Raw genomic sequence first — 57,671 nt, 5'->3', positions numbered from 1 at the left:
ACTCGTCTCTCATCTGGATAAAGCCCAGTTTCGAGAACTTGCCGCCGAAGCGATTGATGCCGTATGTGCGAAATATTGACAATCACCTTGAGGGATCGGGCCCCTCCGACTTCACGCCACTGACCTGCCGATTCGAAGGCTTGCTGCCAGCCGCTCACGCGGTAGTCGCGCTGGAGCAGAACAGAACTGTTCAGCCACTTGCGACATTCACGTACAGCCCGCCACGTCAATACCCCGTCGTAATCCAGCAGGACGGTAGGCCACGCATTCTGCTGATTACAACGGACGAGTTACCGCTCGGTCTCGAAAAGATTGGGCCAGACAACGTGCAGCAGGTCATGCGCGATGGCGAGCTCGTCTACGACATTGTGGACCGGGCTGGCAACCGCGTTCAGGCGGCCGGCGCTCGGATTGTTACCGAGGAGTGTGCACGGGGCGGTGACCGACTAGTTATCGGGGAAAGTAGCGGCCCGTTGACCCGGGAGGTGCTCTTCTCGACGTTTGAAATGCTTTATGGCGATGCCGGCGTGCGTTTATTCGGGTACTACCATGCCGCTGGGCACGAAGTGCAAGTCACAAATTTGTGGTGGCCCCACAATAACCGATACGACGTCGACATTCTCACCGGCGGGCCGGGTGAGGTTGCCCAGATCGATCGAGATCTCGATCCAGTACAGGCGGCACAGTACTTGTCCGAGGTTCTCGAGGCAGCACTCGCATACACCTCCGTGCGCAATCAGATCGATCCGAATCTTGATCCGGATGCGATCGAAACGTTCGAAAGGAGTTATCGACAGGCTGTGACAAGAGCGGCTGAACTTGTCTCATCCGTTGCCGAGTTGTACTTTAGCGCGGTCAGCATCGCAGGCGCCGGTGCAGAGTTCGTCTTTGACGTCACGGACTTAGTCGCGGCCGCCGGCGACTTGGCTGATGGCGACGGTGTGCAGATCGCCTCGGCCGCAACCATTGGCAACGTCGTGTTGCCGAGGATTTTGGCGGTCGCGCTCAAGAACGTTGACAGCGCCGTGAGGCCGATGCGGCAACTTCGCATAGTGGCCAGACGAGATGGACGCGTCACGGAGTTGGTGGAACTCAATGAGAATACGCTTCGGGTGCTTCGAGATGCGAGCCGGGCAGGGAACAATGAGATCGCGTTCACCACACTTCGGCAGTTGCCCCTCGCAAAACGAGAAACCCTGGCAGCACGCGGGGTGGTGATCAAGCCCGCCGCCTGGCACGACGGTCTCAGGAAATCGATGTTGGACCCGGATCGCCTGATCAAACCGATACCATCGGATCTGAAGAATCATGCCGCGCACCACATGCTGCCCTACAAATTCAGAGCGAAGTTCGCAGCTCGAGGATTGGACGTGAATGATCCGCGCTTTGGTGCTTGGGTCAAGACGTCGAGGCATCAGAGCAGATCGCCATTCAGCAACAATGAGTTCAACGCCGCTTGGGCAGCATTTTTCCGTCGAGAAGCCGTCGATGGAGACTTGAGTGACACAGATGGCCTGCCGGAATACAGTACGGACCAGATTCTTGCAGAAATGGAGCGACTGCACAGGGCCTTCAAGTACGATCAATCATGACACCTGACCCGCAATTTTTTATCCTCGAAGGCAGGGCGGACAACAAGTACCCGACCGCGTTTGTCGATCGCACGATCTATACAGCGCTGCGTTGCGTCGCCTGCAGCCGACCCGTGCAAACCAAGATCGAACGTCACCAGTACGAACTCATCTGCGAGTTGGGCTCTGCGTGGCCGGACATCATGGAGTCAACCAACCTTGCCGGTAGGCCTCTCTTCAGCGAGCGCGTCGTCGATGCGCTTCGCGCGTCCGGTGTCGCCGTCGAGGTTCACCCCACCCACATAGACCTGCTCAGGAGCAAAAAACTTCGAAAAAGCGACGCCCCAAAGTACTTCGTCCCGCTACTCAAGAGTGGCATACGGATCGACTTAGAGGCTTCAGGCGAACGAAGGCGGTCGGATCCTCCAAGGGGGCCCGAATTGTGCCCTGTCTGTGGATTCCGTGAGAACCTCCCCGGACCTCGCACAAAGGCGTGGCAAGCGCACAAGCGGCGCGGTCTGCACGTTGTTCCAGGGAGTTGGGCTGGTTTGGACTTATTCATTTCCGAGGACTTGGAGCCTGTTTTGCAGGTATTCTGCACGCGCAAGGTGCTCGAGCTTGCACGCCGCGAGCGCTGGACCGGCGCGCGCTTCGAGCCGATCGATGCTCCCTTCGACCTTACCAATCGTTCGCACGTCTGGAAAGGTATTCCGTACCTCGGCAAACAGTGGCCTCCAAAGGCGTGGTACCCCCCGCCGCCCGACGCGGGGAAGTCGCCAGAGGAATGGGTACAACAGCTTGTGTCCGGAGTTGAGCAACTTCCGCCAGCGCGGTCCGGTTATAAAACGCCTCAGGCAGATGTCGCGGGAGCTTTCCACGCGCTCCTATGGATCGGTGCGCCGGCGATCCCATTGCTCGAGCCTTTGCTTTACCATGTGAACCAGAACTTGCGAAAAGACGCGGCCTGGCTCATTCAACAGGCCGCTGAACGAGACGAGGTCACGCTGGACCAGGACATGACCACGGTGATCAGCAGGATCAATGCCGAGCCGCTTGTGGGCGATTCACTTTCTCCAGAGAGGTACCAAGGGGAGATCGATCGGCGCGAGTCGCCCCCTGAATAAGCGCGGCCGCTATGCCCCGTGTGGTTTCGCGGCCACAACCAACAAACTGAAAGTGTCTGAGAGGGCTGCAATTCCTAGCCCCTCCGAACCTACCCTGACCCATCCTCCGACGCAGCCCACGGGCAGCGGCGGGTTCTACTCCGTTAGCCGCAAGCTGACCGGCGAGAGCGTCTTCACGCTCATCGGCAACAGCGGCAAGAAGTTCTACGTGGACTCCACCATCCCCGCGGGCGTGGCGGGGGCGACCTACATCGTGCAGGGCTGGCGCGGGCAGACCGCGGGCACGCCCAGCAACCAGCTCACGATCCAGTTCGGCGTGGGCGGCGGCGGCTTCGCGAGCGTGAAGCTCGCGGCCTGAGCGCGGCGGGGTTGCTCTTCAAGCTACATCCATCTCTTCCCGGGGCCGGCGCGTCTGCGCCGGCCCCTTTTTTGCACCAGCACACGAAGCCCCCGCCCCCGGTAAGCTGTTGGGATGAAGGGTCAGGCGTCGGTCTGCGTGGTGGGGTCGCTGAACATGGACCTGGTGGTCCGTGCGCCGCGGATCCCGCACCCGGGCGAGACGCTGCTGGGCAACACCTACCGCACCTTCGCGGGCGGCAAGGGGGCTAACCAGGCGGTCGCGGCCGCCCGGATGCTGGGCGGGCAGGGCTGGGTGGCCCTGGTCGGCTGCGTCGGCGACGACCCGCACGGGGCCAAGCTCAAGGCGGCCTTGGAGCCCGAGGGCGTGGATCTCTCCCGTGTGCTCACCCGAGACCCCGAGATGCACCCCACGGGCCTGGCCCTGATCACGGTGGCCGAGGGCGGCGAGAACACGATCGTGGTCTCGCCGGGGGCGAATGCCTCGCTGACCGCCGGTGATGTAGAGGCTGCGAAGGACACGATCGCGGCCGCGGGCGTGCTGCTGTGCCAGCTGGAGGTGCCGACCACCGCCATCGCCGCAGGCGTCAAGATCGCCAAGGAGGCCGGGCGGGCGGTGATCCTCAACGCCGCGCCGGCGCGCCCGCTGCCGCCCGAGCTCATCAAGCAGGTCGACGTGCTGGTGGTGAACAAGTCAGAGGCCGCGGTGATGCTGGCGATGGACCCGAGCGTGGATGCGGCGCGACTGGCCCTGCGCCTGCCTGACCTGGGCGCGCCCACGGTGATCCTGACGCAGGGCGCGCACGGGGCCATCCTCGCCCACAAGGGACGGCCGCGGCGCATGGCCGCGGTGCCGGTGCACGCGGTGGACTCGGTGGGCGCGGGTGACGCGTTCTGCGGCGCCCTGGCCGCGGGCTGGGGCGAGGTGCACGCCGCGATCAAGAGCAAGAGCCACGACGAGTACCGGCTGGTCGAGGAGGCGGTACGCATCGCCACCATCGCGGGTGGCCTGGCCACCACGAAGGCGGGGGCGCTCCCGAGCATGCCGCGCCGCGCCGAGGTGGACGAGCTCGCGAAGAAGGGCTAACCGACGCCGGGACTGAGCGAGTCCGCGAGCGAAGTCCCGGGTACCCCCGCGGCCCGCAGCAGGACCCGCGACTTCGCCGTCGCTGCGGCGACCGGCTCAGTCGCGGCGTCGTTCACAGCACCACCACCTCCGTGCTCCTCTCAGGCGGCCGGTACCCCTCGTGCTCGGGCACCTCCGCCACCCACACCGAGTCCGCCTCGATGGCGTTGAAGCGCGTGACCCGGAACTCGCCGCGCTGGTACGCGAGCGTCTGGCCGTCGTCCTCGTACAGCAGCCCGCTCGCGGCGCCGTCTTCGAGGTTCACGAAGAGCGTCAACTCGCGCAGCGGCTCCCGCGTGTGCTGCACGACTGGCCCGACGGGCAACACCGCGCCCGGGGCGAGGTAGCAGTGGGGGAGAGCGGGGTGATCTTCAGTCACGTGGAGGCGCTTCCACGCCGCGAAGGCGCGGTGCTGCTGTGGGCTGAAAGCCCGCCCCCCCGGGAGGCACACCAGCACATCGATCCCCAGCAGGAAGGCGTTGTCCACGGCCCTCAGCGCGGGGTCCTCTCCATCGACAAAGAACACCGGCCGCACCACCGGCACCCCCGTGCGGCTCGCTTGCCAGAACACCGTGTACAGGTACGGCATCAGCCGGTACCGCCGCTCCAGCGCGAGGCGGCACGCGTGCTCGACATCGCCGCCGAAGGACCAGGGCTCGTGGTCGAGCGTGCCCTTGTCCTTATGCCCGCGGCAGAAGGGCATGAGCGCCCCCACGCCGATCCACCGCGCGAAGAGCCCGGGCTCGGTGTTGCCCACGAAGCCGCCGATATCCGGCCCGCAGAAGGGCTGCCCGCTCAGCCCCAGGTTGAGTGCCATGGGCACCGTCCAGCGGTAGTGCGCCTCGCTGGCGACGTTGTCGCCCGTCCACGTGGCCGCGTAACGCTGCGAGCCCAGGAACCCGGCCCGCGTGAGCAGGAACGGGCGCGTGTCCGGCGCGTGCCGACGCAGGGCCTCCAGCGACGCCCGGGCCATCTGCATGCCGTAGATGTTGTGATACTTCGCGTGCGGCCCCGGGCCGCCAAGGTCCTCATCGGCGTCATGCCGGTTGTCCTCGGGCATCGTCTTGCTCGGCACCCCGAACACCGCCGGCTCGTTCATGTCGTTCCACACGCCGTCGACGCCGACGTTCAGCAGGTGCGGGTAGAGCCCTGTGAACCACTCGCGAGTGCGCGCGTTCGTGAAGTCAGGGAACGCGCAGTCGCCCGGCCATACCTTGCCGTGGTACTCCGCGCCGTTCGCGCTGGTGACAAAGTGCCGCCCGTCGCGCCCCGCCGCGTACAACGGGTAGCCCTCATCCACCTTCAGCCCCGGGTCCACCATGCACACGACTCGGAAGTTCTTCTCGTGCAGCTCCCGCACCATCGCGGCCGCGTTGGGGAACGTGTGCGGGTCGAAAGTAAAACTGCGGTACCCCTCCATCACGTCGATGTCGAGCCACATCGCGTCGCACGGGATCCACCGCTCCCGCATCGTGCCGGCCACCTCCAGCACCCGCGTGTCGGGCGTGTAGGTATACCGGCACTGGTGGTACCCCAGCGCCCACTTAGGCGGCAGCTCCATCTTCCCTGTCAACTCCGCCAGAACGCGCACGACCTCCTCGGGCGTGTCGCGCGGGATCACTGTCACCGCCGGGCTGGGTCCCTCCACCTCGAAGCGCACCCGCCCCGCCCGCCGCAGGTCGATCACGCAGCGGTAGGTCGACTCGACGACGATCCCGAACGCCCGCACCCGGCGCGACCCGCCCACCCCGCGGGAGAGCCCCAGCACGAAGGGGTGCGACTGGTACAGGCTCTCGGTCTTGTCCGAGTACCCGTAGCTGTCGCGGTTCCACAGCACCTTGCGTGTGCCGTTGCGCAGCAGCCGCCCCGCCTGCTCGCCCGTGCCGTAAAAGTGCGCCAGCGGCGCGTTCACGAGCTCGATGACCGTCCGCCCGCGGGCCCGCCCCCGCCCCCTCGTGAACTTCACCCGGATCGGGAACCCCAGCGGCAGCGGCCCACGCCGCACCGGCTGGTCAACCCACCCCGGGAAAGGGGGCAGCGGGCGCATCGAATGCCGCTCATCAAGGAACCGGGCGACGCCATCGCCGGTCAGGTACGCATTCAGGCCGGCGTGCATCACTCAACGTTACCGTGCCACCGAGATGTCTTCATCTCGGTGGTCCCCCTCCGGATCGCAGGAGCGCAAGAAAATCGCCTTCACAACCTGCTTAGACCGATATCGCGATGCCTCCTTTCCCAATCACGAGGCGCTTCCGTTCCGGAGTCTGCTGGTGTCCCGATCCACGCGCGCGACCGCCCTCCCCTTCGCCCCCCAGGCCTTCCGCCCGGTCGAGGTCCACGCCCCGGGCCTCGTTCGCACCGCCCGCATGGTGCTGCGGCCACTCCGCGAGAGCGACAAGGGCGAGTTCCTCCGCGTGCTCTCCCTCAGCCGGCAGCACCTGCACAAGTTCTCCTGCCTGCATCGAGAGGGCGAGTCCGACGCCCAGCTCTTCGCCCGCCAGCTCGAGATGTGCCGCGTGGGCGACGAACGCGGCACCGCCTGGCGGCGCGTGGGCGTGCTCGACGGCGGCCGCATCGCCGGCTGCTTCAACCTCAACGCCATCACCCGCGGCCTCACCTTCGAGGCGGATGCGAACTGGTGGGTGAGCGCCGACGTCTCCGGCCAGGGCCTTGGCACCGAGGGGGTGGCCGCGATGATCGACTACGCCCTGGCAGATCTGCCATCCGGGCTGGGGCTGCACAAGGTGCAGGCCGCGATCATGCCCGGCAACGCCGCGAGCATCCGCCTGGCGCGCCACGTGGGCCTGCGGCGGCAGGCGAGCGAGAAGGTCTCGATCCGGATCGGCGACCGCTGGGAACTTCACGAGGTTTATTCCCGTAGCGTGCTCGACCAGCCGGTGCCCGCGCCGGCGGTGGCCTGCTAGACCCCTTGATCAGGGGATTGTCTGCCCCCGACCTCTTCCCTACAAGGCGTCGCGCCCGCAAAACGGACGTTGAATTTGCAACCGCTTACCCCCGCTGGCACGCCGGAAACCGCGTTCTTATAGGCCCTTGCAACCGAAACAGGCCGCCCGAATTGCGGTTCCCGTGCGTCGTTCCTATCCTTGACCCCTTTGGCACAGGCCATAAACAGGGGTCGGCGAGGGCGTAGCCACGCGGCAACTGTTTTCTAGAGCAAGGTTCTGCCCCGGATGCCCTCTGTCACCCACGACGGGCGCAGCTTCATGATCGACGGCCGGCGGGTCTGGCTCGTGTCGGGGCGCATCCCCTACGCCCGCCTCCCGCGCGACACCTGGGCCGACCGCATCCATCAGGCCAAGCTCGCAGGCCTCAACACCATCGAAACACCCGTCCTGTGGAGCCGCCACGAGCCCCGCCCGGGCAAGTTCGACTTCACCGGCGACAACGACCTCCGCCACTTCGTCGACCTCGTGGGCAAGGCGGGGATGTACTGCATCCTCAGCATCGGCCCCTTCGTCGACTCCGCCTTCGACTTCGGCGGGCTGCCCGCGTGGCTGCGCGAGAAGAACACGCCCGCCCTCCGCACCACCGGCGGCCCCTTCCTCGAGGCCTGCTCCCGCTTCATCACCGCCGTCGCCGATCAGATCCGCGGCTGGCAGGTGACCGCCCCCGGCACCGGCGGCCCCGTGCTGCTGCTCCAGTGCGAGAGCGAGTGGACCTGCGGGCACGAGACCCTCGCCAACTCCTACCTCGGCGAGCTCACCCGCTACATCCGCGAGGCCGGCCTCAACGTCCCGCTGATCAACTCCAACAACCTCTGGCAGGGCGTCGAGGGCCAGATCGACGGCTGGTCGGGCAATACCAACCTGCTGGCCACCATGCGCCAGCTCGCGTCGGTGCGGCCGACGCAGCCGCGCGTGGTCATCGACCTGCCCCTCTCCCGCCCGTGGGCTTGGGGGCGTGAGCACGACGCCCCGCTCGACGGCTGGACGGTGCAGCGGCGCCTCGCCGAGGTCCTCGCCGGCGGCGGCCAGTTCAACATCTCGACCTTCTGCGGCGGTACCAACTTTGGTTTCAGCGCCGGCCGCCTCACCGAAGGCCCTAACGCCTTCAGCACCACCAGCACCGACCACGGCGCCCTGATCGACGCCGCTGGCCGCCACACGCCCGCGTACAACGCCGTGCGGCGCCTGGCCCACGCGGCCTCGCGCTTTGGGCGTGTCTTCTCGAACCTTGACCTCTCGTATCAGCCCATCGCCGTGCAGCCCCTGGATGCGCTGCCCAACGGCAACGGGAAGAAGGGCAAGCACGCCGAGCAGCCCGAGCCCCCGGCCGTGCTGCACGCGTTCGGGCCGCAGGGCGGCGTTGCCTTTGTATTCGGCGATCCCTATGGGATCGACAAGCGCAATGTCCCGCTGCTCCTGCCCGACGGCTCGAATCTTTACGTTCCTTTCGGCAACCAGTCCGTCGTCTGGTGCTTCTTCAACGTCAACATCTCCGCCCGCGGGCGGCTCGACTATTCCAACCTCTGCGCCCTGGGCTCCATCGGCCAGACGCTCGTGTGCTACGGGCCCGCCGGCGCGACCGCGCAGCTCTCGGTGAACGGCTCGCCCATGGAAGCAACCGTGCCCTCCGACGCCGCGCCCGCGGTTGTCGAGCACGAGGGCCTCACCATCGTCCTGGTGAACGAGGCCGCGGCCGACCACGTCTTCTTCGCCGATGACGCGGTGTACGTCGGTCTCGAGACCATCGCCGCCGACGGCCATCCTGTGCCGCTCGCGGGCGCTAAGGCATTGCGCTTCGGCATGGACGGCAAGAGCAAGCCCGTCCCCGCCGGCCACCACGCCAAGGCCAAGCCCGCGCACGAGAAGCTCGGGATCGGCCAATGGTCCACCGCGTCCGTTGATGACTACATCGACGGCACCAGCCCGCGCTACGCCACCATCGCCGGCCCCGCCGACCTTACCAAGCTCGGCAGCCCCACCGGCTACGGGTGGTACCGCATCAACTACAAGGGTGACGGCGCCCGGCGTGCCCACCTCATGTTCCCCAGCGCGGGCGACCGCCTGCACGTCTTCTGCGACGGCAAGCTGACGTCGATCGCGGGTGTCGGCCCCGGCGCCGGCCACGAGGCCGTGGTGGGCATGAAGAAGGGCCCGCAGCAGCTGGTCATCCTCGCCGAGAACCTCGGGCGCTTCGCCGGCGGCGCGAACCTCGGCGAGGGCAAGGGCCTCTTCGGCGACATCGTCGAGGTGACCGCCCTCAAGGCCGGCAAGGCCAAGCTCGCGGGGGGCGCGCCCATCAACGTGCTCGCCTTCCGCGCGCCCTTGTGGGAGCTGAGCGAGGGCGACGCCACCAGCCCCGACCGCCTCACGTGGACGCTGGCGCACCGCAAGAAGTCCGCGGTGCTCGTGCACCTGCCCATGCCGCCGCAGTCGGCGCTGCTGGTGCTCAACGACAAGCCCATCGCGTACATCGACCGCACGGGCCCCACGCACGTCGTCATCCCCGAGGACCAGCTCTCCCGCGGGAACAACACCATCCAGCTCGCCCTCGTGCCCCACGCCGATGTCGAGACCGAGATGGAGGACCTCGCGGGCGAGGTGCACTTCTACGACATCGAGGGCTCCCTCACCGCTGATGCCGAGATGTCCTTCGCCAAGTGGGAGCAGCCCGGCCCCACGATGTACACGCCCGCGAAGACGCCCAAAAACACCCACGCCCCCACGTGGTGGAAGGCGCCCTTCACGATCGACCGCCCCGAGCAGCCCCTCTTCATCGAGCCCCATGGCATGACCAAGGGTCAGCTCTACATCAACGGCCGGCACCTGGGCCGCTACTTCGTCGCCACCGCCGACGGCAGGCCCATCCCCGGCCAGGACCGCTACTACATCCCCAGCGCGTGGCTCAAGCCCGAGGGCAACGAGCTCGTCCTCTTCGACGAGCACGGCGGCAACCCCAGCAAGATCAAGCTCACGCACTGATAGGAACCCCGACCGTCAGGGAGGGATATGGCCGCGCTTCGCGGCCATGTTTCGCCATAGACCGCATACCACGCACCGCCTAGCCTGCCACATGGCCAAGCGAAGCTCACCGAAGCAGCAACCCCGCCCCCTCTGGCAGGAGGCCGCCGCATTCGCCGCCCGCGCCCACCGCCACCAGATTCGCAAGGACGACAAGACGCCCTACGTCTCGCATGTCTTCCGCGTTGCCATGACCGTCTCTCAGGTCTTCGGCTGCAGCGACGAGACGGTGCTCGCGGCCGCGCTCCTCCACGACACCATCGAGGACACGACCACCGACTACGACGATCTCGAGGAGCGTTTCGGGCGCGAGGTTGCTGATACCGTGGCCGCGCTCACCAAGAACATGGCCCTGCCCGAGGACGAGCGCGAGGATGAGTACGACGCCCGCCTCGCCCGCGCCGACTGGCGGGCCCGCCTCATCAAGCTGGCCGACACGTACGACAACTACTGCGACGTCGTGAACCAGCCCAAGGACGTGCAGAAGAAGAAACTCGCCGACAGCAAGGACAAGTGCCGGCGCGCCCTCACGCTCGCGCAGGCCGACCGCGGCAACGAGTTCAGCGACTGCGCCACGGCCGCGGTCAAGTCGCTGATCGCCTGATCTCGTTCACTTCCTCGCTCTCTCCGCCCGCCACCACCCCGCCCCCTCCCGGTCTCCCAGCCCCTCGCAGCACTTCACCATGTCCTCCAGGAACTGCACCCGCCACGAGAACTCCGGGTGGTTGCTGCGGTAGTCCGGCTCCCACACCCCCTCGAGCAGCGCCCGCGCCTCCGCCCACCGGCCCAGCTTCGTCAGCACGTGCCCGCGCAGGAACGCCATGTGCGACCGCGCGTCCCGCGGCGTCGCCGGCAGCCCCTTCAGCTCCTCCATCGCCTCGCGCGTGATCCGCTCAGCCTCCTCCAGCTGCCCCAGCTCCGCGCGGCAGTACCCCATCATGCCGCGGCTCAGCGCGATCGTGTGGTGCTTCTCGCCCACCGCCGCGCTCAGCTCCGCGATCACACGCTGAAACTCGCTGATCGCTTCTTCGTGCCGCCCCGCGACCGCCAGGAACCACGCCAGGTATCGACGCTCGTTCGCCACCAGCAGCCCGTCCCGCGCGTGCTCGGGCACCTTGGCCCAGATCGCCAGCGCCCGCTTCTCCAGGTCCACCGCCTCCGCCGCCCGCCCCGTGAACCCCATCACCGAAGCCGCCTCCTCGATGCAGATCAAAACCGAGAAGTCGTCGGGCCCGAACCGCTTCTCCAGGATCCCCGCCGCCCGCAGGGCCGCGTCCGCCTTGATCCGCGGCTCCAGGTCCCCCTCCGCCGCCCGCACGATCGCGATGAGCGTCCCCACGATCGCCACATCGTCCTGCCCCAGCAGCTCCTCCTGCAGCCGCAGCAGGCTGTTGAGCGCCGCCGTCTTTGGCACGATCGACGTCTCGTACGGCCGCACCGCCCCCTGCGCCCGCAGGCGCGGCAGGTCGCGCCGGATCGCCGACGCCGTATCGCCCTCGCCCCATGCCGCCCGCAGCACCGCCGCCAGCGGGCACTCCGGGCACCGCTCGATGAACTCCGCTGCGTCCGACAGTGACGCGTTCAGCTCCGCGTCTTCCGGCGGCAGGTGTTTCAGGCGGCGCGTCAGCGCCTCGCGCAGCAGCGGCTCGCACGCCGGCAGGTCCCCCGCCTCCAGCCGCATCCGTGCCTTGAGCGCCTGCATCAAAGCGATCGGCAGGTCACCCTCGTGCTCGGGCTGTCCCGAGTACACCGTGACCGCCGCGTCCGCCTCCCGCTCCGCTTCCGCCGGCTTCCCGCTCGCGTGCAGCACCCGCGCCAGCAGCGCCCGCGAGTCGGCGCTGAACGTGGTCGCGACGCCCACCGTCTTCTCGCGCACCGCCAGGGCCTCGCGGCACAGCGCCTCCGCCTCCGGGTAGCGCCGGCGGGCCAGCAGCACCCCCGCCAGCTCGTGCATCGTCGCCGCCACCTGCGGGTGCTCCGGCCCGTGCTCCTGCTTCAGCCGCACCAGGCCGTTGCGCAGCGACACCTCCGCGTACTCGATCATCGCCGCGGCCTTGCCCTGCCCGAACCCCGTGTACACCCCGCCCCACAGCCGTCGCAGCGTCTGGTCCAGCGCCGGGTCGTCCTTGAACGCCCCCGTTTCCAGCCGCAGGTACAGGCGGCTGAACCCCGAGCCGATGGCCGTGTCCAGGTCCGGGCGGTTGGGGTCAGAGTTCGGCAGCGCCGCCCGCAGCAGCTCCGTCACCGCCCGGGCCCGCGTCGCCTCGCCCCGCGCCGCCGCCTGCTGCGCCGCCGCCTCCTCGGCGCTTTTGGCCGCGGTGGCCAGGCTCACCGCCACCGTCGCGCCCGCCCCCAGCAGCAGCACGACCACCGCCCCCGCCCACACCAGCTTCCGCCGGTTCACCAGCAGCGCCTTGCGCAGCAGGTACCACCCCGACGAGCCCCGCGCCTCCACCGGCTCGCCCGCCAGGTACCGCTCGATGTCCTGCGCCAGCGCCGCGGCGGACTGGTACCGCAGTGCCTTGTCCTTCCGCAGGGCCCGCCGCACGATCGCCTCAAGGTCGCCGGGCAGCCCCGGCACGTGCGTCCGCGCCGGCGCGGGCTCCACCTCCGTGATCGTCCGCGCGATGTCGAAGATCGACCCGCCCACCTCGTAGGGCATCGCCCCGCACAGCAGCCGGTACAGGATGACCCCCAGCGAGTAGACGTCCGTCAGGGCGTCCACGTCCTCGGGCTTGCCCGCGACCTGCTCGGGCGAGGCGTACGCCGGTGTGCCCGCGAACTCGCCGGTGATCGTCGCCTGGATGCCCCCCGCCTTGGCGATCCCGAAGTCCAGCACCACCGGACGGGCCACGCCCGCCAGGCCGCTGCGGCGCTCATCGCCCTGGGTCACCAGGATGTTGTCGGGCTTGAGGTCGCGGTGGATCACGCCGTTGAGGTGGGCGTGGTGGATGGCGCTGCACACCTCGATGAACACCCGCAGCACCGACCGCCGCTGCTGCTCCTCCGTTGCCCCGGGCGCTTCCCACTCATCGATCGCGACGCCATCCACAAACTCCATCACCACGGCCTTGCGCCCGTCGCTCAGGGTCCGCGACTCGTACACCGTGACGATCGACGGGTGCCGCAGCCGGGCCGCGATCTCCGCCTCCCGCTCCGCCCGCGCCTGCTGCCGGCCGGACCCGCCGGCGCGGGCCAGCACCTTGATCGCCACCTCCCGCGACGTGCTCTCCTGCACCGCCCGGTACACCACCCCCTGCGCCCCCTGGCTCAGCACCCGCAGGTGCCCATACCCCGGCACCCGCGGCGTTCCCTCGGGCGCCAGCGACGGCCCCGCCAGCGACCGCGCCCGCGTCAAAAACGCCGCGTCCTCCCGCGCCTCCTCCAGCCGCGCCCGGCACACACCACACCCCGCGATGTGTGCCAGCACGCCCTCGGGCAAGGCCTCCCCCGCCGCGTGCCGCTCGATCAGCTCATAGCTCGCGCACGCGCCGGGGATTGGGGGGGAAGGCGTGATGTCCGGCTGCACCGACACGTCCGTGTGCTCCTCCATCACGACTTGCACGTTCCCCACACCGTCTTGCAACGAACAGAAGAATTAACCGCAGAGCACGCAGAGAACGCAGAGAGAAACAGGAACAGACTTTTTTCCAGACCAATCTCCGTGCTCTCCGTGCCTCCGTGTTTGGTATTCCTGTCTTCTCTGCTTCTTTGCCTTCCTCTGCGTTCTCTGCGTGCTCTGCGGTTCAATGCCCTACGCATCCGCCTCAAACGCCTCCGTCAGCTCCGCCACCAGCCCCCGCAGCCGTTTGGTCACCCGGTTTTTGGCCACGTACACCTGGTCCACGCTCATCCCGCACTGCTCGGCCACCTGCGCCGCCGGCACGCCGCGCAGCCCCACCAGCTCAAACGCGAGCAGCGTGCGGTCATCCACAGCCGACTCATCGCGCAGCACCCCCAGCGCCCGCTCCAGGATGCACCGGTCGCGCTCGTCGGTCCAGATCGACCGCAACTGCTCGTGGGGGGGGTGCGTCTCCTCACCGCTGGGCACCTCGTCCAGCCACGTCGACCCCCCGACCCCCGCGCCCCCCGCGCGCCGCGATCCCCGCATCACCTTCAGCGTCGTGTGGTGCGCAATGCCGAGGATCCACGACGACAGCCGCCCCTTGGTCCGGTCGTACCGGCCTTCCCTATAGGCCTTCACGAACTCGCTGAGCGTCTGCTGCCCGACCTCGTCCGCCTCGCTCTCGCGCAGGCCTAATCGCCGCGCCAGCCCCACGATCACCGGCCGGAACCGCTGGTCGATATGCGCCCACGCCAACTCGTTGGACTGATCCCCCACGCCCCGCAGCGCATCCAGCAGCCGCGTCGTCGTCCGCGTCGCGATGAGCGGATCGTCCGTCACGCCTCCGAGTATACCGGAAACGGCTGCGGTGACGTATGGTTCGCGCCCGGTGCTGCGACCTCGGCGTCAGTAAAACCGCGTCTTGCGACCGCAAGATTTTCATACGACCGCCGCTCCCATCTGCCATAATCCCCGACCCCCTCGGAGGTGCGTACGCAATGAAGGCTCCAACCCTCCTGCAGATGATCACCCTCCGGGGCCACACGTTCCTGCCCGCCCCGATCGGCCCGGGCTCGCTCGTCGTTGACCTGGGGGCCAACACCGGCGACTTTTCCCGCCAGGTCCGCGCCCGCTACGGCTGCCGCGTCTGCGCGGTGGAGGCCAACCCCGACCTGGTGCCCAAGGTGCGGGCCATCGAGGGCGTCGAGGTCATCCACGCCGCGGCCGTGGGCCGGCGCGGCCCCATCGAGTTCAGGCTCTCGGACGACATCCTCGCCTCCAGCGTGTGCGACCTGCGGCCCGGGGTCGCCAATGGGCGGGTGGTCACCGTCGAGGGGCTGACCCTGCCCGATATCCTCGCGCGGTTCGGGCTCGCGCTCTCGCCCACCGGGCAGCGGCTGGACCTGCTCAAGGTTGACATCGAGGGGGCCGAGGTCGGGCTCATCATGAACGCCCCCGACGAGCTGCTGCGCTCGATCGACCAGATCACCCTGGAGTTCCACGACTTCTGCGGCCTCAACACCGCGGACGAGATCGTTCAGGTCTGCCGCCGCCTCAAGAGCCTGGGCTTCGACGGCTTCCGCTTCGGCATCGACAACACCAACTGGCTCTTCGCCCGGCGGGGCCTCAAGGGGGTCGGCGCCCTCCGCCGCTGGTACGCCACGCAGCTCATCCGCAATGTCCGCAACGCCCTGCACTGGGGCCGCGGCAAGCTCGGCCTGCACAACCTGGGCCTGGGCGACGACCACGCCCCGCAAGCTCCCGCGGCGTCCTGAAGCATTGAACCGCAGAGCTCACAGAGATCGCAGAGGAATGCAGAAGGCAGGCCGGGATTTGGCGGACCCAGATCGATGGCATCCATTCCCCGCCTCTCTCAGCGTTCTCTGCGTGCTCTGCGGTTACATGCCTCCCGATCCGCACAGGAGAAACAAGAAGGGCCGCGCCCTTCACGGGCACGGCCCTCACCCCTGACGATGTCTCTCCCGTCATTCGGTCAGCGCCGCCGTCGGCGCGTCAGGCTCAGCAACCCTGCACCAATGACCGCCGCGCCCGCGGGCGCGGGGATCACGACGAGCTGGTCCTGCCAGTCCACCCGCGCCCCGTTCTCGAAGGTGTAGAGGTTCAGCACGCGCACGTCCCCCAGGCCCGTCCACGCCCCGCTGGACACCGCGGCCTGCGCCTCGTTGAAGAACAGCAGCGCCTTGCCTGTCAGCGCGGTGGCGTCCTCCTCCTCGATGAACCAGATCGCCTTCTGCAGCTCGTCGGCGTCCAGGTGGCGGTTAGCCTCCACCGCGTAGTCGTAGGGCGTGAGCAGGGTCTGGTGGATGAAGTGCGAGTAGAGGTACGCCGTGCGCGGGTCAAGCGCGTCGGCCGCGCCGCCCAGGGCCCCGCCCCCCACGCCCGCGTACGCCGCGCTGCCGGCGGTGGTGCTGGTGCTCAGGTCGGCGCTCAGCAGCGTGTGGTACACCTGGTCCTCGAACTTCTCGAGGCAGAAACTCTCGAACAGCCCAGGGGCGGGCGCGAGGCCCCACTTGAACATGGTCCCCGTGGCCGCGGGCGTGAAGTGGAAGTTGACCGTCTCAACGCGGAACTCGCCGCCCATGGTGGTGGGCCCGCGGTAGTTGTCGTTCATGTACACGTGCCCGACGAACGCGCCCCGGGCAGGGGCGGCGGCCACGAACACGGAAGCAGCAATGGACGCACAAACGCAACGTGACAACGACGGGGACATACGAATCTCCCTCGTCTTGTCGTCTCTCTCCCGGACGCCCAGAACGGGCCCGGCACTCTCAACCTACCAGCAGTAGGCGGTTTCGCAACGCCATCTGACACGCCCGCGCCGTAAACCGCTGGCGGAGCGGCGTGTTAGGCGTGCGCTCGTGGCTCGGGTGCAGTGATGTGTGAAGATGGGGAAGCTGAGGCCCTACCGCGGAGTTTGCGGAGTAAGCAGAGTTCCGCGGAGGAAGAGGGAGTGAGGCAAGCGAGTCCGGTAGCTGTCACCGATCTGCGCCGATCCTGGCCCGCACCCACTCCTGTTCCTACTCCGCGCAACTCCGCTCACTCCGCCAACTCCGCGGTAGCGCCTTCAAACCTCCACGTAGGTCCGCAGCCCGTGCACGCCGCCCTCGCGTCCGAAGCCGGATTCCTTGTACCCGCCGAAGGGCGAGGCCGGGTCGAACTTGTTGTACGTGTTGCACCACACCACGCCCGCCTTGAGCTTGCGGGCGATGTCGAAGATCTTGGAGCCCTTGTCGGTCCACACCCCGGCCGCGAGGCCGTAGGGCGTGTTGTTGGCGCGGGTGAGGGCCTCCTCCGGCGTGCGGAAGCTCATCACCGCGAGCACCGGCCCGAAGACCTCCTCGCGCGAGATGGTGTGGCTGGGCTGCACATTGCTGAAGAAGCAGGGGCGGCACCAGTAGCCCTTGCCCGCGATCGGCGCTTTCGGCTCGTCGCCGCAGCCGTGCCGCTTCGCGCCTTCTTCTTCTGCGAGTGACAGGTACCGCTCGATCCGCGTCAGCTGCTCCTTGCTGTTCACCGCGCCCACATCCGTGTTCTTGTCCATCGGGTCGCCCACCCGCAGCGACGCCAGCCGGTGCTCCAGCTTCTCGATCACCGTCGGCAGGATCGACTCCTGCACCAGCAGCCGTGAGCCCGCGCAGCACACCTCGCCCTGGTTGAAGTAGATCCCCGAGATGATGCCCTCGACCGCCTGGTCCAGGCTGGCATCCTCAAAGATGATGTGCGGCGATTTGCCGCCCAGTTCCAGCGTGAGCTTCTTCCCGCTCGCCGCCGCCGCCGCGGCGATTCGTTTGCCCACCTCGGTGCTGCCGGTGAACGCGATCTTCTTAACACGCGGGTGCGACACGATCGCCGCGCCGGTCTTGCCGTCGCCGGTGACGATGTTGACCACCCCCGGCGGCAGGTCGCACTCCTCGATGATCTCCGCGAGCCGCAGGGCCGTGAGCGGCGTCGTCTCCGCGGGCTTCAGCACGCACGTGTTGCCGCACGCCAGCGCGGGGGCGAGCTTCCACGCTGCCATCAGCAGCGGGAAGTTCCACGGGATCACCTGCCCGCACACGCCGATCGGCCGCGGGTCGCGACCCGGGAACGCATACTCCAGCTTGTCCGCCCACCCCGCGTAGTAGAAGAAGTGCGCCGCCACCAGCGGCACATCCACATCCCGCGACTCCTTGATCGGCTTGCCGCTGTCGAGCGTCTCCAGCACCGCCAGCTCGCGTGCCCGCTCCTGGATCCGGCGGGCGATGCGGAAGATGTACTTCGCCCGCTCACTCCCAGGCAGCGCCGCCCACTTCTCCTGGGCCTTCTCCGCCGCCGCGACCGCGGCCTCCACATCCGCCTCACTGCCCTGCGCCACCTCGCTCAGCACCGCTTCAGTCGCGGGGTTGATCGTCTCGAAGTACCCGCCCTTCGCCTTCGGTGCGACCCACTTCCCCCCGATGAAGTGCTCGTACCGCGCCTTGATCGGCGCCTTCACCGTCTCGGGCGCGGGCGCGTACTCCAGGTTCCAGCCGCTGCCGGCCGTCGTCCCCCGCTCGGCCACGCGCGCGATCCGCTCGACGCCCGGCGTGCTCACGCCCACGCCGTTGCCCCCGTGATGCTGCCCGTTCGCGTGCCCGTTCTCGCCCGTGCTGGGAGTGGTCATGCCCGGAGTTTAGGTGACAGTGGGGGAGTTGTGGCCCGGAGAACCCGCACTGGCACCGGTGGCCGCCGTGGGCTGGAGCCCGCCATCCGTCCCGGGCAATGCCTCGGCCCCGCATTCAGGGCATCGCGCGAGCCCCTCGAGGCGGTACCCGCACGCCGTGCACTGCCCCAGCCGACCCCGCCGGCGTGCCCTCGCACCGATGAACGGGGCCGTGACCGCCATGATCACCGCCCCGTAGAAGAACACGTTGAACAGGAACCCCGGCCACCACGGGCGCACCGGTACGTTGGCGACGATGATCGACCCCGGCAGCTGATAGGTCAGCCCCTGCCACATCCCGCGGTAGGTGAACCGCCCCAACTTCACGGTCGCGCCGGGCAGCGGTCCCTGCACATCGTTCCGCGCCTCGAACGCTCGCGCCGGGAACCCCGCGCGGTACCGCGTCTGCGAGTACCCGCGCACCCCGCCCGGCACGTTCGCCGGCAGCAGCGGCGCGAGCGGTGTGTAATGCGTGACAACATCGATGGAGTACCCGAGTTCATCGACGTAGGTGTACGAGGTCGGCCTGCGGAGCTCCTGCGTCTGCGGCGACGCCCACAGCCAGCCCCGCAGCACCGGCTGACCGTTCACCATCTCGCTGGTCCAGCTGAACGTCGCCGGATCGCGCAGCGAGCACAGCACCGACACCGCGAACGTGATGAGCACCGCCAGCGCGACCACGCACGCCATCCGCACCGCGAGGACGAGCCGCCGCGCCCGCCGCGTCATGGTTGAGAGAGCACTGCTCACGGTGCACGGCCCCCGCGCCCGCACTCCGGGCACACCCCGCCAACCACGGGGTAGCAGCACTCGGCGCACACCCCCCGCTTCACCCGCCGCCGACGCACCCACGCCCCGCCCACGCCGAGCACGCCCGCCCACAGGCACGCGTACACCAGCGTGTCCACCGCAAACCCCGGCCACAGGGGCCGCAGCGGCAGCCGCCGATCGCTCCTCCAGAACTTTCCGGTCCCTACGTACTTTGCCGGCAGCGGCACGCCCAGCTCCCACCAGCTCTTCACGCCCGTCCCGACCGCCGCGCGGTTGGTGTCGTCCACATCCGAATACTCCATCGCCAGGAGTGGCCACCCCATGCCCGCCCGGAGCATCGTCCGCTGCGGCCCCATGCCGCTCATCATGCCCAGCGTCGAACCCATCCACACGCACTCGCTGATGAGCTGGTGGTCAACGCCGAAGCCCCAAGACTCCAGCCACGTCCGCACCGTCCAAGCCTCGGGCACGCGCACCCGCGCCGCCGTGACGGCCCTCTCGGGCGGCCGGCGGAACTCGCTCTTCTCGAGCTTCCCCCACGCCGCGAGGCTCCACGAAACCAGCACCGTGGTCGCCGCGCCGAGCAGCAGGCCCGCAACCCCGCGCCGCAACCAGCGTCCGCGTGCGCCCGCCATAACCACCCCCGCTACCGACCGGCCGGGCCCGCCTTCGCGCTCGACGCCGCGTACTTCGCCGCGGCCTGCTTGGCCGCGGGCGCCGACGCCTCAACCACGACCTCCTTGGTCGTGATGTTCACAATGTGCTTGTGCACCGTGCAGAACTGGTGGTTGGCCGGTCCCGGCGCCAGCCCCTTCACGTACTTCCCGTTGATGCACTTGGCCATGCAGCCTCCCCGTGGTTCAACCCAGCGCATCCTACAGTGAACCATGGACATCAACCAGCGCATCGCCCAGTTCGAGAACATGGTCCAGGCCGACCCCGACAACGACATGGCCCACTACTCCCTGGGCAACGCCTACGCCCAGGCCCAGCGCTGGAACGACGCCGCGACCTCCTACCTCCGCTGCATCGACAAGAACCCCGCCATGAGCAAGGCCTACCAGCTCGCCGGCGACGCCCTCATCAACGCCGGCGACCACGCCCGCGCCGTCGAGGTCCTTACCACCGGCTTCAAGTCCGCCGCCTCCCGCGGCGACCGCATGCCGCAGAAGGCCATGGGCGACCTCCTCCGCAAGCTCAACGCCCCCGTCCCCGAAGTGGCCACCAAGGGCCCGGAGGTCGCCGCGGGCACCGGCCAGATGATCGACCCCGTCACCGGCCGCCCCGGAACCAGGATGGCGCGCCCACCCTTCAAAGGTCCCGTGGGCAACTGGATTTTCGAGCACATCACCAAGGAAACCTTCGACGCCTGGATCGCCCAGGGCACCAAGGTCATCAACGAGCTGCGCCTGGACCTCTCCAAGGACGAAGACTCCGCCCTCTACGACAAGCACATGCGCGAATACCTCGGCATTGATGACGAGCTGTACCAGAAGCTCCAGAGCGGCGGCTGAACGCGTCGCCCGCAGCGGCTTCCTGCCTTCGGCCCCATCGGGGCCGCTGAATGTTGCCACGGGTGAAGGTTGCGCAGCAACCGCAACCCGTGGTCGCAGGCGCACAGCGCAACCGCCCCGAAGGGGGCGGAGGAGCCCGCTGTCGGTCAGCCCATCCCCTCGGCCAGCTTGCGTGCACCCAACTCGACCGCGCGGATCAACTCTGCAGCGCGACGGGCCGCCTCGACCTTCATCATCCGCCCATCCGCCCGGAACGCCCCGTCATCATTGAGCACTTCCAGATACTCACGGCACAGCTCCAACAGCTCACGCCCGGCACCCTCATGCCCAAGCGCGCACGCCCTCTCCGCCAGCAGCATGAGATGCTCCACATCCCGCCGCAGCGAAGCCCGGCTCCCATCCTCCCAGTTCAACCGCCACCGCAGCAGGAATGCCGCAACCTCTCGCGGTCCCGCCCCGGCCTCAAGCGCCGCCCGCTCCGCCGCGTACCGCCGCCCCCTGAAGTCCAGCAGCCGGCGCAGCAATCCCCTCACTCCTTCGCCACCAGCTCCACCACCTCTTCCCCATACACCTTCCCGCGCCGGTACCCCACCGTCACCGTCGTCCCCGCGTGGTACGTCGACAGCACACGCACCAGCTCCGCCAGGTCGCGCACCGTCTTGTGGTCGATCGAGGTCACCACATCGCCCACCTTGAGCGCCGGCGCCCCCCGCCGCCGATCAACCGCGACCACCACCGGCCCCTCGGCCTTGCCGCTCTCCAGCTCCATCCCCAGGCTCGCCATCCCCCGCGTGATCTGCTCGGGGACCATCTCCAGCTCGCGCACCCACTTCCGGAAGTCCGCGTTGATCCACTTGAAGTCCTTGCCCATCACGGTCTCGATGGCCTTCGCCCCCGTGGGGTCCTCCTTGTACGTCGAGGTGTACTCCTTGTACCAGGCCTTGAGCTTCTTCCGCTCGTACAGGTACATGAAGAACGTCCGCGCCTCCGCGTAGTGCGCCAGCGGCCGGTCGCCGCTGAACTGCAGCGGCTTCATGGCCGCGAGCTTCTCGATGGGCGTCACCTTCGCGGTCTTCTCCAGCCGCTTGACCGTGTTCGTCCGCCAAGAGGCCGCGGGCTTCAGCTTCCCGCTGGCGTCCAGGTCATAGTCCTCCACCAGCGAGCACAGCCCCTCCATGATCCAGATCGGGTGCATCTGTCCGCGGCGCGTCATGTCGCGCCAGTGCAGCACGTGGAAGAACTCGTGCCGCAGCGTGCTGCCCAGGTCCATCGAGATCAGCCGCTTGCTGTCGTGCTCATAGCTCCCGCCGATCATGCTGTTGCCGGTGGCCGCCTCCGGCCCGTACATCGACACCAGCCACCGCATGTAGTCCGCCCGGTGCGGCAGGATCACCACCACCCAGGGGTCGTTCTCCATCAGCTTCTCGTCGAGGATTCCCTCCAGCAGCTCCTCGTGGCCCCACCGGGCGATCAGCGCCAGCTCCTTCCGCGCCGACTCCCCCGCCCGCTCATCGAACCCGCAGCGGAACGCCAGCCGCAGCGAAGGCTCCATGAACTCCGTGTACCCCTTCTTGAACTGCTCGGCCGCGCCCTTGAGGTTCGCATCGCGACGGGCCTCCAGCACCGCCCCCCAGTTCTCGATGATCCGCTTGTACGCATCCAGCCCGCGCAGCGGGACGAATGACGGGTCGCTCTCCAGCTGCCGCCGGTCACAGAACCCGTTCTCGATCGCCTTCGTGAGGTACGTGAGCCCCCCGTCCGCGTCTCCCAGCAGGCACCGGCAGCACGCCAGGTTGTAGAACACGACGAAGTTCTTCGGCTGCAGCTTCAGCTGCTCCAGCAGCAGCGCCTGCGCCTGCTCGTACTCACCCTTGCGGAACGCCGCGATCGACTCGCGCGACAGCCTGGACGCCTGTTCCGCGGCCTCCTGCTTCTCGCTCTTCTCTTCCGGCTCGACCGCCTTCGGGTCGGTCCTGACCCCCGGCTTCTTCGCTTTGGGCGACGGCGGCGCATCCAGCACCGGCACATCGTTCTGCGCCAGCGCCCCCGCGCTCACGCCGCACACCACCGCCAGAGTGATCAACCACCTTCTGCTCATCGCGCGCCCTCACACCCCAAGCGTTCACCCCGTTCTATCCGCCGGACCGCCCCCTCCGGTGGCATCTATCCCGCCGCCCTCAAGCAGCATCTTCAACGCCGCCGGGTACGCCTCCTGCTCCAGCTCGAACACCCGTGCCGCCAGCGTGTCCGGCGTGTCCCCCGGGTAGACGGTGCACCGCCGCTGCAGGATCACCGCCCCCCGGTCATACTCGCTGTCGGCAAAGTGCACGCTGCACCCCGACTCCTTCTCCCCCGCGGCGATCACCGCCTCGTGCACCCGCCGCCCGTACATCCCCTTCCCCCCAAACTTGGGCAGCAGCGCCGGGTGGATGTTCACCACCCGGCCGCGGTAGCTCTCGGGGATGTCCACCAGCAGCAGGTACCCCGCGAGCACCACACAATCGACGCCGTGGGCCCGCAGCAGTTCCTCCAGTCGCGCCGCGGCGATCACCCCCGGCACCACCTCGACCTTCAGCCCCTGGGCGCGGGCCCGCTCCACCCCCGCCCCCTCGCGGCTCGAAATCACCAGCGGTATCTCCGCCCGCAGCTCCCCCGCCCGGATGTGCGCCAGCAGGTTCAGCAGCGTCCGCCCCCCGCCCGACATCATCACGCACAGCCGCGGCACCCGCCCATCGGCAGCCGTGGGGGACCCAGGTTGACGCTGCTCACCACTCACGCCCACAGCGTATCGCCCCCTCGAAGAGAACGCAGAGCTCGCGGATTGTGCGGAGTGAGCGGCAACACATTCAAGGTCCTCTCCGCAACCTCCGCTCCCACTCCGCCCCCTCCTCTTTCTCTTCATTCCGATCCAAAAGCCTTCCTCTGTGCCCTCTGTGTGCTCTGTGGTTCAAACCCCGCCTTTCCGCTACGCTCAGGGAATGCAGTACTACCAGATGTGGTGCAACCTCCGCGAGTCCCACAAGGACCTCGAGTTCTGCGCCAACGTCACCGCCTACCTCGGCCACCTCAAGGACGCCGGCAAGCTCGAGGGCTTCCGCATCACACGCCGCAAGTTCGGCTTCGGCCCCGACAACCTCGGCGAGTTCAACATCACCGTCTGGACCAGGGACCTGACGCAGCTCGACGCCGCCTTCTCCATGGTCGCCCCGCGCGAGGGCCACACCGAGCACCTCCACCGCGCCGTCTACTCCATGGTCACCGACTTCAAGTCCGGCCTCTACCGCGACTTCCCCGACCCCGAGCGCGTCGGCACGCCCTAGGCGCTCCGACGCATCTCCGCTTTCCGCCTTCCGCTTTCCGCTTTGCTCCGACTTCCGACTTCCCACTTACGACTTTCGACCTCCCATGACCCCCGCCACCCGCTTCGCCCCCTTTGGCTCCTCCATCTTCGCGGAGATGACCCGCCTCGCCCTCGCCCACAACGCCGTCAACCTCTCGCAGGGCTTCCCCGACTTCGACGGGCCCGAGCTCGCGAAGGCCGCGGCCAAGGCCGCGATTGACAACGGCTACAACCAGTACGCCCGCATGCAGGGCGTCCCCGCCCTCAACGAGGCCATCGCCCGCTCCTGGTCCCAGCGCGGCCACGGCGACTACGACCCGCACGCCTGCGTCACCGTCACCAGCGGCTGCTCCGAAGCCATCATCTGCGCCCTCATGGGCCTGCTCAACCCCGGTGACGAGCTCGTCATCTTCGAACCCTTCTTCGACTTCTACACCGCCGGTGCATCCATGGCCGGCGCTAACCCCCGCTTCGTCCCGCTCCGGCCAGATGCAAGCGGCTTCCACTTCGACGAGAAGGAACTCCGCCGCGCCTTCACCACCCGCACCCGCGCCATCATCGTCAACTCGCCCCACAACCCCACCGGCAAGGTGTTCACTCGCGCCGAGCTCGAGCTCATCGCCGAGCTCTGCCGCAAGCACAACGCGGTCGCCATCACCGACGAGGTCTACGAGCACCTCACCTACAACCCCGCCCTCCCGCACATCCCGCTCTCCACTCTCCCCGGCATGCGCGAGCGCACCATCACCCTCAGCAGCATCGGCAAGACCTTCTCCCTCACCGGCTGGAAGGTCGGCTGGGCCATCGCCCAAGAGCCCCTCACCGCCTGCGTCCGCGCCTGCCACCAGTTCAACACCTTCAGCACCGCCACCCCCCTCCAGCACGGCGCCGCGGCCGCAATCTCCAACCCCGGCGACACCATCGAGAAGACCCGCACGCTCTACATCCAGATGCGCGACCAGCTCTCCGCCGCCCTCACCCGCGCCGGACTCACCGTCTACCCCAGCGACGCGACGTACTTCCTCATGGCCGACCATACGCCCGTCTCGCAGCGCCTCGGCCTCGCCGACGACCGCGCCTTCTGCAAGCACCTCATTGAGCACGTCGGCGTCGCCGCCATCCCGCCCAGCGTCTTCTACCACAACACCGACCTCGGCAAGCCCCTCGTCCGCTTCGCTTTCTGTAAGAAACCCGACACCATTGCCGAAGCAATCCGGCGTCTTGACAAACTGAGAGCCTGACCAACCTCTGCGTTCAAACCGTCCCCGCTCCGCGCAACTCCGCTCCCTCCGCGCACCTCCGCGGTGAAGTTCGAATGCTGAACCTCGACCAACATCCCGAGCACGCAAACGCACTCATCACCGCCGCCCTCAAAGCGGCCGACCCTGTCACAGCGCTCCAGCGCCACTGGAACATCACCGACCTCCACGGCGACATCCACCTCCTCGCCATCGGCAAGGCCGCCCGCCCCATGGCCCTCGAGGCCTTCCGGCACCTCGGCCCCCGCATTACCCGCGCCCTCATCACCGCGCCCCCCGATCAGTCCGACCCTCGCGGCCTTCGCCCCAACACCCAGCTCTTTCCTTGCGACCACCCCTACCCCACCCAGCGCAACATCGAAGCCGCGCAGGCGGTCAGAGACTTCATCACCAGCGCCAGCGAGAACGACACCCTCCTCTGCCTCATCTCCGGCGGCGGCTCCGCCCACCTCTGCCTCCCCGCCGGCGACCTCACCCTCCACGACATCATCGAAGTCACCAGAGAGCTCCAGCTCGCCGGCGCCACCATCGACGAGCTCAACTGCGTGCGCAAGCACTGCGAGCTGCTCAAGGGCGGCAACCTCGCTCGCCTTTCCCGCGCCGGCAGGCTCGTTGCCTACATCCTCTCCGATGTGATCGGCGACAAGCTCGACATCATCTCCTCCGGCCCCACCGCCCCCGACCCGACCACCTACCGCGACGCCCAGCACGTTCTCGCATCGCACGCGATCACCCTGCCCAACATCTCCGCCCACCTCACCAGCGGCATCCTCGGCGATCACCCCGAAACCCCCAAGCCCAGGGACCCCGCGTTCGCCCGCGTCACCAACCGCATCATCGCCAGCAACCGCCAGGTCACCGACGCCGTCGCCGCGGCCGCGCAGCACCTCGGCTTCCACATCGACGAGGTCGAGCAGCAGAAGCAGGGCGAAGCCGCCGATGTCGCCGCCGGGCTCGCGAATACCGCCAAGCGGCTCCAGGCCGTTTCCCGCCCAACCGCCTGCATCCTTGGCGGCGAGTGGACCGTCACCGTGAGCAGTGGGGGAGCAGGCGCCGCCGCGGGGACAGGTGGCCCCAGCCAGGAGCTCGCCCTCGCCTTCGCTCTCGCCGCCGAGCAGCTCCGCCTGGACAGCTGCGCCCTCCTCGCCTTCTCCACCGACGGGCACGACGGGCCAACCGACGCCGCGGGCGCCATCGTCACCCCTTTACTCCCGGACCAGGCCCGCCGCAAGGGCCTGAACCCCGAGGCCGCGCTCCAGCGCCACGACTCCCACGAACTCCTCGACGCATTGAGCGCCCTTGTCCGCGTCCCGCCAACCGGCACCAACCTCAACCACATCGCGGCCCTTCTGATCTACCCCTGACGCACCGCGTCAGTCCGAGGGGGCAGTTCCGCCCCGCGCTGCACCGCCCGCGGCGAGCGCATCAGCGATGTCACCACTCCCGCCGCCAGAATCCCCAGCACCACCAGCAGCGACACCGTCGTATCGACCTTGAACGTCGTGTGCACCAGCATCATCTTCACGCCCACGAAGAACAGGATCGCGATCAGCGCCGGCTTGAGGTACTGGAACCTGTCGATCAGGCTCGCCAGGCAGAAGTACAGCGACCGCAGCCCCAGGATTGCGAAGATGTTCGAAGTGAAGACCAGGAACGGGTCCGCCGTGATCGCGAAGATCGCCGGGATCGAGTCCACCGCGAAGATGACATCCGTGAACTCCACCATCACGAGCGCCAGGAGCAGCGGCGTCACCGCCCGCGCCCCGTTCACCCGCGTGAAGAAGTGGTCGCCCTCGTACCTGGGGCTCACCGGGTAGAACCGCTTCACCAGCCGCACCAGCGGGTTCTTCTCCGGGTCGATGCCGTCGCTCTTGACCAGCGCCATCTTGAGCGCCGTCAGGATCAGGAATCCGCCGAACACATAGATAATCCACGAGAACTGCTGGATCAGCGCCGCCCCAACCGCGATCATGGCGCCGCGCATGATCAGAGCGCCCAGGATCCCCCAGAACAGCACCCGGTGCTGATAGATCGCCGGCACCGCGAAGTACGAAAAGATCATCGCGATGACGAACACGTTGTCCATCGCCAGCGACTTTTCCACGATGTACCCCGTCAGGTACAGCTTCGCCGCCTCCAGGCCGCCCACATCCCGCACGCCCCCGTCCAGCTGCGCCACCGCCGTTCCGATGCCCAGCCAGTGCCCCTCGTACGCGAAGTAGACAAACACGTTGAAAAGCAGCGCGGCCGTGAACCACACGCCCGTCCATGTCGCCGCCTCCCGCATCGACACCACGTGCGCCGTACGGTGGAACACCCCCAGGTCAAGCGCCAGGAACACCATCACCAGAGCGATGAACCCCACGTACATCCACGCCATCGGGGTCAACCAGCTCCCAGCCTCAGCAAGCACCAGCGTCATCATCGGTCATCCCTGAAAAAGTGTCACCGGCCCAACCGCTTCGTCGAATCCGACAGTCCGTAGCGACGCGCCGTGCGCTCGCGGTCCAGCAGCGCCCGCACCCGCCGCCCCAGCCGGTCCGCCGCCCGGCTGATCGCCCGGTACAGGTCCGCGTCGGTCACCTCGGCCGAAACCGGGCCCAGCCTCGCCACCGGCGCCACCATCACGCACCGCTGGTCCGCCCCGCCCCGCGGGCCGTTCTGGTCCGCGACCCGGATCCGCACGCACCGCACGTGCCCCGCGAACTGACCCAGCGCGAAAGCGACACGCCGCTCCGCCCACTCGCGGATGCTCGGCGTCACCTGCACGTCCGCACACTGAACCGTGATCACCATCGCTCGACTCCTTCAGGAAAGCTCCCAGAACAAGCAGGGCGACCCGGCCCAGCGCCGCGTGCCCATACTGGTACGGCGCGAAACGCATCGGAATCGAGCGGAAACGGCATGCAGACACATCGAAAAAACCGATCTATGATGCTCCCGCCATGACCCCCTCCAGCCGCCTCAACTACCACCACCTGCTCTACTTCTGGACCGTCGCTAAAGAGGGCTCCATCGCCGCCGCCTGCGACGTGCTCCACCTTTCCCAGCCCACCATCTCCGGCCAGCTCCGGGCCCTCGAGCAGTCGCTCGGCCACCGCCTGCTCGAGAAACAAGGCCGCGGCCTCGCCCTCACCGAAATGGGCCGCACCGTCTTCGCCTACGCCGACGAGATCTTCACCATCGGCGCCGAACTCGGAGAGGTCGTCCGCGGCCGCCCCGCATCCGCGCAGCCCTCCGTCCGCGTCGGCATCTCCGACGTCCTGCCCAAGCTCATGGTCTACCGCATGCTCGCGCCCGCGTTCGCCATGCCTGAGGCCGTCCGCGTCAGCTGCTTCGAGGGCAAGCCCCCCGACCTGCTCGCACGCCTGGCCGTGCACGACCTCGACGTCGTCCTCGGCGACGCCCCCGTCACCCCAGCCTCCGGCTTCCGCGCCTTCAGCCACCGCCTGGGCGAGTCGGCCCTCGGCGCCTTCGCCGCGCCCACCCTCGCCCGCCGCCTCCGCCCCGGGTTCCCCGGCTCCCTCGACCGCGCCCCGATCCTCGTACCGACCGCCAACACTCTTGCCCGCCGCTCGCTCGACCACTGGCTCGCCGCCCGCTCCCTCCGCCCCGACATCATCGGCGAGTTCGAGGACAGCGCCCTGGTCAAAGTTTTCGGCCAGTCCGGCCGCGGCGTCTTCTTCGCCCCGCTCGCTATCGAGCGCGAGATCCGTCAGCAGTACAACGTCCAGCTCGTCGGCCGCATCCCCGACCTCCGGGAGCAGTTCTACGCCGTCACGGTCGAGCGCCGCATCCGCCACCCCGCCGTCGAGCAGATCACCAGCGCCGCCCGCGAGCGCCTCTCCCACAACCGCTGAACCCCGCAACCCTAAACTCACCCCATGCCCAACGAGCAACCCAGGCCCTCGACCGGCGTCGTCATGCTCGGCACGCTCCTGCTCCTCGCCGCTATCACCGCCTCCGGCATGATGGTGCTCCGCCACTTCCTCAAGGTTGAGCTCCCCGGCTGCGGCGCCGGTTCCCCCTGCGACGCCGCGGCCGCGAGCCGCTGGGGCACTGTCCCCGTGCTCAACCTCCCGACCTCGTTCGTCGGCCTCGCCTTCTTCACCGCCCTCCTCATCGCCTGGACCGGCAGCCACGGCGCCCTCAGCACCGCCTCCCGCACCCTCGCGAGGCTCGGCGCCCTCGTGAGCCTCGCCTTCCTCGCCATCATCGCAGTCGAGAAGCTCGCCTGCCCCTACTGCCTCATCGCCCACGCCTGCAATCTCTTCTTCGTCGCCCTCGCCGAGTTCGGGACCCGGCGCGCCCGCACCTCCGCACACACGCCCTTCATCACCGCCGCGGCCGTCGGCATCGCGGCCCTCGCCACCATGGGCGTCGCCGACCACCGCGCCAAGAAAGAAGCCCAGGCCAAGGCCGAGCAGGCCCTTGCCGAGTCCACCCGCCAGATGACCCAGCCGCGCCCGCCGGCCGCGCCCGCGCAGCCCACGGACACGCCGGCCGCACCCACGAATACCGCGAAGGGCTTCTCCGGCCGCTACGCGTGGGGACCCGAGAAGGCGCCGGTCCGCATCGTGATGTACACCGATTACCAGTGCCCCGACTGCAAGCGGATCGAGGGCGAACTCGCCGAGCTCCAGAGCAACCCGAGTATCGCCGTCATCATCAAGCACTTCCCGCTCTGCAGCGCCTGCAACCCCAAGGCCCCGAACCTGCACCCCAACGGCTGCTGGGCCGCGCGTGCCGCCCAGGCCGCCGGCATCCTGCAGGGTGACGAGGGCTTCTGGAAGATGCACTACTGGCTCTTCAGCCAGGGCGGCTCCTTCACCGACGCCTCGCTCCCGCCGGCCCTCCAGCAGCTGGGGTTTGACCCCCGCCAGTTCCAGCAGGTCATGCAATCGCAGGAGACCCTCGACCGCGTCAAGGCCGACGTGCAGGAGGGCTACGACCGCGGCCTCTTCTTCACGCCCCTGATCTACATCAACGGCGTCGAGCTCAAGGGCTGGAACGCGCCCAACGCGCTGACCCGCGCCGTCACCGCCGTGCTCGCCAGCAATCCCGAGCCCCGCAGTTTCGCCGATGACGCGATGCCCTCGGCACTCGACAAGTACATGTCCGACTGGCGCGAGTCGCCCGTGCGGCAACTGCCCACTGCGCTCATGCAGCGAGCCCTCGGCCCCGCCGACGCACCCGTCACCGTGGTCGTCTTCGGCGACTACATGGAGCCCGGCACGCAAGAGGCCGACGGTGTGCTCCGCCTCTTCGCCACCGGGCCCACCTCCAAGATCCGCTACAGCTTCGCCCACTTCCCCGTGAACAGCGACTGCAACCCCGCCGTCCCCAACATGAAGAAGTTCGACTCCTGCCGCGCCGCCCTCGCCGCCGAGGCCGCGCAGATGATGGGCGGCGACGAGGCCTTCTGGAAGGTCCACGACTGGATGATGCTCAGCAAGGGCATCATCAACAACGACTCCCTCGGCGCCGCGGCCTCGCTCCTGGATACCGACCCCGCCACCCTCTCCGCCGCGATGCAGAACCCCACCCCCGCCGCGACCATCCAGGCTCACGCCCGCGCCGGCCAATCCCTCGGCCTCACCAGCATCCCCATGATCTTCATCAACGGGAAGCACGTTCCGAGGTTCAAGCTCGACAACGAGAACCTCCTGCCCCGGATGATCGACGAGGCAGCCTCCAGGCCCTGACTTGACACCACGCAACACCCCCAGTACCTTTCCCACCACATGAAGCCTGGCCGCTCCATCCTGACCGCCCACACCGCCACGGGCGTCGCGCCGGCTTCCAAAGCCCTCAAAGTGACCAAAGCCAAAGGCCTCCAGGCCCGGCTGTCCCCTTCGTACAGGTGATCCCGCAAGGTCACCGCCGTTCGAACGGGCCTGCCGGGTGTGCAGGCCCGCTGTGTTTTTGCAACCCTGTTTGAGTGTCCGAGCAAGCAAGCAACCGAGCAAGACAAGAGAGGAACCCATGAGCACGACTGCCACCAACTCCACCTGCCCCGAATGCGCCGCCGACGTCACCTTCACCCGCGCCCCGCTCCAGGGCGAGGTCGTCCGCTGCAAGGAGTGCAAGGCCGAACTCGAGGTCACCAACACCGCCCCCGTCGAGCTCACCCTCGCCCCGCAGGTCGAGGAGGACTGGGGCGAGTAATCAACGCGCCCACAGCCCTTAACTCACCGACTCCTGCACTGCATTCCTCCGCGCCTCCGCGTCTCCGCGAGAGATTCTCATGAACATCGCCTTCCTCTACTCCCGCATCCGCGTCGAAGAACGTCTCCTCATCGACGAGCTCACCCGCCGCGGCATCCCGCATGAGCTGATCGACGTCCGCACCGCGATCTTCGACATCCACGACACCGCCGCGTGGCAGCGCTTCGACGTTGTCTTTGAGCGCTGCATCAGCCAGACGCAGGCCACCACGGTCATCCGCTGCTTCGAGCGCATGGGTATCCCCTGCGTCAACCCCAGCGCGGTGATCGAGGCCTGCGGTGACAAGCTCGTCACCTCCCTCGCCCTCGCCCGCGCCGGCATCCCGACGCCCCGCGTGAAGGTGGCCGTGGAGCCCGAGTCGGCTCTCGAGGCCATCGAGCAGATGGGCTACCCGTGCGTGCTCAAGCCGACCGTGGGCAGCTGGGGCCGCCTGCTCGCCCGCGTGAACGACCGCGAGGCCGCGGAGGCGATCGTCGAGCACAAGTCGACCTTGGGTTCGGTGCAGCACGGCGTCTTCTACATCCAGGAGTACGTCGACAAGCCGGGGCGCGACCTCCGCGTGTTCATGGTGGGCGACGAGGCGATCGCCGCGATCTGCCGCAACAGCAAGCACTGGATCACCAACACCGCCCGCGGCGGCCAGGCCTCGGCGCACACCGTCACGCCCGAACTCGCCGACATCTGCCGGCGGGCCGCGCGTGCGGTCGGCGGCGGCGTCCTCGCCATCGACCTGCTCGAGTGCCCCCGGCGCGGGCTGCTCGTCTCCGAGATCAACCACACCATGGAGTTCCGCAACTCCATCGAGCCCACCGGCGTGGACATCCCGGGCCGGATGATCGACTTCGTTCTTGAACGAGCCCGAAGCGCTAGCGAGGGTCTTCCTTCTGTGATCGCTGAAGCCAAGCCTGCCGCCGGAGTCCTTTCGTGACGAGTACACAAACAAAGCTCCGCGCCTCCATCGTCGGCGGCTCCGGTTACGGCGGCGGCGAGGTCCTGCGCCTGCTGCTCGACCACCCGCATATCGAGGTCGCGCAGGTCACCAGCCGCCAGCAGGCCGGCAACTTCGTGACCTCCTCGCATCCCAACCTCCGCGGGCGGACCGACCTCGAGTTCGTCACGCCGGACCAGCTCACGCCGTGCGACGTGCTCTTCCTCTGCCTCCCTCATGGCGAGGCCAGCAAGAAGATCGAGCAGTACACCAAGCTCGCGCCGCGGATCGTCGACCTCTCCGCGGACTTCCGTATCAAGGACCCAGTGGCGTACCAGAAGTGGTACGGCGAGCCGCACCCCGCGCCGCAGTGGCTGGACCGCAGCGTGTACGGCCTGCCCGAGATCCACCGCGAGCGGCTGAAGGGCGCGAAGCTGGCGAGCGGCGTGGGCTGCAACGCCACCGCCGTGAACCTCGCGCTGCTGCCGCTGGCCCGCAAGGGCCTGATCCGCAGCGCGATCGTGGACCTCAAGGTCGGGTCGAGCGAGGGCGGCAACGCCGTGAACCCCGGCAGCCACCACCCCGAGCGCAGCGGCGCGGTCCGCTCCTTCGCGCCCACGGGCCACCGCCACCAGGCCGAGGTCCGCCAGGAGCTGGGCGAGTTTGACCTGCACATGTCCATCACCAGCGTCGAGCTCGTCCGCGGCGTGCTCTGCACCGCGCACGTGTTCCTCACGCAGGACCTCCAGGAGAAGGACATCTGGAAGCTCTACCGCGAGGCGTACCGGGCCGAGCCGTTCGTACGGATCGTGAAGGAGAAGCAGGGCATCCACCGCTTCCCCGAGCCCAAGTTCCTCGCGGGCACCAACTACTGCGACGTGGGCTTCGAGCGCGACCCGGACACCGGCCGCCTCGTCGTGATCTCCGCGATCGACAACCTGATGAAGGGCGCGGCCGGCTCCGCCGTGCAGTGCATGAACCTGATGTGCGGCTTCGAGGAGCGGACCGCGCTGACGTTCTCCGGCCTCCACCCGATCTGAACTCATGACCACAACGAACCACATCACCGTTGTCAAGCTCGGCGGCGCCGAGGGCACCAACCTGGGCGCGTTCGCCGCCGACGCCGCGGCCCTCATCAAGGCCGGGCACGCCTTGGTCATCGTCCACGGCGGTTCGCACGATACCAACACGCTTTCCGAGGCACTGGGCCACCCGCCGCAGTTCGTGACCTCCCCGTCCGGCCACACCAGCCGGCGCACGGACCGGCGCACACTGGAGATCTTCCAGATGGCCTGCCGCGGCAAGATGAACCAGCAGCTCGTGGAGCACCTGCAGCGCCACGGCGTCAACGCGGTTGGCCTCTCCGGCCTCGACGGGCGCACGTGGCAGGGCACGCGCAAGGACGCGATCCGCATCGTCGAGGAAGGCCGCACCCGAATCCTCCGCGACGACTTCACCGGCACCGTTGACACCGTCAATACCGACCTGCTCCGCATGCTGCTGGGCGCGGGGTACACGCCGGTGCTGTCCCCCCCGGCGATCTCGACCAACGACGAGCCGATCAACGTCGATGCGGACCGCGCGGCCGCGAAGACCGCGGCGGCGCTGGGCGCCAACACGCTGCTGCTGCTGTCCAACGTTGCGGGGCTGATGAGGTCCTTCCCCGACGAGTCCACCGTCATCCGCGAGGTGAAGCGGAGCGCCATCGAGCAGGCGAGCGAGTACGCCCAGGGCCGCATGAAGAAGAAGGTGCTTGGCGCGGCCGAGGCGCTCGAGGAGGGCGTCGCCCGCGTCATCCTCGGCGATGCTCGCGTGGAGTCGCCGATCACCAAGGCCCTGGCGGGCGCGGGGACCGTCATCCAATGAGCACACTCAACACCATCCCTACCAGCACCACCGCCGGCGCTGCCGGTGCAACCGATCCTCTTTTGCAGGGGGGGGCGGCGGGTGTCATGCCCGCCGTCCCTGCCCGTTTTCTCGAGCCCTCCAACAACTTCGCGACGCAGCTGCTCACTGAAATGGTGAGCATCCCTTCGCTATCGGGTGAAGAGCAGCACATCGCGACATACCTCGCGCAGATGATGCGTTCGCTGGGGTTCCAGGCGCACGTGGATGAGTCGGGCTCGGCCGTGGGGATCGCGCCATTCACCGCAGCTGCGGGCGAGCCGACGAAGGACATCGTCCTGCTGGGCCACATGGACACCGTGCCCGGCGTGGTGCCGATCCGGCGCGAGGGCGATCTGCTGTATGGGCGCGGGTCGGTGGATGCCAAGGGACCGCTGGCGACGTTCGTTGTCGCGGCCGCGCGCGCGAAACTGCCGGCGGGCGTGCGCCTGGTCGTGATCGGCGCAACCGACGAGGAGGGCGTGTCCTCGCGCGGCGCCCGCTTCAACGCCACGCAGTTCCGGCCCGACCTGTGCATCATCGGCGAGCCCAGCCATTGGGACGGCGTCACGCTCGGGTACAAAGGCCGCCTTCTGGTGGAGTACCGCCTCACCCGCGCCTGCTCGCACTCCGCCGGCCCGGGTCCCTCCGCTCCCGAGCTCGTGTCGTCGTGGTGGGAGAACGTGAAGCGCCGCGTGCGCGAGCTCAACGGCGAGCGCACCAGCCCATTCGAGATCGTCCAGGCCACGCTCCGCCGGATCAACACCAGCAGCGACGGCCTGTACGACCAGGTCCATGCTGTGGTCAGCTTCCGCATCCCGCTGCATGTGCAGCCCGATCAGCTCACGCAGATCTGCCGCGACGAGGCCGAGCACACCGACTACCCCAGCGAGTTTCTGGAGCCCAGCCACGCGAGCGCGGAGGTCATCGCCGACGGCCCCGAGGTTGCCTACATGGGGCCGCGCGACACCGCGGTGGTGCGTGCCTTCACCACGACCATCCGCCAGCACGGGGCCAAGCCGCACCTGCGCGTCAAGACCGGCACGAGCGACATGAACATCGTCGGCCCGATCTGGAAGTGCCCGATCGTCGCCTATGGCCCGGGCGACTCGCGCCTCGACCACACGCCCAACGAGCACATCTCCATCAGTGAGTACCACCGGGCCATCGAGGTGCTCACGGCCGTGATCGAGAGGGTGGCGCGGGAGGTGTGAGGAGGGGGCAGGGTCTGGGGGCGTAGGGCCTGAGGTGGATGGTGGGGGGGACGGTGATCGCTCGGTCGGCCCCGTGGCGGGGCCGAGCCCTTCCTGACGGTCGGGCCTCCTGTTGCGCAGGATCATGTTGGCTGCGCGGCGGGCGGTTTCGTCATGCTGGCAAAAGCGGGTGATGGCAACGAGGCGGGAAAGGGCTTGGTGGGTGGCCTCGGCCTGGAGTGTGGCCGTGCGCTGGTTCGCGATTCGCTCGACCTTGTCGAGGCGGGCGCGGATGTGGGGCTGGTCGGCCCAGTCGGCGAGCTTGAGGACGGACGTGTTGAGCTCACCCGCAAGTTCGGGGAGGCGGGTGTCGTGGGCGAACCAAGCCTCCATGATTTCCTGGTCGCGGGGGGGAGGGGGGGCAAGTCTGAAACGGGAAACCGGAAACCGGAGGGCTCGTTGGAGCTCGGGTTGCTGATCGGTGCCGGATGTGCGTCCGGTGGTGCTTCCACCAACCCCTCCCTAGCCCTCTCTCTGCGGGGCAGGGGACCGGAATCTGCGTTGTTGTGGTTCATGGTGGGCCTCTAACCAACCCGGGGGCGGTCATGTTTGTGCGCGCGGGTTTGACTTGCGCGCGGGGGTGGTGGGGCGTTGGGGCTGTGATTCTCGGGGTCAGAAAAATTGGGAAAGTGGCGGATTGTGGTTTTGCGCGGGCGGGGTTGTGCGCACAAACGTGGATTTAGGGGTGTAAGTGGCGGGTGGGGGTGGGGTTGGAGGGAAGGGGGTTTGCGCGGTTTTTGAGACAACGGTTGCGCTTGGTTGCGCTCTCGATGTGCTGGGCACTCCTCCGCCCCTTTTCGGGGCGGCTCGTCACGCGGGCCGTTTTCCACCAGTTGCGCTTGCGGCGAAGCGCCGCGGCGCTCCACTGGTGGCAACACTCTGGCGCCCCTTCGGGGCGGGGAAGCTGAGGCTCAGGATCCACTCGTTGCGCTTGCGGCGAGGCGCCGCGGCGCTCCACTGGTGGCAACACTCTGGCGCCCCTTCGGGGCGGGGAAGCTGAGGCTCGGGATCCACTCGTTGCGCTTGCGGCGAAGTGCCGCCGCGCTCCACTGGTGGCAACACTCTGGCGCCCCTTCGGGGCGGGGAAGCTGAGGCTCGGGATCCACTCGTTGCGCTTGCGGCGAAGCGCCGCTGCGCTTCACTGATGGCAACACTCCGGGGCCCTTTTGGGGCGGGGATGTTTGCGGCGAAAGCGCCGATTGTGAACGGGGACTCACCGAGTCTGGCGAATCCTGCACGCGCCGCCAGCCGATAACACTGCATGCGGCTTGCTCCGTCCCAACACGCGGCCAGGAAGGCTTCACTTCGTTACTGCTGTGACGGTGTGCCCGGGCTCAAGCGGGTCCGTGTGGGCAAGGCGTTCCGCTACGTCGATTGCAAGGGGAAGCCCGCGCGCCCTGGAGATGTTGACCGCATCAGGTCGCTCGCCATCCCGCCCGCCTGGGAGAAGGTCTGGATCAGCCCGCACGAGAACGGGCACCTCCAGGCCACCGGCATCGATGCCAGGGGCCGCAAGCAGTACCGCTACCACCCCGACTGGACGAAGCACCGGAACCTGTCGAAGTTCTCCGGCCTGCTGGACTTTGCGAACGCACTGCCCGCCATGCGACGGCGCATCCAGCGGGACATGGACCAGAAGGGCCTGGGCAAGGACAAGGTGTGCGCCACCGTCGTGCACCTGCTGGATGAGACGCGCATCCGCATCGGCAACGCCGAGTACGCGAAAGAGAACGACTCGTACGGGCTGACGACGATCCGCGACAGCCACGCGAAGATTGTGGGCGGCCAGATGCGGCTGCGGTTCCGCGCGAAGAGCGGCCAGATGTGCGAGATGGTGATCGATTCGCCGCGGGTGGCGAAGATCGCCAAGAACTGCCAGGACCTTCCCGGGCAGGAGCTGTTCGCGTACGTGGACCCGCACGGGCGCCCGCGCGACATCACCTCGACGGACATCAACGACTACCTGCTGGAGATCTCGGGGCTGCCGCTGACCGCGAAGGACTTCCGCACCTGGGGCGGCACGGTGATCGCGGCGGAGACGCTGATGAAGTTCGGCCCGCCCCGTTACAAGGACAACGACGAGCCGATCACGAAGGCGGAGCTGAAGCGGCGCGAGACCGCGGCGGTGAAGGCCGCGTCGCACGAGCTGTACAACACGGTGGCGACATGCCGGAAGTTCTACGTGCACCCGATGCTGATCGAGGCGTACGCGGACGGGCGGTTGGTGAAGGCATTTGACAAGGCACAGGAGCAGAGCAAGCCGCGGGAGCTGCGGATGCCCGAACGGGCGGTGCTGGAGTTCCTGAAGATGCTGGCCCGTTAGGCAAGCTCCATCCGCGTCGCGATGGCCCACCCTGAACAGGTCCTATAGGTCGGCGAAAATCTCTAGGTCCTCTGGGGAGCAACATTGCTCTCGGAGATCGCAGGGCCGGGTGGTATCCTGCGGGCTTCTACGGAGAAGCCACGATGCCGCTGCGCCTTGAATCCGCCTTCCTGTCCTTCATTGCGCTGGCCGCGGCCGGCATCGGCTGTGCGCTGCTGGCAACCGGTGATGAGGCCGCGCCGGCCTACCAGGGGCGTGTGAACCCGACCTTCGTCAACTTCGAGACCCCGCACTGCCACCCGCTGGAGCTGACGCCCGATGGCCAGCGGCTGCTGGCGGTGAACACCGCGGACAACAGCCTCGAGGTGTTCCAGATCGTGTCGGGCAGCCTGGTGTCGCTGGGTTCGGTGCCAGTGGGGCTGGACCCCGTGACGGTCCGCTGCCGCGCGAACGGCGAGGCGTGGGTTGTCAACAACATCTCCGACTCGGTGAGCATCGTGGATGTGGGTGCGATGCGGGTCACGCGCACGCTGAAGACAGGCGACGAACCCTTCGACGTGGTGTTCGCGGGCACGCCGGAGCGGGCGTTCGTGAGCTGCTCGATGATCGACGCGGTGCAGGTGTTCGACCCGGCCAATCCGGGCGTGGCGCCGGTGACGGTGGTGATCGATGCCCAGCGGCCGCGCTCCCTCGCGGTCAGCCCCGACGGCCAGACCGTCTACGCCGCCATCTTCGAGAGCGGCAACGGCACGACAATCCTCGGGGGCGGCGCCGGAACGACCGGCAACGTGCTGCAGTTTCCTCCCAACGTGGTGGGCGACTCGACTGGCCCGTACGGCGGCGTGAACCCGCCGCCCAACAGCGGCAACGCCTTTGTGCCTGCCAGGACACCGGGCAACCCGGCGGCGCCCGCGGTGGGGCTGATTGTCAGGAAGAACGCCGCGGGTCAGTGGATGGACGACAACAACCGCAACTGGACCGGCCTCGTGAGCGGCCCGCAGGCTTCGCGCTCGGGCCGGCCGGTGGGCTGGGACCTGCCCGACCGCGACCTCGCGGCGATCAGCACGAGCACTCTAAGCGTGAGCTACGCGACGACGCTGATGAACATCTGCATGTCGGTGGGCGTGAACCCGGCGACCGGCGTCGTCACGGTAGTGGGCACCGAAGCGACCAACCATGTCCGGTTCGAGCCCAACGTCAACGGCACGTTTGTGCGTGTCAACATGGCCTCGGTAAACGCGGCGAACCTCGGGCAGAAGACAATCGTCGACCTCAACCCGCACCTGACGTACGCGGGCTCGACGCTGCCGACACAGGGCGAGCGTGACCGGGCCATCGGTGACCCGCGGGCGATCGTGTGGAACAGCGCGGGCACCAAGGCCTACGTGAGCGGCATGGGCTCGAACAACGTCGTCGTGGTGAACGCCGCCGGGGCGCGGGCCGGCGGCTCGCCGGCGACGCAGACGATCGAAGTGGGGGAGGGCCCGACCGGCATCGCCCTCGATGAGGCCCGCGGCCGCATGTACGTGCTCAACCGCTTCGACGCGAGCATCTCGGTGGTGGGGCTGGCCGACGAGGTCGAGGGGGCACGCGTGCCGTTCTTTGACCCCACGCCCGCGGCCATCAAGCTCGGCCGCAAGCACCTCTACGACACGCACAAGAACTCGGGGCTGGGGCAGGCGTCGTGCGCTTCGTGCCACATCGATTCCAAAATGGACCGCCTTGCGTGGGACCTGGGCGACCCGTCGGGGACGGTGGCGCCGCTGGTGGACCTCAACCAGGGGTTCGGGGTGCCGGCGCTGGCGCCGGGGACGGGCGCGCCCGCGTACTCGGCGTTCCACCCGATGAAGGGGCCGATGACGACGCAGACGCTCCAGCACATCATCGGACTGGAGCCCCTGCACTGGCGTGCGGACCGCGCGGGGCTGGAGAACTTCAACGGCGCGTTCATGGGGCTGCAGGGCGATGATCAGATGCTGACGCCGCAGGAGATGCAGCAGTTCGAGGAGTTCCTGGCGACGATCTACTTCCCGCCCAACCCCTTCCGCAACTTCGACAACTCGCTGCCGACGAGCCTGCCGCTGCCGGGGCACTTCGCGACGGGGCGGTACGCGGGAAGCGGCGGGCTGGCCGCGGGAACGCCGCTGCCCAACGGCAACGCGCAGAACGGGCTGGCGATGTACCGCAGCACGAACCGGCGGCTGGACGGCAACACGTTCGCGTGCGCCACGTGTCACACGCTTCCAACGGGCGCTGGGCCAGACCACCGCCGCAACAACTCGACCGGCGCATGGGACGCGATCAGCCCCGGCAGCATGGGGCAGCGGCACATCGGCGTGGTGTCGGTGGACGGCTCGACGCAGACAACCATCAAGGTGGCGCAGCTGCGGAACGTCTACAAGAAGACCGGATTCAACGCGACAAAGACCAGCAACAACGCGGGGTTCGGCTACCTGCATGACGGCAGCGTGGACTCCATCGAGCGGTTCGTGAACGAGCCGGTGTTCACGCTGGCCAACGACCAGGAGACTGCGGACATGGTCGCGTTCATGCTGGCATTCGCGGGGAGCGATTTCGCCGCGCCCGGGCCGCTGGAGCCGCCGGGCCCTCTCAGCAACGACGTTCCGGCGTCGGTCGGCGTGCAGACCACGCTGATCAACCCCGGCGCGCCGGAAGCCGGGCAGCTCACCCTTATCAGCAGCATGATCGCGCAGGCGAACACCGGCAAGGTGGGCCTGGTGGCCAAGGCGCAGGTGAACGGCCGCAACCGCGGCTACCGCTACAACGGCGGCGGCGTGTGGCAGTCCGACCACGCGGGCGAGACACTCACCTCGGCTCAGGTGCAGGCGCTCGCCGGCGTCACGTACACCGTAGTGCCCAAGAACTCCGAGACGCGCATCGGCATCGACCGCGACCTCGACGGTGTGCTCAACTTTGACGAGGAGCCGCTGCCGCCGCTGTGCGGCACGGCCGACTTCAACGGCGATGGTGACACCGGCACCGACCAGGACATCGAGGCGTTCTTCGCCTGCCTGGGCGGCACCTGCTGCCCGCTGTGCGGCACGGCCGACTTTAACTTCGACGGCGACACCGGGACCGACCAGGACATCGAGGCGTTCTTCCGCGTGCTGGGCGGGGGCAGCTGCTGAAGAGTCGAGCTCGCTCGAAGCGAGCCGATCGGGACAGCGATCGAGTGCCACCTCATGGCACCGCCACCTGGCTAAGCGGTCACACACGCACCCGAACGCGGGACGACCGTTCCTTGGGGCAACGGACGCGGCTTCACGCCGTCCGGCCACGGCCTGCGCACAACATCCAGCACGTGCGGCAACCCGGAGCGGTACAGCAGCTGCTGCGCCACCTTCCGCATGCCCGTTGAGAGGTGGTTTGTGTGATTGCGGCGCGGCAGCTGGTCGCCGGGCCTCCATGTCAGCAGGCGCGGGTCGCGGTCATCCCACAGCCATTCGCGCCAACCTTTGTGCCAGTGCACGCCGTGGTAGGAGATCGCCGCCATTGCCCGCCGCAGTTCGCAGCGGCTACGCATCTGCTCGAACGACCTCCACCGGTAATGCCGAACGGGGATGCGCTGCACCGCTGGCAGGCCCGGGTTCCATGGGTTGCCGTGCGTCGGCGCCCAGTGCATGTTGCGGCGGAAGCGGAAGAACCGCGGCTCGACGACCGGCTCAATCACGCAGCGGTTCAGCCGCTCTGGCACAGGCAGGGCCCTGTCGATGGCCCGCACGTACTCGCCGCGCTCGTGTGAGGCCAGCTCCGCGTGCGTCAGCACGAACTCGTACATCTGCGCGAACACGCGGGACTCGTGCGGGCGCACGTGCGCCGGCAGCCACTCCCGCGGCGACACGTGGTAGAACTCATCCGCGTCCACGCGGGCCACCCAGTCGCCTGCCCTGAAGGTGTGCCGCACGCGCGAGAAGAGGTACCCGCGGGTGTCGCCCTCGGGCACCACCGGCTCGCTGGCCAACGGGTTCACGCGCCGGTCGCGCCGCGCCGCATCGTTCACGAGGTCCCAGGTGCCGTCGGTCGAGCCGGTGTCGTAGACGTGCAGGGCGTCGCACCAGCTCAGCAGGTGCTCCATGCACTCGCCGATGATGTCGGCCTCATCTCGGACGATCATGATGGCGTGAAGTCGCATCGGTGAACGGCGCCCGGTGTGCGGCCAAGTCTACCGGCACCGCGTGCATCCGGCGGCGGGCGCACCGGCGAACTCCCGGGTATGAGCACGCTCAAGGACCCCCGCGGCGGCCTCACCGCCGCGGGCCGCCGCTGGTACCGCGAGAAGTTCGGCATGCGCCTCAAGCCTGGGGTCAAGAAGGCGGCGCGCGATATGACGCTCGAGGAGATGCGGCGCAAGGGCAGCTGGGCCGTGCGGTTCTATGGGCGCTTCGGCCCGCTTCCGCCGCTGGTGGACGCCAAGGGCCGGCCCACGCGCCTGGCCCTCACCGCCGCGGCGTGGGGCGAGAAGGTGCCCAAAACCGAGGCCCAGGCGCGGGCCATCGCGCGGAAGGGCCGCAAGCTGCTGGCCGAGTACAAGCGGCGAAAAGCGATCGAAGGCCACTAACGGCGGAATGGCCCGCGACTGTTGGTGGTATGCTCCGCGGTACACGGGCTTACGCCCGTGAGGAGAGAGAGCATGCGCCCTGGAGTCGCCGCTGTTGTCGCCGTGGCCGGTCTGTGCCCATTGACTTATGCCGTGCAGAACACGCGCCTTGAGTTTCAGGTGTCAACGGATGCAGTGAACTGGAGCAGTTCGGTGAACGCACTGCCGGGCTCGCGGGTGTACGCGCGAACGCTGGTTACCAATCTTGACTCTGGGCCGGTGCCGGTGATCGGGCTTGCGTCGATGATGTACCAGCCGACGATCTCGCATTGGACTGCCGGCGACACCCTTCTCCCGTTTGTCAACGGCGGGAGGGGTTGGAACAACTCGACCCCGAGCGGAGCGATCAGCGGCACACAGGTGAGCGACACCACCAGCTTCGGGCGGATCAGCCCGTTCGCAGCGACAAACCTTACGGCAACGACCGCCATCCGCGGGCACTACCACGCGAACCCGACTGGCACCGGCGTCGGGTACATGCGCATCGCCCTCTCCAATGCGACCGCCTGGTTCGGAGGGACGGGGAACTCCAACGGCAACTTCGGGGTGCCCATCCGTCAGCTGAACGACATCGGCCGGGTCGCGACCGACCCCCCTTTCAACCCCGCTCTTGAGAACATCGCGGTCTTCAAGTTCGGGTGGACCATCGCGCCCGACTCTGTGAAACGCGCGATGGAGGTTTCAACTCCCGCCGAGTGGATGGGCAACCGCAACTCGCTGACCGGCGCCCGGGAGGTCTATTGGTTCACGAGCATGACGGAGGCGAGCGGGGCCGACCGCGGCACCGCTCTCGTGATTCCCGCGACTGTCAGGATCATCCCCGCGCCGGGCGTGTTCGCGATGCTCGTGCCCTCGCTGGGCCTGGCCCTGCGTCGTCGGCGTTCCTGAACTCACAGGCTCGCCAGGGCAAACCGCGTCGGCCGGCTGCGCACCCGCGGCGTCGAGGGAATGAGCGCGGCGGCGCGCTGGAGCAGCGTGCCCGCGAGCACCAGCAGGATCACGCTCTTGAGCGTGATGAGTTCACCCGCGAACGTCCACCCCGCGAACGCGTAGATGGCGATGAACACATAGAGCACGATCTGCACGACCTTGACCAGCGAGGCGACGAAACTCCCCAGCGTGTTGCGTCTCATAGTGGGGCGGAACATAGCGGGCCTGAACACGCGCGGCCGCGCCGGACTTGAGAGAAACTGGGCAACTTGCGCAACCGACAGGCGCGGCACGTGCCGTGCACGCGCTCCATGTGAACGGGCTGTGGAGATCTCTTGCTGAACGTCGATCGGGGACGCAGTTCCTGCGCGATCGACGCGGTTCTTCAGGACTCGCCGCGGCAGAACCCCCGAGCCCGCGCGGTAGACTGGCGCGACCGCATGGCGAAGGGCACCACCATGTTCGAACGCTTCACGGACCGGGCGCGACGGACGATGGCACTGGCGAACCGGCACGCCCAGCGCCTCAACCACACGCATATCGACGCCCCCCACATGCTGCTCGGGCTGCTCGAGGAGGGCTCGGGCGTCGCGATGAGCGCTCTCCGCAGCCTCAACCTCGACATCAGGCAGGCGATCCGTGCGGCCGAGGCCGCCGCCGGGCCGCCCGGGCCAACGGTGGTCACGCTGGGCAAGCTCCCGCAGACCGTCCCCGCCAAACGCATCATCGAGCAGGCGATCGAGGTCGCGCGATCGCTGGGCCACACCTACGTCGGTACCGAGCACATCTGCCTCGCCATGTTGCGCGACCCCGCGGGCGTCGGGGTGCAGGTGCTCGGCCAACAGGGCGTCACTTTTGAGGGGCTGCGGGACGAAGTAGTTCGGCAGCTGGGACCTTCACCCACGCCCGAATCACTACCGCCGGGAGAGAGTGCACCGGGACGCGCCGCCGGCACTCCAGCCTGGAACGTCGTCGCGCTGGTGCTGCTCGCGCTCGCGGTGGGCTGGCTGGTGTGGCGCGAACTGACACGCCCGTAACCGTCGATGTCGAGCGAACGCCCGGTGCGAGAGACCGCTAGTCGCGCCGGCGCGTCTCGGCCGGCGGCACGTACCCAAGGCCCTTGTCCGCCGCCTCGCCGTAGAACTCCGGATGCTGGTAGGTGCCGCGCTCGGCCCCCTGCTTGTCGGCCTCGACGGGCGCGCCGTGCCGCTGCACCCAGCGGTCGCTGCGCACCGCCTCAACCCGCCACGACACGCGCGCCCCGGGCACGCCCCCCGCGATGCGGAACGTGCACACCGGGACCGCGGAGCCGGGGTCGAGCTTCGTGCCCGACGCGAGCAGCGTCTCGTCAATCTCTTGAGACACGTGCAGCATGGGCATCGCGGCCCCCAGCGGCGTCAGCGTGTACCGCGGGTCGCGGTTCATGGACGCGAAGTACGCCGGCATCGTGATCGTCGCACCGCCATGTCCGTCGAGCTCCACCTTTCCCGAGTAAGTGTTCAGCACCTCGGGCGATTCCACGCTGTAGTGCAGCAGGTACTTGTTGGCCGGATCGCTGGGGTGGTCGATGCGGAAGGACTTCACCCCGCTCGCGCCAGAGGCACCGGACGCGAATACGCCGAACCCAGCGCTGTTCGATACGCCGCGCACGCCGTAGATGGTCCCGCTCGTCGCGGTCGCCATGCCCAGCACACCGGCCCCGTTCGTCCCCGCGGCCTCGAACCGCCCACCGTAGCTGCTGCCAGCGCCGGTGCTGGTGTTGCGTCCGTAGACGCCGGTGCCGTCGGGGCTGACCGCCTCGCCGTACACGCCGAAGCTGAACCCGCTGGTGGCGGTCGCCTCCGCGTACACCCCGCGCCCGGTGCTGCTCGCGTTCACCGCCCACAGCCCGTACGTGAAACCCGTCGCGGCGTCCGCCTGCGCCTTGATGGCGGTGCCCAGCCCGCTTGACGACGTGCGGCCCACGATGCCGTAGTTCGTGCCGCTCGCGTGCGTGGCGTGGGCGTAGACGCCGGTGCCCTGCATGCCCGCCGCCTGCGCCCACACGCCGTAGTTGAACCCGCCTGTGCCCGTCGCGGTTGCGTGCACGCCATAACCGTCGCTGCTGGCGGTCGTGAACTCGCCGCCGGTGGCGAGACCGGTGGTGGCGGTGGCCGCGCCGTACACGCCGTGCCCCGAGGTGCTGGCCGACTCGAACCGCCCGCCGTAGTTCGCGCCCGTGGTGTTGGTTGCAAGGCCCAGGACGCCGCGCCCGCCGACGCTGCTCGCGATCCCCTGCACCGCCGGGGCGGTCCCTGTCGCGGCGGTCTGAACCCCGAGCACGCCGGCACCCGCGCTGTTGAGCGATGCGTTCTCAGCGCGGATGACCGGACCCGCCGTGTTGCCTGTCAGTGAGAGCGGGTTGGGGATCGTCGTCAGGAAGCTCGAGGCGCTCAACCCGTCGAGAAGGTCAGCGTTCAGGTTGGTCACCAGCGAGGTGCTGCTCACCGTGAAGGGAGCCCCCGCCGCGGTGAAAATCGGCGCGATCGAGAAGGTCTTGGCGGCACTGAAGGTCTGTGGGGCGTTGAGCAGAGCGACGTTCGCCGAGAGGCGTGCATCGGCGAGCAGGCCGGTGCTCACCGCCGCGGCATTGAGGGACGTCAGCCCCGCACCGCTGCCCGTGAACGCGTTGGATGGGCTGCTGAAGGTCAGCGGCGATGAGTAGGTCCCGGTCAGCCGTGCGCTGGGCAGCGTGCCCGCGCTCATATTCGACGCGTTCTGATAGAACGAGGGCGGCTGCCCCGCGAGCTGGGACGCGTTGGCCGCCGCATTGGCGTTGGACGCGGTGCCGGCGCTCACCGCGTAGTGCGCGTACGGCGCGGGCGTGAGGGCCTGGCGCGGCAGGACCGTGAAGCCGGTCGCGTCGCCGCACCCCTGCCCCGTGTCCGCTCGGACGGACACCTCCAGGTACAGCGCCGTCCCGCCGTAGACCGCGCCAAAGTCCAGGTGCACGGTGAAGAAGCCGTCGACGACCGCGAGATTGTCGCTGCACAGGAGGGGGCCCACGCTGGAGCCGCCCGTCGGCACGCTGAAGAGCCGGAACTGGAAGTCGTGATCGCCGCTCGCGCCGCCCGCGCCGGCGCTCAAGCGGCCCTGGTAGGTGAAGGTCGTGGGCAGCGTCTGGGCATGGGCCGAGAGCCCGAGCAACATGGCGGCGCAGGCGGGAACGAACGTGGCGGTGCGGTGCATCTGGATCCCCTCGAGTTGAGCCCCGGGGCGAGAACCGGGGAGGCGATCAGGCTACCGCGCAGGGGCCCGCTTCCCAAGCGAATGTGGTGCGAGAGTGCGTTGGGCTGCCACCCCCGCATCGGCCTCGCCTGCCGCTGGGCCGGCACTTCATACCATCCCCACATGCACGCGCCGACGACCTCAAACCGAGTGCACCCCGACCTCGTCCGCCTCCGCCCGGTCGGTCCGGGGGACTTGGACGCCCTCTACGCGATGCAGGCGGACGCTGAGTCGAACGCCATGGCGGGGACCAAGCCCCGCCCGCGCGATGTTTTCTTCGCGGTGTGGGACAAGCACTTCGTCAACCCGCTGATCAACGGGCAGGTGATCGAGGTTCAGCGCGCCCCCGCGCGGGCGGAGCCTCCCGCGTACGAGATCGCCGGCAGCATCGCCTGCTTCCAGCCGCCCGACGGCTCCAACCACGTCGGCTACTGGATCGCGCGCGAGCACTGGGGCCGGGGTTTCGCCTCGCGGGCGCTGCCGCTGTTCCTCAAGCAGGAGCCACGCCGCCCGCTGCACGCGACGACCGCCGCGAGCAACGCGGCGTCGCAGCGCATCCTGGAGCGCTGCGGGTTCCGACGCGTGGGGCAGAAGTGGTGCGAGGAGACGGAGCGGTACCTGGCGCGCGAGGTGGTGGAGTGGGTGCTGGAGTCGTAGGATCAGATGGATCGCTTACGCGTCTCATGTCCGACGTCGAGAGGAGCCACGCATTCCCACTCTCTGAAGACATGTTCTGGATGCGCCTGGAGTACCGGCTTTGCCACGAGTTCGAAGGGCTCCCGGAGCGACGGCACCAGTTCCTCTGGTGCGACGGCCTGGATCCTGAGGCCTACGAGCTGAACCCCGGCCCGGACGATCCCGACCAGCGGGCACGCATCCACGGCCTCGCCTGGATCGGCTGGCGCGGGGCCGATGTGCGGGAGTGGCGGTTCACACTGCTGCTGCCCCACGGCAGCCCACGGTCGCGTGGGGCGATCGACTGGCAGGCCCTGCTGCCGCCGGACGACATGACGTGCTGGATCAGCTTCGATGAGAAGGAGCGGTACCTGGAGATCGAGCCGGGCGTGGCACGGCCTGATCTGCCTTAGCCTAGACCGCGCGTTCCTCAAACCTGCGAGCGCGCCGTCTGAGCGTCGCAGCGTTCCTGCAACTCACCCCGCCTTCGGCGGCTGCCACAGTTCAACCTTGTTCCCCTCCGGGTCCATCACCCAGCCGAACTTGCCGTACTCGGAGTCCTGCGGCTCGCCGACAACGTTGCACCCCTCCGCCCGCAGCGCGGCGATGAGCGCGTCGAGGTCCTCGACGCGGTAGTTGATCATGAAGCTCGCCTGGCTGGGGGCGAAGTAGTCGGTCTCTGCCTTGTGGGGGCACCAGATGGTCGCGCCCTTGCCGCCGCTGTCGTCGGCCCAGTTGAAGGCCGCGCCGCCCCACGGCTGCACGTCGATGCCCAGGTGCTTTTTGTACCACTCGCCCAGGGCCTTGCGGTCCCTGGCCTTGAAGAACACGCCGCCGATGCCGGTCACTCGCTTCATGTGTCACCTCTCAGGCCTGACGGCGCGGCGGAACGCTGCACAGCCCGCCGCAGAGCACGGCCACCGCGCCGATGATCGGGTTAGAGACCGCGACCCACGTCGGCTCCCGTCCCTTCTCCATGAACTGCTCGACTGTCAGCCCCGGCTCGCGCACGCCGGTGGGCTCGGGCTTCTGCAGCGTGAAGTACGCCATCGTGAAGCCGATCACGAGCACCACCCCTGCCAGCGCCATCACCGGCCCGCGCGCACGCCCGATCTTCGCGCACACCCACCCGCCGAACAGGCCGACCACACCCGTGATCCCCGGGGCCGCGATACACAGGATCATGTTGCCCTTCCACGTCCCCTCCTCCAGCAGCCGGTCGGGCCCCATGCCAAACCACAGGCCGCCGAACAGTGCCATCACGAGCACGGCAATGACGATGTATGACACGATGACGGCGAGGATCGATCGGAGCATGGAGACCTCCTGTTACCGCCCGCAGTCTACATGGGCCGCCCTGCTACCGCGGCCAGCGCCACGCGAACACCGCGCCCGTGATCGCGCCCAGCACCAGCCCGTCGATGATGTTCGCACCGATCGTCCGCCGGTACGAGCCCCACCAGATGGCGCCTGGCAGCGAGGCGAAGGTGTACGTCAGCACGCCCGCGGTGGCGACGACCTGGAATACGCGCTCGAACGACGCGCCGCGCTCCAGCGTGATCGAGGCGAGATAACCGATGAGCGCGCTGGTGGCGAGGTACACCGCCAGCGTGCCCGCCATCTTCGCGCCCATCGACATCGGCGTCTTCCACAGGACCAGGTGCCCGACGGGCCCGGCCTCGAGCGCCTGCTTCACCTTCTCCGACTCCATGGCCTCCCGGGCGCGGAAGTCGGGGAACAGGTAGCTGCCGGGCCTGATCCCGCCGGCGCGGAGCGACGCCAGAAGCGCGTCCTCCGTGCCCGCCGGGTGCTGCTCGTCCAGACCGATGAAGTCGCCCTTGTGGTGCAGGAAGGGCATGCTCAGCACGGTCGCCGCGATCCAGGTGCCGACGCCGGAGAGAACAATCGGCAGCCACAGCGAGATCAGGAGTTCCATGGGCACGCTCCCTTCGGGCCGCAGCCTAGCACGCGCGGCCTGTGCACGGACTGTGGAGGGCGCGGCCCTCAACCCAAAGGCTTCCCCTCGCTGTTGCCCTCCGCCATCCCCCGCCAAGGCTGACCGGTAGCGGCGACTTCACTCCATCTGAAACGAACTTCGGGAAATTCTGCGCACCATCGCACGATTCCCGGTAACTTCCGCCCCGTCAGCGATTCCCCCTCTCACCGCGGCCCCCCGGCTCCACCACCCGGGGGGCCGCACCCTTTTTGCTCCCGCAACAATCCGGTGTGCTGGCACACCTACGAACCTGGGCGCGGTCGCTTAGGAACGAGACCGTCGCGCTCGCGATCGCCGTGCGCGACCCGCGCACGCCGTGGTACGCCAGGGCGCTGGGCGTGTGCGTCGTGGCGTACGCCCTGAGCCCCCTCGACCTCCTCCCCGACTTCATCCCGGTGCTGGGCCTTCTCGACGATCTCGTGATCGTGCCCGCGGGGCTGTGGGCCCTGCGGCGGATGATCCCCGCGCCCGTCATGCACGATGCACGCGAGCGCGCCACAACGGCGCTGACCAGCGCCGGCGGGCGCTGGGTCGCCGCGCTCATCGTGGTCCTGTGGCTGGGCGCGGCCGCCGCCGTCGCCTGGTGGCTCCGGCAGCGGTGGCCCCGCACCTAGATCGGCCGCTCAAACCCATCCTGCCCCCTCTCCGCGAAACTCCGCCCCCTCCGCGTCCACTCCGCGGTAATGCCTTTGCTGCTTCTCCTTCGCGCCCTCCGCGTTCCAGCCCGCAGACCACCTGCAATACGCCCCCGCACCGGCGACATCCCATAGCGACGCTCCTGAGTTGACCGGCCCGGTGAGGGCCGGCGCGGGGCTGGCTTCTCTGCCACAAGGGGCTTCACATGTCCACACGCACACTGGCCGGCGCGGGCGTCCTCTTCCTCCTCGCGGGCTCGACCCTCGCTCAGACCTCGCCGCGCTACACCGTCGTCCACCTGGGCACGGGCTGGAACTCCACGCCCACTGGCCTCACCAATAGCGGGCTGGTCGCGGGCAACTACCAGAACAGCAGCGGCCAGTACCGCGCCTTCCGCTGGCAGGAGGGCGGCGTGCAGGACCTGGGCACCCTGGGCGGCACCACGCAGGTGGGCGCGGTGAACGAGCAGGGCGTCATGGTCGGGCTCTCGGTCAACGCCCAGGGCCGCCAGCGGGCGGTGCGCATCGACGCGAGTGGGATCACCGACCTCGGCGGCGCCGCCAACGCGACCGCCTCCATCGCCAACGACATCAACAGCGCGGGCTGGATCGTCGGCAGCTCCATGGTCCCCGGCGGGAGCAGCAGCGTGTACCGCCCGCTGCTGTGGCGCGACGGCGCCGTGCTCAGCCTGAGCACGCTGCCCGCCTCACCCAGCGGCCAGGCCGACGCCCGCGCCCTCAGCGACACCGGCTTCGTTACCGGCTGGGCCATCAACGCCCAGAACCGCCAGCACGCCTTCCGCTGGACTGAGTCCGGCGGCATGATCGACCTCGGCAGCCTGTACGCCGTCGGCTGGTCGGTCGGCATGGACGTCAACAGCGAGGGCACGGTGGTGGGGGCCACGCTGACCCCCGACGGCCAGCGTGGCTTCGTGTGGACCCCGGGCGGCGGCATGCAGGCCCTGGGTGTGCCCGCGGGCTATATCGAGTCCTGGGCGTACGCCATCAACAACGCCGGCGTCATCGTGGGCTACAGCACGCGTTTGGACGACGAGGACTGCATCACGATCTTCGAGCCCACGCTCTGGCAGAACGACGCCGCCCGCACGCCCGTCGCCCTCAGCCAGCACGTCGAGGGCCCGGCGGGGGGCGAGACGCTGCACAGCGTGCTCGACATCAACGACCACGGCCACATCGTGGGCATCACCTCCGGCGCCGGGGCCGTGCTGCTCATCCCCGCGGGCGCGACCGGCTGCACCGCCGACTTCAACGGCGACGGCGACACCGGCACCGACCAGGACATCGAGTCCTTCTTCGCCTGCCTGGGCGGGAACTGCTGCCAGACCTGCCCGCCCACCGCCGACTTCAACCAGGACGGCGACGTGGGCACCGACCAGGACATCGAGAGCTTCTTCAGGGTGCTGGGCGGGGGGGCGTGCTGAGTTCCAAGCGGGCGCGCGCGGCTCACGATCGGCGGGCGGGCCCGGTGATTACCGCGTCCGCCGCCGCCCCGCCGCCAGCAGCCCCGCGAGGCCCAGCACGCCGGTCGTGGGCGCCGCGGGAACGGTGTACGTCCACAGCATCGCCTCGTTGCGGGCGGTGGCGGGGTTGAAGGCGCTGCCGGCGATGTAGGTCGTCGTGCCGTCGGACCAGATGCTGTTCGCGGCGGAGCTGCTATACCCCGCGGGCAGGTACTGGTGCAGGTCTTCCCAGCTCGCGGCGGTGCCGCGCCAGAGGCCCGCCCGCTGGGCATCGGGGAAGCTCGCGGTGCCGACCTGCACGCCGTTGAACACGCCCCGGGCGCTGGAGCCGAAGGCGCCGGCGGGCGTGAGGCTGAGGAACGACGCCGCGGAGCCGCTCCACAGGGCCGCATGGTTTCCGGGGGTGCCCTGCACCAGCCCGACCTGCTGGCCGTTGTGCACCGCGACCGCGATCGAGATCTGGTAGCCGGTGGGGTGGAGATTGACGAAGCTGGCGGCCGTGCCGCTCCAGAAGGCGGCGCGGTTGCCCTGGCCGCCGATATTGACCTGCCCAACCTGCTGCGTGCCGTCGGTGCCGCGTGCGGTAGAGGTGTTCACGCCCGAGGGGTGCAGGCTGACCCACGAGCCCGCGGTGCCGCTCCAGAGTCCCGCGCGGGTGAGGTTCTGGTCGCTGGTGAACGTGGCTTCGCCCACCTGCTGGCCTCCGCCGATGCCGTGGGCGGTGGAGAGGAACGCGCCCGCGGGGTGCAGGCTGGTGGCGGACGCGGCGGTCCCGCCCCACAGCGTGGCCTGGCGGTCAGAGAACCCCGACCAGCGCACCAGCCCCACGTGCTGCCCGCCGTCGGTCCTGAGCAGCTGCCCCGAGTGCGCCCCGGCGGGGAGCATGTTGACGTGCGAGGCCTGCGTCCCCGTCCACAGCGCCGGGTTGTTGCCGTAGTTCCCCACCTGCACGCCCCCGGCGGTGCCGTTGGCAAAGGCGTTGGTGCTGGCATCGGGCGGCGTCAGGGCGGTGACGTTCCACTGCGCCTGCGCGGGGGCGACAGCGATACCCAGCGCGGCGGACACCGCGGTCACAACGGCGGTACGGACAGGCATGCGTGGTATCCCCCCTCTCGGGTCTCTGGGGAACGAGACTACCACAGCGGGGGAGGCATGCAAGCAGATTGCGGACCACCGGCGGGGTGCGATGCTCGCGTGCCGTCGCGCCCCCGCCTCGCTCATGCCGCCCGCCGACCGCCCTCTCCCCCGCGCAGTTCGCGGTGCATCAGCAGCGCCCCCTCATCCGGGAAGTTGAGCCGGGCGTGCTCGCCGAACATCCGCCGCGCCGCCTCGTCGTAGGCGCGGGCGGCGTCCTCCTCCTCATAGAAGAGGCCGAGGTAGTACGACTTGCCATCCTTGCCGATGTGGGCCGTCCACTTCCCTGTGTGCTCGGACCAGGACACACCTTTGAACCTGGACGTGCACGGCCGTCCGTGCCTTGTGCGGGGCTTGCGCATGTTGTACGACTGCTCGGCGTAGCTGCGCACGACCAGGTTCTCGCGCCGGTGGTCGAGGTAATCACCATTGGCGAACGTGATGCGTACCTCCGGCCCGGAGTGCTCCTCGCCCGAGATGATCCGCTTGAGCGGGATGTGCGGCTCGGTCGCCAGCACCACGTCCCCGCGCGGGGCGTCCTCGTCGGTGCGCTGCGACACGTTCCAGCTCCTGCCATCCACCTTGGGAAGGTCCGCGGCATCAATGACGGCGAACCGCTTGCCGCTGTGGGTGTAGATCGGGACCCGGTAGCAGCCCGGCCGCTCCGGATCAGGGAACGGAGCGTACTCGGTCCGGATCTGCTCACGCAGCCGCGTCGCGTCCTCGACTGCATAGCACATGCGCCGCTTACCGTCGGGCATCGCCCGCCGGTAGCGCGGGATCGTCACTCTGCCCTGCTGCTCCCAGCTGCCCCAGGTGTCCGGAGCGATCCCGAAGAACGCCGCGCATTCGCCGCGGTCCATCACCGCCAGCCCTTCGGGCGGCGGCGGCGGCAGCACCCGCCCGTCCAGCTTCGCCACCTCCGCGGCGATGTAGCAGCACTTGTGCTGCGAAGCCCCGGTCCAGCGGTACCGCTGCAACGGCACCTCGCCCTTCTTCTCGCGCTCCTCCCACGCGTCCTCGGTGATCCCAAAGTGCTCCGCGCACTCGTCCCGCGTCCACACCTCCACCCCCGCCGGCGGCAGCGGCAGCGGCGCGGCGAAGGGCAGTGCACGCACCTCCGCCGCGGCGTAGCAGTGCTTGCGCGTGCGGTTCTCGATCATGCTGTAGCGGGGGATGTTCACCAGGCCCTGCCGCTCCCGGTCGCCCCAGGCCTCGATGCACAGGCCCCAGTGTTCAGCGCACTGCTCGCGGGTCATCACCTCCAACCCCGCCGGGGCCAGCGGCGGGGGCGTCTCCAGCCGGAGGGCCTCGACATCCGCCCGCAGGTAGCACACCTTGGCCCGCGGCCCCGTGTAGCGGTAGCGGGCGATGGGCACGAGGCCGCCCGTCTCCCAGTGCATGAACGTGTTCTCCGTCACCCCGAAGTGCGCGGCGCACTCGTCCCGCGTCATCACCGCCGCACCCGCCGGCGGCAGCGGCAGCGGCGCGGCGAAAGGCAGCGTGGCCACGTCGCTCGTGAGGTACACCACCAGCGGCCGGTGCGGGCCCTTCACCTTGTACCGCGGGATGGGCACCTTTCCCGAGTTCTCCCAGCCGCAGAAGGTGTCCTCCGTCACCCCGAAGTGCTCGGCGCACTCGATCCGTGTCATGACGGCCGCGCCCTCGGGCGCAAAGGGCACCGCGCGCGCAAACCCCAGCGTCTCCACGTCCCGCCGCAGGTACACGATCGGCGAGCCCGCCCGCTGGGCAAGCCGGTACCGCGGGATCGTGACCCTCCCCACGCGCTCCCACGCCGACCACTTGCCCTTGCCCACGTTGAAGTAACCCGCGCACTGCTCTTTGGTCCAGAACTCCTGGCCCGCCGGGGGCGGGGGGAGCACGCCGGGGGCGCGGTAGGCCCGCTTCTTCCCCACGGGCGCGACGAGGTTTGAACTGGGCGTGGCGGGGGTGGTGGGGGTGGTGGGGGTGGTGTGGGTGGTGGGGGCGGCGGGGGCTGAGCTCGCGGCTGGGGTCTGGTCCATACCCCGGTTATCGGCGTGCCCGGCGGGTGGGTTTATTCCGGCCCCCCCAACCGCCCCTCCGCGTTACCGTCCCCAGCGCCGAGCGCAAAAACAGCGTGGGCCCTGTCATCTCACAGGGCCCACGCCGGAAAGGAGGCACACATTCAGGACCCAGGACCCAGGATCAGGACCCGGACTTCAGACGTCTCACGCCGCCAGCTTGTTCTCGCCGCTCCCGGAGCTGATGCTGAAGTTGCCGCCGCCCACGCTGCCGAACTGCACGGGGAAGGCGTCGCTGGACTCGCCCACCACCTCGCCGCGGACCGGGGTCACCATGTACTCCACGCGGTCGGTGCCGAAGGGGATGGTCTGGTCGACCCAGCGCTTTGTGGCGCCGGTGCTGCCCACCTGCGTGAAGGGGGCATCGCTGCTGAAGCGGCGGAAGATCTGGTAGACCACGCCGGTCACGCCCTTGGGCTGGCTGGCGCGGAAGCGAAGGGTCAGCGAGCCGTCGGCGTTGAGCGTCGCGAAGAACTTGGAGGGCGGCACGGGCGCGGGAAGGGTGCCCGGGGGCGAGTCGGCGTTGACGCCGCTGAGGGAGTACACGCTCGGGTTGCCGGTGGTCTCGGCGAAGGCCTTGATGAGGTTGACGTAGGCCCCGGCCACGATGCGGGCCGCCGACTCGGAGTTGTTGAGCGTCCGGGTGGCGTCCTTGCTCGCTTCGCGCTTCACCTGCGCGTCGTCCTCGGCCGCCTCCAGGGCCTCGACCAGCGTCTTGAATGCGACGGTCTGGGGCCCCGACAATCCGATTTGCGCCTGGTTCAAAATCCACTGGGCCTGGCGCACCTTCGCCCACGCGATGAACTCGGACTACGTCTCAGGGATGTTCGACATGTGACTGACTCCGCGAGTGCGGCCGCATGGGCTGGTTCAGGTGTGGCAGCCCGCCTGGCCTATCCAAACCTCTCTGACCACACTCGCGGGCCTACGTGGTTGCCGCGTGTGCTGAAAAAGGGATCGGGAAGGCGAGGGCGCGGGTTTATCGAATGTGACGGATTTTTCGGAGATCGCGTGTGGGCAAGGAGTTGCGCATACGCAGGGGGACCTCCGCCTGGCGGTATACTCGCGGGTTCGAGCAGGAGAATCGCAGCAAATGCCAATCACATCGAAGGACAAGCAGGAAATCGAACAGCTCTATAGCGACTTCAAGTCGAAGTGGGGGGGCTGTAAAGAGGATTACTTCGCGTGCCTCTACCTCTCGCGGAAGTTCGAGCGTCCAATCGAGGACATCCGTCCCTTCGTCGCATTCGGTAACAACGACTACGGGATTGACGCCTACTTCATCGAGCGGGCCTCCAAGAACCTGTACCTGTTCCAGTTCAAGTGGTCAGAGAACCATGCCCTCTTCCGTGAGTCTCTCGAGCGGCTTGCCAAGGACGGCATCGAGCGAATCTTCGGGAACGCGAAGGCGGACCCGCACAAGAACGAGCTGCTGGCCGGTCTGCGGGCCGAGCTGGCCGACTCACGCGACCTGATCAAGCGTGTACTGGTTCACATGGTGTTCAAGGGCGATCTGGACGCTGCCGAGAACAGCCAGGGGTTGCAGGCGAGACGCGAGGACGTCGAGAACAAGCACTACATCGTCGAAGACTTCTTCAAGGGGGACGACGGGGTCAAGCGAGACATCGAGTTCCGGGTGGAGTTCATCGCCGACACTCGCCGCCCGCCGCTACCGCCGCCGCCCCAATCCTTCCGGATCAGGTTGTCGGAAGCCGCAAGCATCACGACTCCCGACGGGGAGCACACGATGCATGTTGGGTTCGTGCCCCTCATGGACCTGCACGCGATCTACCTGGCGTTGAACCAGCGCTTCCTGGACCGGAACATCCGATCGGGCCTTTCGGAGGACAATCCGCCCAACAAGAAGATCCGCCAGGCGCTTTCCGAGATCGTGCTGGAACGGAAAGTTGAGCCGGAAGTATTCGCGTTCAACCACAACGGAGTCACCCTTGCGGTGGAGCAGTTCGTGCAAAAGGAGGGTGTCTGCGAGGTCAAGGTACCGCGGCTGCTCAACGGGGCGCAGACTATTACCAGCGTCGCACGGTTCATGAAGGAGCATGAGAAGCACCCCTCGATGTCAGGCCCCGACTCGCCGCTGTCACGGGTCAAAGTGCTGGCGAAAGTCGTCGTGGCCGATCCGGCGAGCGACTTCGTGACCACCGTCACCATCAGCAACAACCGGCAGAACCCGGTCAACTCCTGGAACCTCCGCGCCAATGACCGGGTGCAGTCCGACCTCCACGATCTGTTCAAAGAGAAGCTGGAACTCTTCTACTCGCGCCAGGAAAATTCTTTCGCCGGGTACTCCGACGAGGAGCTCGAAAAGGCCGGGTACGATACGACGCGCGACCTTCGCATCCGCCCGATGGCACAGACGCTGCTTGCTATCCAGGGCGAAATCCCCAAGATGTCGCAGCTGCCGGAGGTCTTCGAAAACCAGAAGTGGTACACGGAGACATTCCGCGAGAGCTACGTTGACTCGGACCCGCGCCGCATCGTCATCGCCTACAAGACCGGGCTGATGCTGCGGGCCGCGATGGATGAGCTCGATGAACGCGCTGCGGGCAAGCACCGGCCTGCTATCGCAAAGGCGCGCAACCTGGTGTGGTCCCTGCTGGTCCAAGCGATCTACAACAGCAACAAGCTGCTGGAATACCTCGACCTCTTCGGCACCAGGATGACCAAGGAGGTCGCGTTCAAGGAGCTATTGGTGGTTCTCGCCCGGCGAGAGGTGCTACCGCTCCTGAAGACGATTCTCGACGACAAGATGTACGCGCCCAAACTCGCGGATGAGAAGTACGAGTTCCTCCGCACGAAAGAGGTCTTCACCAAGTGCATGGCCGACGCGAACAAGAAGTTCGATTGGGTGAAGAAGCCGCTTTAGCTTGGTTCGCGTGGTCGCTCGGTCGGGCAGTACCGCTCTTGCGCAGAGCTCTCAAACAT

At 68.4% G+C, this 57,671-nt stretch carries 52 protein-coding genes (1 of these 52 running past the window's edge); 30 read left to right on the top strand and 22 right to left on the bottom strand.

Annotated elements, in window-relative coordinates:
* The 4 genes from VD997_04235 to VD997_04220 all read left to right on the top strand — a co-directional run.
* Positions 1-1,592 carry the end of a hypothetical protein gene (locus VD997_04235; protein HYE61183.1) on the top strand. The gene continues 4,360 nt to the left of window position 1, outside the view, so the window shows 1,592 of its 5,952 coding nt (coding positions 4,361-5,952); its start codon lies beyond the left edge, outside the window; the stop codon is at positions 1,590-1,592.
* Positions 1,589-2,695 carry a hypothetical protein gene (locus tag VD997_04230; protein HYE61182.1) on the top strand — a complete coding sequence of 369 codons (1,107 nt, stop codon included), beginning with the start codon at positions 1,589-1,591 and terminating at the stop codon, positions 2,693-2,695. Before VD997_04235 ends, VD997_04230 begins: the two co-directional genes overlap by 4 nt.
* 52 nt (positions 2,696-2,747) lie before the next feature.
* Positions 2,748-3,053, top strand: coding sequence for a hypothetical protein (locus tag VD997_04225; protein HYE61181.1), 306 nt, complete (start codon positions 2,748-2,750; stop codon positions 3,051-3,053).
* A 114-nt stretch (positions 3,054-3,167) separates the two neighbouring features.
* Positions 3,168-4,139: a ribokinase gene (locus tag VD997_04220; protein ID HYE61180.1), complete on the top strand. Its 972-nt coding sequence runs from the start codon at positions 3,168-3,170 to the stop codon at positions 4,137-4,139.
* A gap of 112 nt (positions 4,140-4,251) precedes the next feature.
* Here the strand turns inward: VD997_04220 and VD997_04215 are convergent, their stop codons facing one another.
* A complete protein-coding gene (locus VD997_04215) occupies positions 4,252-6,294 on the bottom strand; it encodes a TIM-barrel domain-containing protein (protein ID HYE61179.1) in 2,043 nt (680 codons plus the stop codon).
* Between the two features lie 154 nt (positions 6,295-6,448).
* Here VD997_04215 and VD997_04210 point away from each other — a divergent pair, with 154 nt between their 5' ends.
* The 3 genes from VD997_04210 (at position 6,449) to VD997_04200 (ending at position 10,766) form a co-directional block, all read left to right on the top strand.
* Positions 6,449-7,102 carry a GNAT family protein gene (locus tag VD997_04210; GenBank protein HYE61178.1) on the top strand — a complete coding sequence of 218 codons (654 nt, stop codon included), beginning with the start codon at positions 6,449-6,451 and terminating at the stop codon, positions 7,100-7,102.
* Between the two features lie 267 nt (positions 7,103-7,369).
* Positions 7,370-10,123, top strand: a complete 2,754-nt coding sequence (locus VD997_04205; protein ID HYE61177.1) for a beta-galactosidase — start codon at positions 7,370-7,372, stop codon at positions 10,121-10,123.
* Between the two features lie 91 nt (positions 10,124-10,214).
* The gene (locus tag VD997_04200) at positions 10,215-10,766 is read left to right on the top strand and encodes an HD domain-containing protein (GenBank protein ID HYE61176.1); all 552 of its coding nucleotides are present in this window, start codon (positions 10,215-10,217) and stop codon (positions 10,764-10,766) included.
* A 6-nt stretch (positions 10,767-10,772) separates the two neighbouring features.
* Here the strand turns inward: VD997_04200 and VD997_04195 are convergent, their stop codons facing one another.
* Both VD997_04195 and VD997_04190 read right to left on the bottom strand, forming a co-directional pair.
* Positions 10,773-13,727, bottom strand: coding sequence for a tetratricopeptide repeat protein (locus VD997_04195; protein HYE61175.1), 2,955 nt, complete (start codon positions 13,725-13,727; stop codon positions 10,773-10,775).
* Between the two features lie 189 nt (positions 13,728-13,916).
* The gene (locus VD997_04190; GenBank protein HYE61174.1) at positions 13,917-14,567 is read right to left on the bottom strand and encodes a sigma-70 family RNA polymerase sigma factor; all 651 of its coding nucleotides are present in this window, start codon (positions 14,565-14,567) and stop codon (positions 13,917-13,919) included.
* Between the two features lie 182 nt (positions 14,568-14,749).
* On the opposite strand from VD997_04190, the gene VD997_04185 reads away from it, so the two are divergent.
* On the top strand, positions 14,750-15,502 hold the full coding sequence (locus tag VD997_04185; GenBank protein ID HYE61173.1) for an FkbM family methyltransferase: 753 nt from the start codon (positions 14,750-14,752) through the stop codon (positions 15,500-15,502).
* A 218-nt stretch (positions 15,503-15,720) separates the two neighbouring features.
* On the opposite strand, the gene VD997_04180 is transcribed toward VD997_04185, so the two are convergent.
* From VD997_04180 to VD997_04160, 5 genes are all read right to left on the bottom strand, one after another.
* The gene (locus VD997_04180) at positions 15,721-16,410 is read right to left on the bottom strand and encodes a hypothetical protein (protein HYE61172.1); all 690 of its coding nucleotides are present in this window, start codon (positions 16,408-16,410) and stop codon (positions 15,721-15,723) included.
* 402 nt (positions 16,411-16,812) lie between these two features.
* On the bottom strand, positions 16,813-18,390 hold the full coding sequence (locus VD997_04175; GenBank protein ID HYE61171.1) for an aldehyde dehydrogenase family protein: 1,578 nt from the start codon (positions 18,388-18,390) through the stop codon (positions 16,813-16,815).
* Between the two features lie 9 nt (positions 18,391-18,399).
* Positions 18,400-19,158: a hypothetical protein gene (locus tag VD997_04170; GenBank protein ID HYE61170.1), complete on the bottom strand. Its 759-nt coding sequence runs from the start codon at positions 19,156-19,158 to the stop codon at positions 18,400-18,402.
* Between the two features lie 17 nt (positions 19,159-19,175).
* Positions 19,176-19,835, bottom strand: coding sequence for a hypothetical protein (locus VD997_04165; protein HYE61169.1), 660 nt, complete (start codon positions 19,833-19,835; stop codon positions 19,176-19,178).
* 11 nt (positions 19,836-19,846) lie between these two features.
* Complete coding sequence (locus VD997_04160) at positions 19,847-20,044, bottom strand: hypothetical protein (protein HYE61168.1); 198 nt, start codon at positions 20,042-20,044, stop codon at positions 19,847-19,849.
* 43 nt (positions 20,045-20,087) lie between these two features.
* Here VD997_04160 and VD997_04155 point away from each other — a divergent pair, with 43 nt between their 5' ends.
* Positions 20,088-20,714, top strand: a complete 627-nt coding sequence (locus VD997_04155; GenBank protein ID HYE61167.1) for a Fe(2+)-trafficking protein — start codon at positions 20,088-20,090, stop codon at positions 20,712-20,714.
* 146 nt (positions 20,715-20,860) lie between these two features.
* Here the strand turns inward: VD997_04155 and VD997_04150 are convergent, their stop codons facing one another.
* The 3 genes from VD997_04150 to VD997_04140 are packed head-to-tail and all read right to left on the bottom strand — an operon-like array spanning position 20,861 to position 23,490.
* Positions 20,861-21,238, bottom strand: coding sequence for a hypothetical protein (locus tag VD997_04150; protein HYE61166.1), 378 nt, complete (start codon positions 21,236-21,238; stop codon positions 20,861-20,863).
* A gap of 5 nt (positions 21,239-21,243) precedes the next feature.
* Positions 21,244-22,812 (bottom strand): PDZ domain-containing protein, encoded by a 1,569-nt coding sequence (locus VD997_04145; protein HYE61165.1) that lies wholly within the window; start codon positions 22,810-22,812, stop codon positions 21,244-21,246.
* A 24-nt stretch (positions 22,813-22,836) separates the two neighbouring features.
* Complete coding sequence (locus VD997_04140; GenBank protein HYE61164.1) at positions 22,837-23,490, bottom strand: phosphoribosylglycinamide formyltransferase; 654 nt, start codon at positions 23,488-23,490, stop codon at positions 22,837-22,839.
* A 202-nt stretch (positions 23,491-23,692) separates the two neighbouring features.
* Here VD997_04140 and VD997_04135 point away from each other — a divergent pair, with 202 nt between their 5' ends.
* The 3 genes from VD997_04135 (at position 23,693) to VD997_04125 (ending at position 26,677) form a co-directional block, all read left to right on the top strand.
* Positions 23,693-24,034, top strand: coding sequence for a DUF6614 family protein (locus VD997_04135; GenBank protein ID HYE61163.1), 342 nt, complete (start codon positions 23,693-23,695; stop codon positions 24,032-24,034).
* An 85-nt stretch (positions 24,035-24,119) separates the two neighbouring features.
* Positions 24,120-25,295 carry an aminotransferase class I/II-fold pyridoxal phosphate-dependent enzyme gene (locus VD997_04130; protein ID HYE61162.1) on the top strand — a complete coding sequence of 392 codons (1,176 nt, stop codon included), beginning with the start codon at positions 24,120-24,122 and terminating at the stop codon, positions 25,293-25,295.
* Positions 25,296-25,369: 74 nt separating this feature from the next.
* Complete coding sequence (locus VD997_04125) at positions 25,370-26,677, top strand: DUF4147 domain-containing protein (GenBank protein ID HYE61161.1); 1,308 nt, start codon at positions 25,370-25,372, stop codon at positions 26,675-26,677.
* Here the strand turns inward: VD997_04125 and VD997_04120 are convergent.
* On the bottom strand, positions 26,668-27,738 hold the full coding sequence (locus VD997_04120) for a TerC family protein (protein ID HYE61160.1): 1,071 nt from the start codon (positions 27,736-27,738) through the stop codon (positions 26,668-26,670). The two genes, VD997_04125 and VD997_04120, sit on opposite strands and share 10 nt — an antisense overlap.
* Positions 27,739-27,758: 20 nt before the next feature.
* Positions 27,759-28,109, bottom strand: coding sequence for an HPF/RaiA family ribosome-associated protein (locus VD997_04115; GenBank protein ID HYE61159.1), 351 nt, complete (start codon positions 28,107-28,109; stop codon positions 27,759-27,761).
* A gap of 149 nt (positions 28,110-28,258) precedes the next feature.
* Between VD997_04115 and nhaR the strand changes: the two genes are divergently transcribed.
* The 10 genes from nhaR (at position 28,259) to VD997_04065 (ending at position 41,078) form a co-directional block, all read left to right on the top strand.
* Positions 28,259-29,173: a transcriptional activator NhaR gene (gene nhaR, locus VD997_04110; protein ID HYE61158.1), complete on the top strand. Its 915-nt coding sequence runs from the start codon at positions 28,259-28,261 to the stop codon at positions 29,171-29,173.
* Between the two features lie 24 nt (positions 29,174-29,197).
* Complete coding sequence (locus tag VD997_04105; protein HYE61157.1) at positions 29,198-31,018, top strand: thioredoxin domain-containing protein; 1,821 nt, start codon at positions 29,198-29,200, stop codon at positions 31,016-31,018.
* Positions 31,019-31,057: 39 nt separating this feature from the next.
* A complete protein-coding gene (locus tag VD997_04100) occupies positions 31,058-31,180 on the top strand; it encodes a hypothetical protein (protein HYE61156.1) in 123 nt (40 codons plus the stop codon).
* Positions 31,181-31,298: 118 nt separating this feature from the next.
* Complete coding sequence (gene lysW / locus VD997_04095) at positions 31,299-31,481, top strand: lysine biosynthesis protein LysW (protein HYE61155.1); 183 nt, start codon at positions 31,299-31,301, stop codon at positions 31,479-31,481.
* Positions 31,482-31,560: 79 nt separating this feature from the next.
* Positions 31,561-32,469, top strand: coding sequence for a lysine biosynthesis protein LysX (gene lysX, locus VD997_04090; protein ID HYE61154.1), 909 nt, complete (start codon positions 31,561-31,563; stop codon positions 32,467-32,469).
* Positions 32,466-33,509 (top strand): N-acetyl-gamma-glutamyl-phosphate reductase, encoded by a 1,044-nt coding sequence (gene argC, locus VD997_04085; protein ID HYE61153.1) that lies wholly within the window; start codon positions 32,466-32,468, stop codon positions 33,507-33,509. Before lysX ends, argC begins: the two co-directional genes overlap by 4 nt.
* 4 nt (positions 33,510-33,513) lie before the next feature.
* Complete coding sequence (locus VD997_04080) at positions 33,514-34,335, top strand: [LysW]-aminoadipate kinase (GenBank protein ID HYE61152.1); 822 nt, start codon at positions 33,514-33,516, stop codon at positions 34,333-34,335.
* Positions 34,332-35,567: a [LysW]-lysine hydrolase gene (locus VD997_04075; GenBank protein ID HYE61151.1), complete on the top strand. Its 1,236-nt coding sequence runs from the start codon at positions 34,332-34,334 to the stop codon at positions 35,565-35,567. The genes VD997_04080 and VD997_04075 overlap by 4 nt, the downstream gene beginning before the upstream one ends.
* Before the next feature lie 1,363 nt (positions 35,568-36,930).
* On the top strand, positions 36,931-37,929 hold the full coding sequence (locus tag VD997_04070) for a hypothetical protein (GenBank protein ID HYE61150.1): 999 nt from the start codon (positions 36,931-36,933) through the stop codon (positions 37,927-37,929).
* Between the two features lie 143 nt (positions 37,930-38,072).
* The gene (locus tag VD997_04065; GenBank protein ID HYE61149.1) at positions 38,073-41,078 is read left to right on the top strand and encodes a hypothetical protein; all 3,006 of its coding nucleotides are present in this window, start codon (positions 38,073-38,075) and stop codon (positions 41,076-41,078) included.
* Positions 41,079-41,149: 71 nt separating this feature from the next.
* On the opposite strand, the gene VD997_04060 is transcribed toward VD997_04065, so the two are convergent.
* A complete protein-coding gene (locus tag VD997_04060; protein ID HYE61148.1) occupies positions 41,150-42,082 on the bottom strand; it encodes a glycosyltransferase family 2 protein in 933 nt (310 codons plus the stop codon).
* 81 nt (positions 42,083-42,163) lie between these two features.
* Here VD997_04060 and VD997_04055 point away from each other — a divergent pair, with 81 nt between their 5' ends.
* The gene (locus tag VD997_04055; GenBank protein ID HYE61147.1) at positions 42,164-42,508 is read left to right on the top strand and encodes a DUF6321 domain-containing protein; all 345 of its coding nucleotides are present in this window, start codon (positions 42,164-42,166) and stop codon (positions 42,506-42,508) included.
* A 192-nt stretch (positions 42,509-42,700) separates the two neighbouring features.
* Positions 42,701-43,435: a hypothetical protein gene (locus tag VD997_04050; protein ID HYE61146.1), complete on the top strand. Its 735-nt coding sequence runs from the start codon at positions 42,701-42,703 to the stop codon at positions 43,433-43,435.
* A 2-nt stretch (positions 43,436-43,437) separates the two neighbouring features.
* On the opposite strand, the gene VD997_04045 is transcribed toward VD997_04050, so the two are convergent.
* Positions 43,438-43,680, bottom strand: a complete 243-nt coding sequence (locus VD997_04045; GenBank protein HYE61145.1) for a hypothetical protein — start codon at positions 43,678-43,680, stop codon at positions 43,438-43,440.
* A gap of 237 nt (positions 43,681-43,917) precedes the next feature.
* On the opposite strand from VD997_04045, the gene VD997_04040 reads away from it, so the two are divergent.
* On the top strand, positions 43,918-44,514 hold the full coding sequence (locus VD997_04040; protein HYE61144.1) for a Clp protease N-terminal domain-containing protein: 597 nt from the start codon (positions 43,918-43,920) through the stop codon (positions 44,512-44,514).
* A 37-nt stretch (positions 44,515-44,551) separates the two neighbouring features.
* Here VD997_04040 and VD997_04035 read toward each other — a convergent pair whose 3' ends face one another.
* The gene (locus VD997_04035) at positions 44,552-46,705 is read right to left on the bottom strand and encodes a hypothetical protein (GenBank protein ID HYE61143.1); all 2,154 of its coding nucleotides are present in this window, start codon (positions 46,703-46,705) and stop codon (positions 44,552-44,554) included.
* A 162-nt stretch (positions 46,706-46,867) separates the two neighbouring features.
* Between VD997_04035 and VD997_04030 the strand changes: the two genes are divergently transcribed.
* Together VD997_04030 and VD997_04025 are read left to right on the top strand one after the other, a co-directional pair.
* Positions 46,868-47,401, top strand: coding sequence for a GNAT family N-acetyltransferase (locus tag VD997_04030; protein HYE61142.1), 534 nt, complete (start codon positions 46,868-46,870; stop codon positions 47,399-47,401).
* Between the two features lie 71 nt (positions 47,402-47,472).
* Positions 47,473-47,832 carry a hypothetical protein gene (locus VD997_04025; GenBank protein HYE61141.1) on the top strand — a complete coding sequence of 120 codons (360 nt, stop codon included), beginning with the start codon at positions 47,473-47,475 and terminating at the stop codon, positions 47,830-47,832.
* A 63-nt stretch (positions 47,833-47,895) separates the two neighbouring features.
* Here the strand turns inward: VD997_04025 and VD997_04020 are convergent, their stop codons facing one another.
* Genes VD997_04020 through VD997_04010 form a run of 3 tightly spaced genes read right to left on the bottom strand, consistent with a single transcriptional unit; the run spans position 47,896 to position 49,355 of the window.
* Positions 47,896-48,276 carry a VOC family protein gene (locus VD997_04020; protein HYE61140.1) on the bottom strand — a complete coding sequence of 127 codons (381 nt, stop codon included), beginning with the start codon at positions 48,274-48,276 and terminating at the stop codon, positions 47,896-47,898.
* Positions 48,277-48,286: 10 nt separating this feature from the next.
* Entirely contained in the window at positions 48,287-48,736 is a 450-nt protein-coding gene (locus tag VD997_04015; protein HYE61139.1) for a hypothetical protein, read from the bottom strand.
* 43 nt (positions 48,737-48,779) lie between these two features.
* A complete protein-coding gene (locus VD997_04010; protein ID HYE61138.1) occupies positions 48,780-49,355 on the bottom strand; it encodes a hypothetical protein in 576 nt (191 codons plus the stop codon).
* Positions 49,356-49,645: 290 nt separating this feature from the next.
* On the opposite strand from VD997_04010, the gene VD997_04005 reads away from it, so the two are divergent.
* Together VD997_04005 and VD997_04000 are read left to right on the top strand one after the other, a co-directional pair.
* Positions 49,646-50,029: a DUF1232 domain-containing protein gene (locus VD997_04005; protein ID HYE61137.1), complete on the top strand. Its 384-nt coding sequence runs from the start codon at positions 49,646-49,648 to the stop codon at positions 50,027-50,029.
* A 227-nt stretch (positions 50,030-50,256) separates the two neighbouring features.
* Entirely contained in the window at positions 50,257-51,492 is a 1,236-nt protein-coding gene (locus VD997_04000) for a hypothetical protein (GenBank protein HYE61136.1), read from the top strand.
* A 48-nt stretch (positions 51,493-51,540) separates the two neighbouring features.
* On the opposite strand, the gene VD997_03995 is transcribed toward VD997_04000, so the two are convergent.
* The 3 genes from VD997_03995 to VD997_03985 form a co-directional block, all read right to left on the bottom strand.
* On the bottom strand, positions 51,541-52,626 hold the full coding sequence (locus VD997_03995) for a hypothetical protein (protein HYE61135.1): 1,086 nt from the start codon (positions 52,624-52,626) through the stop codon (positions 51,541-51,543).
* A 122-nt stretch (positions 52,627-52,748) separates the two neighbouring features.
* A complete protein-coding gene (locus tag VD997_03990; protein ID HYE61134.1) occupies positions 52,749-54,689 on the bottom strand; it encodes an AP2/ERF family transcription factor in 1,941 nt (646 codons plus the stop codon).
* A 186-nt stretch (positions 54,690-54,875) separates the two neighbouring features.
* Positions 54,876-55,493 carry a hypothetical protein gene (locus tag VD997_03985; protein ID HYE61133.1) on the bottom strand — a complete coding sequence of 206 codons (618 nt, stop codon included), beginning with the start codon at positions 55,491-55,493 and terminating at the stop codon, positions 54,876-54,878.
* Positions 55,494-55,821: 328 nt separating this feature from the next.
* Between VD997_03985 and VD997_03980 the strand changes: the two genes are divergently transcribed.
* On the top strand, positions 55,822-57,612 hold the full coding sequence (locus VD997_03980; GenBank protein HYE61132.1) for an AIPR family protein: 1,791 nt from the start codon (positions 55,822-55,824) through the stop codon (positions 57,610-57,612).
* Positions 57,613-57,671 lie beyond the last annotated feature (59 nt).

The organism is Phycisphaerales bacterium (assembly GCA_035627955.1).
Taxonomy (GTDB): Bacteria; Planctomycetota; Phycisphaerae; order Phycisphaerales; family UBA1924; genus JAEYTB01.
Note: the sequence above shows the minus strand (reverse complement) of the source record. Positions and strands in the feature narration are given on the sequence as shown.

Coding starts and splice junctions, on each gene's coding strand:
- VD997_04230 (HYE61182.1), top strand. CDS start 1,589: ATGACACCTGACCCGCAATTTTTTATCCTCGAAGGCAGGGCGGACAAC.
- VD997_04220 (HYE61180.1), top strand. CDS start 3,168: ATGAAGGGTCAGGCGTCGGTCTGCGTGGTGGGGTCGCTGAACATGGAC.
- VD997_04215 (HYE61179.1), bottom strand. CDS start 6,294: ATGCACGCCGGCCTGAATGCGTACCTGACCGGCGATGGCGTCGCCCGG.
- VD997_04205 (HYE61177.1), top strand. CDS start 7,370: ATGCCCTCTGTCACCCACGACGGGCGCAGCTTCATGATCGACGGCCGG.
- VD997_04200 (HYE61176.1), top strand. CDS start 10,215: ATGGCCAAGCGAAGCTCACCGAAGCAGCAACCCCGCCCCCTCTGGCAG.
- VD997_04185 (HYE61173.1), top strand. CDS start 14,750: ATGATCACCCTCCGGGGCCACACGTTCCTGCCCGCCCCGATCGGCCCG.
- VD997_04175 (HYE61171.1), bottom strand. CDS start 18,390: ATGACCACTCCCAGCACGGGCGAGAACGGGCACGCGAACGGGCAGCAT.
- VD997_04170 (HYE61170.1), bottom strand. CDS start 19,158: ATGACGCGGCGGGCGCGGCGGCTCGTCCTCGCGGTGCGGATGGCGTGC.
- VD997_04165 (HYE61169.1), bottom strand. CDS start 19,835: ATGGCGGGCGCACGCGGACGCTGGTTGCGGCGCGGGGTTGCGGGCCTG.
- VD997_04160 (HYE61168.1), bottom strand. CDS start 20,044: ATGGCCAAGTGCATCAACGGGAAGTACGTGAAGGGGCTGGCGCCGGGA.
- VD997_04155 (HYE61167.1), top strand. CDS start 20,088: ATGGACATCAACCAGCGCATCGCCCAGTTCGAGAACATGGTCCAGGCC.
- VD997_04145 (HYE61165.1), bottom strand. CDS start 22,812: ATGAGCAGAAGGTGGTTGATCACTCTGGCGGTGGTGTGCGGCGTGAGC.
- VD997_04135 (HYE61163.1), top strand. CDS start 23,693: ATGCAGTACTACCAGATGTGGTGCAACCTCCGCGAGTCCCACAAGGAC.
- VD997_04130 (HYE61162.1), top strand. CDS start 24,120: ATGACCCCCGCCACCCGCTTCGCCCCCTTTGGCTCCTCCATCTTCGCG.
- VD997_04125 (HYE61161.1), top strand. CDS start 25,370: ATGCTGAACCTCGACCAACATCCCGAGCACGCAAACGCACTCATCACC.
- VD997_04120 (HYE61160.1), bottom strand. CDS start 27,738: ATGATGACGCTGGTGCTTGCTGAGGCTGGGAGCTGGTTGACCCCGATG.
- VD997_04115 (HYE61159.1), bottom strand. CDS start 28,109: ATGGTGATCACGGTTCAGTGTGCGGACGTGCAGGTGACGCCGAGCATC.
- nhaR (HYE61158.1), top strand. CDS start 28,259: ATGACCCCCTCCAGCCGCCTCAACTACCACCACCTGCTCTACTTCTGG.
- VD997_04105 (HYE61157.1), top strand. CDS start 29,198: ATGCCCAACGAGCAACCCAGGCCCTCGACCGGCGTCGTCATGCTCGGC.
- VD997_04100 (HYE61156.1), top strand. CDS start 31,058: ATGAAGCCTGGCCGCTCCATCCTGACCGCCCACACCGCCACGGGCGTC.
- lysW (HYE61155.1), top strand. CDS start 31,299: ATGAGCACGACTGCCACCAACTCCACCTGCCCCGAATGCGCCGCCGAC.
- lysX (HYE61154.1), top strand. CDS start 31,561: ATGAACATCGCCTTCCTCTACTCCCGCATCCGCGTCGAAGAACGTCTC.
- VD997_04080 (HYE61152.1), top strand. CDS start 33,514: ATGACCACAACGAACCACATCACCGTTGTCAAGCTCGGCGGCGCCGAG.
- VD997_04075 (HYE61151.1), top strand. CDS start 34,332: ATGAGCACACTCAACACCATCCCTACCAGCACCACCGCCGGCGCTGCC.
- VD997_04065 (HYE61149.1), top strand. CDS start 38,073: ATGCCGCTGCGCCTTGAATCCGCCTTCCTGTCCTTCATTGCGCTGGCC.
- VD997_04060 (HYE61148.1), bottom strand. CDS start 42,082: ATGCGACTTCACGCCATCATGATCGTCCGAGATGAGGCCGACATCATC.
- VD997_04055 (HYE61147.1), top strand. CDS start 42,164: ATGAGCACGCTCAAGGACCCCCGCGGCGGCCTCACCGCCGCGGGCCGC.
- VD997_04045 (HYE61145.1), bottom strand. CDS start 43,680: ATGAGACGCAACACGCTGGGGAGTTTCGTCGCCTCGCTGGTCAAGGTC.
- VD997_04040 (HYE61144.1), top strand. CDS start 43,918: ATGGCGAAGGGCACCACCATGTTCGAACGCTTCACGGACCGGGCGCGA.
- VD997_04035 (HYE61143.1), bottom strand. CDS start 46,705: ATGCACCGCACCGCCACGTTCGTTCCCGCCTGCGCCGCCATGTTGCTC.
- VD997_04030 (HYE61142.1), top strand. CDS start 46,868: ATGCACGCGCCGACGACCTCAAACCGAGTGCACCCCGACCTCGTCCGC.
- VD997_04025 (HYE61141.1), top strand. CDS start 47,473: ATGTTCTGGATGCGCCTGGAGTACCGGCTTTGCCACGAGTTCGAAGGG.
- VD997_04020 (HYE61140.1), bottom strand. CDS start 48,276: ATGAAGCGAGTGACCGGCATCGGCGGCGTGTTCTTCAAGGCCAGGGAC.
- VD997_04015 (HYE61139.1), bottom strand. CDS start 48,736: ATGCTCCGATCGATCCTCGCCGTCATCGTGTCATACATCGTCATTGCC.
- VD997_04010 (HYE61138.1), bottom strand. CDS start 49,355: ATGGAACTCCTGATCTCGCTGTGGCTGCCGATTGTTCTCTCCGGCGTC.
- VD997_04000 (HYE61136.1), top strand. CDS start 50,257: ATGTCCACACGCACACTGGCCGGCGCGGGCGTCCTCTTCCTCCTCGCG.
- VD997_03995 (HYE61135.1), bottom strand. CDS start 52,626: ATGCCTGTCCGTACCGCCGTTGTGACCGCGGTGTCCGCCGCGCTGGGT.
- VD997_03990 (HYE61134.1), bottom strand. CDS start 54,689: ATGGACCAGACCCCAGCCGCGAGCTCAGCCCCCGCCGCCCCCACCACC.
- VD997_03980 (HYE61132.1), top strand. CDS start 55,822: ATGCCAATCACATCGAAGGACAAGCAGGAAATCGAACAGCTCTATAGC.